60 protein-coding genes and 1 other annotated feature (1 of these 61 cut by a window edge) are annotated in these 56,944 nt (G+C 43.4%); of the genes, 34 read left to right on the top strand and 26 right to left on the bottom strand.

Translation table 11 applies throughout. The annotated features are described in order from the left end of the window. The first annotated feature begins 378 nt into the window (after positions 1–378). Positions 379–759 carry a hypothetical protein gene (locus OC538_RS10300; RefSeq protein WP_251692905.1) on the top strand — a complete coding sequence of 127 codons (381 nt, stop codon included), beginning with the start codon at positions 379–381 and terminating at the stop codon, positions 757–759. A gap of 160 nt (positions 760–919) precedes the next feature. Here the strand turns inward: OC538_RS10300 and OC538_RS10295 are convergent, their stop codons facing one another. After that, positions 920–1,885, bottom strand: coding sequence for an MBL fold metallo-hydrolase (locus OC538_RS10295; RefSeq protein WP_251692907.1), 966 nt, complete (start codon positions 1,883–1,885; stop codon positions 920–922). A gap of 139 nt (positions 1,886–2,024) precedes the next feature. Here OC538_RS10295 and OC538_RS10290 point away from each other — a divergent pair, with 139 nt between their 5' ends. Continuing rightward, a complete protein-coding gene (locus tag OC538_RS10290) occupies positions 2,025–2,318 on the top strand; it encodes an RNA polymerase alpha subunit C-terminal domain-containing protein (protein WP_251692909.1) in 294 nt (97 codons plus the stop codon). Positions 2,319–2,410: 92 nt separating this feature from the next. On the opposite strand, the gene OC538_RS10285 is transcribed toward OC538_RS10290, so the two are convergent. The 3 genes from OC538_RS10285 to OC538_RS10275 are packed head-to-tail and all read right to left on the bottom strand — an operon-like array spanning position 2,411 to position 4,833. Next, positions 2,411–2,980 (bottom strand): HAD family acid phosphatase, encoded by a 570-nt coding sequence (locus OC538_RS10285; RefSeq protein ID WP_251692911.1) that lies wholly within the window; start codon positions 2,978–2,980, stop codon positions 2,411–2,413. A 10-nt stretch (positions 2,981–2,990) separates the two neighbouring features. Continuing rightward, positions 2,991–4,088 carry a bifunctional diaminohydroxyphosphoribosylaminopyrimidine deaminase/5-amino-6-(5-phosphoribosylamino)uracil reductase RibD gene (gene ribD, locus OC538_RS10280; protein ID WP_251692913.1) on the bottom strand — a complete coding sequence of 366 codons (1,098 nt, stop codon included), beginning with the start codon at positions 4,086–4,088 and terminating at the stop codon, positions 2,991–2,993. After that, positions 4,081–4,833, bottom strand: a complete 753-nt coding sequence (locus OC538_RS10275) for a GTP cyclohydrolase II (RefSeq protein ID WP_251692915.1) — start codon at positions 4,831–4,833, stop codon at positions 4,081–4,083. The genes ribD and OC538_RS10275 overlap by 8 nt, the downstream gene beginning before the upstream one ends. A 446-nt stretch (positions 4,834–5,279) precedes the next feature. Here OC538_RS10275 and OC538_RS10270 point away from each other — a divergent pair, with 446 nt between their 5' ends. Next, a complete protein-coding gene (locus OC538_RS10270; RefSeq protein ID WP_251692917.1) occupies positions 5,280–5,687 on the top strand; it encodes a DoxX family protein in 408 nt (135 codons plus the stop codon). Between the two features lie 80 nt (positions 5,688–5,767). Here OC538_RS10270 and OC538_RS10265 read toward each other — a convergent pair whose 3' ends face one another. Further along, entirely contained in the window at positions 5,768–6,646 is an 879-nt protein-coding gene (locus OC538_RS10265) for a LysR family transcriptional regulator (RefSeq protein WP_251692920.1), read from the bottom strand. Between the two features lie 139 nt (positions 6,647–6,785). On the opposite strand from OC538_RS10265, the gene OC538_RS10260 reads away from it, so the two are divergent. Then, positions 6,786–7,763 (top strand): DMT family transporter, encoded by a 978-nt coding sequence (locus OC538_RS10260; protein WP_251692922.1) that lies wholly within the window; start codon positions 6,786–6,788, stop codon positions 7,761–7,763. Positions 7,764–7,826: 63 nt separating this feature from the next. Here the strand turns inward: OC538_RS10260 and yiaA are convergent, their stop codons facing one another. Further along, positions 7,827–8,297, bottom strand: a complete 471-nt coding sequence (yiaA, locus tag OC538_RS10255) for an inner membrane protein YiaA (RefSeq protein WP_251692924.1) — start codon at positions 8,295–8,297, stop codon at positions 7,827–7,829. A gap of 935 nt (positions 8,298–9,232) precedes the next feature. Between yiaA and OC538_RS10250 the strand changes: the two genes are divergently transcribed. Then, positions 9,233–9,715 (top strand): hypothetical protein, encoded by a 483-nt coding sequence (locus tag OC538_RS10250; RefSeq protein ID WP_251692926.1) that lies wholly within the window; start codon positions 9,233–9,235, stop codon positions 9,713–9,715. Positions 9,716–10,244: 529 nt separating this feature from the next. On the opposite strand, the gene OC538_RS10245 is transcribed toward OC538_RS10250, so the two are convergent. The 3 genes from OC538_RS10245 to helD form a co-directional block, all read right to left on the bottom strand. After that, positions 10,245–10,778, bottom strand: a complete 534-nt coding sequence (locus tag OC538_RS10245) for a hypothetical protein (RefSeq protein ID WP_251692928.1) — start codon at positions 10,776–10,778, stop codon at positions 10,245–10,247. A gap of 118 nt (positions 10,779–10,896) precedes the next feature. Next, positions 10,897–11,589, bottom strand: coding sequence for a hypothetical protein (locus OC538_RS10240; protein ID WP_251692930.1), 693 nt, complete (start codon positions 11,587–11,589; stop codon positions 10,897–10,899). A gap of 117 nt (positions 11,590–11,706) precedes the next feature. Beyond that, entirely contained in the window at positions 11,707–14,046 is a 2,340-nt protein-coding gene (gene helD, locus OC538_RS10235; protein ID WP_251692932.1) for an RNA polymerase recycling motor HelD, read from the bottom strand. 378 nt (positions 14,047–14,424) lie between these two features. On the opposite strand from helD, the gene OC538_RS10230 reads away from it, so the two are divergent. The 6 genes from OC538_RS10230 to brnQ all read left to right on the top strand — a co-directional run bounded on the left by OC538_RS10230 (position 14,425) and on the right by brnQ (position 21,298). Continuing rightward, entirely contained in the window at positions 14,425–15,732 is a 1,308-nt protein-coding gene (locus tag OC538_RS10230; protein ID WP_251692934.1) for an ABC transporter substrate-binding protein, read from the top strand. A 73-nt stretch (positions 15,733–15,805) separates the two neighbouring features. Next, positions 15,806–16,711 (top strand): carbohydrate ABC transporter permease, encoded by a 906-nt coding sequence (locus tag OC538_RS10225; RefSeq protein ID WP_262174983.1) that lies wholly within the window; start codon positions 15,806–15,808, stop codon positions 16,709–16,711. Then, positions 16,711–17,616: a carbohydrate ABC transporter permease gene (locus OC538_RS10220; RefSeq protein WP_251692938.1), complete on the top strand. Its 906-nt coding sequence runs from the start codon at positions 16,711–16,713 to the stop codon at positions 17,614–17,616. Before OC538_RS10225 ends, OC538_RS10220 begins: the two co-directional genes overlap by 1 nt. Before the next feature lie 38 nt (positions 17,617–17,654). Further along, entirely contained in the window at positions 17,655–18,779 is a 1,125-nt protein-coding gene (locus OC538_RS10215) for an ABC transporter ATP-binding protein (RefSeq protein ID WP_251692940.1), read from the top strand. 74 nt (positions 18,780–18,853) lie between these two features. Beyond that, positions 18,854–19,105 (top strand) — a binding site (T-box leader). A gap of 69 nt (positions 19,106–19,174) precedes the next feature. Further along, positions 19,175–19,981, top strand: coding sequence for a YitT family protein (locus OC538_RS10210; protein WP_251692942.1), 807 nt, complete (start codon positions 19,175–19,177; stop codon positions 19,979–19,981). Between the two features lie 12 nt (positions 19,982–19,993). Further along, the gene (gene brnQ, locus OC538_RS10205) at positions 19,994–21,298 is read left to right on the top strand and encodes a branched-chain amino acid transport system II carrier protein (protein WP_251692944.1); all 1,305 of its coding nucleotides are present in this window, start codon (positions 19,994–19,996) and stop codon (positions 21,296–21,298) included. Between the two features lie 127 nt (positions 21,299–21,425). On the opposite strand, the gene cdaS is transcribed toward brnQ, so the two are convergent. The 4 genes from cdaS to OC538_RS10185 all read right to left on the bottom strand — a co-directional run bounded on the left by cdaS (position 21,426) and on the right by OC538_RS10185 (position 24,430). Then, positions 21,426–22,043: a sporulation-specific diadenylate cyclase CdaS gene (gene cdaS, locus OC538_RS10200; protein ID WP_262174972.1), complete on the bottom strand. Its 618-nt coding sequence runs from the start codon at positions 22,041–22,043 to the stop codon at positions 21,426–21,428. A 164-nt stretch (positions 22,044–22,207) separates the two neighbouring features. Continuing rightward, positions 22,208–22,801 carry an NADPH-dependent FMN reductase gene (locus OC538_RS10195; protein ID WP_251692947.1) on the bottom strand — a complete coding sequence of 198 codons (594 nt, stop codon included), beginning with the start codon at positions 22,799–22,801 and terminating at the stop codon, positions 22,208–22,210. Positions 22,802–22,819: 18 nt separating this feature from the next. Next, the gene (locus OC538_RS10190; protein ID WP_251692949.1) at positions 22,820–23,803 is read right to left on the bottom strand and encodes a ring-cleaving dioxygenase; all 984 of its coding nucleotides are present in this window, start codon (positions 23,801–23,803) and stop codon (positions 22,820–22,822) included. 243 nt (positions 23,804–24,046) lie between these two features. After that, complete coding sequence (locus tag OC538_RS10185; RefSeq protein ID WP_262174965.1) at positions 24,047–24,430, bottom strand: RidA family protein; 384 nt, start codon at positions 24,428–24,430, stop codon at positions 24,047–24,049. A gap of 260 nt (positions 24,431–24,690) precedes the next feature. Here OC538_RS10185 and allW point away from each other — a divergent pair, with 260 nt between their 5' ends. From allW to OC538_RS10145, 8 genes are all read left to right on the top strand, one after another. Continuing rightward, the gene (gene allW / locus OC538_RS10180; RefSeq protein ID WP_251692953.1) at positions 24,691–26,112 is read left to right on the top strand and encodes an allantoin permease; all 1,422 of its coding nucleotides are present in this window, start codon (positions 24,691–24,693) and stop codon (positions 26,110–26,112) included. A 37-nt stretch (positions 26,113–26,149) separates the two neighbouring features. Beyond that, positions 26,150–27,481 (top strand): allantoinase, encoded by a 1,332-nt coding sequence (locus OC538_RS10175; RefSeq protein WP_251692956.1) that lies wholly within the window; start codon positions 26,150–26,152, stop codon positions 27,479–27,481. 51 nt (positions 27,482–27,532) lie between these two features. Next, the gene (locus OC538_RS10170; RefSeq protein WP_251692957.1) at positions 27,533–28,798 is read left to right on the top strand and encodes an MFS transporter; all 1,266 of its coding nucleotides are present in this window, start codon (positions 27,533–27,535) and stop codon (positions 28,796–28,798) included. Between the two features lie 44 nt (positions 28,799–28,842). Further along, a complete protein-coding gene (allC, locus tag OC538_RS10165; protein ID WP_251692960.1) occupies positions 28,843–30,081 on the top strand; it encodes an allantoate deiminase in 1,239 nt (412 codons plus the stop codon). A gap of 122 nt (positions 30,082–30,203) precedes the next feature. Continuing rightward, positions 30,204–30,815 (top strand): NAD(P)H:quinone oxidoreductase, encoded by a 612-nt coding sequence (gene wrbA / locus OC538_RS10160; protein ID WP_251692961.1) that lies wholly within the window; start codon positions 30,204–30,206, stop codon positions 30,813–30,815. Positions 30,816–30,943: 128 nt separating this feature from the next. Further along, on the top strand, positions 30,944–31,291 hold the full coding sequence (locus tag OC538_RS10155) for a winged helix-turn-helix transcriptional regulator (protein WP_251695203.1): 348 nt from the start codon (positions 30,944–30,946) through the stop codon (positions 31,289–31,291). A gap of 1 nt (position 31,292) precedes the next feature. Then, positions 31,293–32,219, top strand: a complete 927-nt coding sequence (locus OC538_RS10150; RefSeq protein WP_251692963.1) for a DsbA family protein — start codon at positions 31,293–31,295, stop codon at positions 32,217–32,219. Positions 32,220–32,343: 124 nt separating this feature from the next. Further along, positions 32,344–32,544: a DUF2892 domain-containing protein gene (locus OC538_RS10145; protein WP_251692966.1), complete on the top strand. Its 201-nt coding sequence runs from the start codon at positions 32,344–32,346 to the stop codon at positions 32,542–32,544. A 105-nt stretch (positions 32,545–32,649) separates the two neighbouring features. Here OC538_RS10145 and OC538_RS10140 read toward each other — a convergent pair whose 3' ends face one another. After that, a complete protein-coding gene (locus tag OC538_RS10140) occupies positions 32,650–33,162 on the bottom strand; it encodes a methylated-DNA--[protein]-cysteine S-methyltransferase (RefSeq protein WP_251692968.1) in 513 nt (170 codons plus the stop codon). Between the two features lie 267 nt (positions 33,163–33,429). Between OC538_RS10140 and OC538_RS10135 the strand changes: the two genes are divergently transcribed. The 4 genes from OC538_RS10135 (at position 33,430) to OC538_RS10120 (ending at position 37,199) form a co-directional block, all read left to right on the top strand. Then, positions 33,430–33,954, top strand: coding sequence for a YusW family protein (locus tag OC538_RS10135; RefSeq protein ID WP_251692970.1), 525 nt, complete (start codon positions 33,430–33,432; stop codon positions 33,952–33,954). Positions 33,955–34,097: 143 nt separating this feature from the next. After that, the gene (locus tag OC538_RS10130) at positions 34,098–34,385 is read left to right on the top strand and encodes a metal-sensitive transcriptional regulator (protein ID WP_251692972.1); all 288 of its coding nucleotides are present in this window, start codon (positions 34,098–34,100) and stop codon (positions 34,383–34,385) included. 84 nt (positions 34,386–34,469) lie between these two features. Then, the gene (gene copZ, locus OC538_RS10125) at positions 34,470–34,670 is read left to right on the top strand and encodes a copper chaperone CopZ (protein WP_251692974.1); all 201 of its coding nucleotides are present in this window, start codon (positions 34,470–34,472) and stop codon (positions 34,668–34,670) included. A gap of 117 nt (positions 34,671–34,787) precedes the next feature. Next, positions 34,788–37,199 (top strand): heavy metal translocating P-type ATPase, encoded by a 2,412-nt coding sequence (locus OC538_RS10120; protein WP_251692976.1) that lies wholly within the window; start codon positions 34,788–34,790, stop codon positions 37,197–37,199. A 55-nt stretch (positions 37,200–37,254) separates the two neighbouring features. Here the strand turns inward: OC538_RS10120 and OC538_RS10115 are convergent, their stop codons facing one another. Further along, positions 37,255–37,683 (bottom strand): GatB/YqeY domain-containing protein, encoded by a 429-nt coding sequence (locus OC538_RS10115; protein ID WP_251692978.1) that lies wholly within the window; start codon positions 37,681–37,683, stop codon positions 37,255–37,257. Positions 37,684–37,912: 229 nt separating this feature from the next. Here OC538_RS10115 and OC538_RS10110 point away from each other — a divergent pair, with 229 nt between their 5' ends. Continuing rightward, positions 37,913–39,589, top strand: coding sequence for a methyl-accepting chemotaxis protein (locus tag OC538_RS10110; protein ID WP_251692979.1), 1,677 nt, complete (start codon positions 37,913–37,915; stop codon positions 39,587–39,589). A 275-nt stretch (positions 39,590–39,864) separates the two neighbouring features. Here OC538_RS10110 and OC538_RS10105 read toward each other — a convergent pair whose 3' ends face one another. Next, on the bottom strand, positions 39,865–40,203 hold the full coding sequence (locus tag OC538_RS10105) for a zinc ribbon domain-containing protein YjdM (protein ID WP_251692981.1): 339 nt from the start codon (positions 40,201–40,203) through the stop codon (positions 39,865–39,867). Between the two features lie 388 nt (positions 40,204–40,591). On the opposite strand from OC538_RS10105, the gene proS reads away from it, so the two are divergent. Then, positions 40,592–42,028, top strand: a complete 1,437-nt coding sequence (gene proS / locus OC538_RS10100; protein WP_251692982.1) for a proline--tRNA ligase — start codon at positions 40,592–40,594, stop codon at positions 42,026–42,028. Positions 42,029–42,393: 365 nt separating this feature from the next. On the opposite strand, the gene OC538_RS10095 is transcribed toward proS, so the two are convergent. The 7 genes from OC538_RS10095 to OC538_RS10065 all read right to left on the bottom strand — a co-directional run bounded on the left by OC538_RS10095 (position 42,394) and on the right by OC538_RS10065 (position 48,493). Further along, entirely contained in the window at positions 42,394–43,134 is a 741-nt protein-coding gene (locus OC538_RS10095) for an HAD-IIB family hydrolase (RefSeq protein ID WP_251692984.1), read from the bottom strand. Continuing rightward, positions 43,103–44,320 carry a glycosyltransferase gene (locus OC538_RS10090; protein WP_251692986.1) on the bottom strand — a complete coding sequence of 406 codons (1,218 nt, stop codon included), beginning with the start codon at positions 44,318–44,320 and terminating at the stop codon, positions 43,103–43,105. The genes OC538_RS10095 and OC538_RS10090 overlap by 32 nt, the downstream gene beginning before the upstream one ends. Before the next feature lie 150 nt (positions 44,321–44,470). Then, on the bottom strand, positions 44,471–45,661 hold the full coding sequence (locus tag OC538_RS10085; RefSeq protein WP_251692988.1) for an alanyl-tRNA editing protein: 1,191 nt from the start codon (positions 45,659–45,661) through the stop codon (positions 44,471–44,473). Between the two features lie 64 nt (positions 45,662–45,725). Beyond that, the gene (locus OC538_RS10080; RefSeq protein ID WP_251692990.1) at positions 45,726–46,085 is read right to left on the bottom strand and encodes a hypothetical protein; all 360 of its coding nucleotides are present in this window, start codon (positions 46,083–46,085) and stop codon (positions 45,726–45,728) included. 135 nt (positions 46,086–46,220) lie between these two features. Continuing rightward, complete coding sequence (locus tag OC538_RS10075; protein WP_251692992.1) at positions 46,221–46,955, bottom strand: hypothetical protein; 735 nt, start codon at positions 46,953–46,955, stop codon at positions 46,221–46,223. After that, positions 46,955–47,482: an RNA polymerase sigma factor gene (locus tag OC538_RS10070; protein ID WP_251692994.1), complete on the bottom strand. Its 528-nt coding sequence runs from the start codon at positions 47,480–47,482 to the stop codon at positions 46,955–46,957. The genes OC538_RS10075 and OC538_RS10070 overlap by 1 nt, the downstream gene beginning before the upstream one ends. A gap of 99 nt (positions 47,483–47,581) precedes the next feature. Further along, complete coding sequence (locus OC538_RS10065; RefSeq protein WP_251692996.1) at positions 47,582–48,493, bottom strand: EamA family transporter; 912 nt, start codon at positions 48,491–48,493, stop codon at positions 47,582–47,584. A gap of 321 nt (positions 48,494–48,814) precedes the next feature. Here OC538_RS10065 and OC538_RS10060 point away from each other — a divergent pair, with 321 nt between their 5' ends. From OC538_RS10060 to OC538_RS10050, 3 genes are read left to right on the top strand one after another with little or no spacing between them, the layout of a single operon-like run. After that, positions 48,815–49,015 (top strand): PLDc N-terminal domain-containing protein, encoded by a 201-nt coding sequence (locus tag OC538_RS10060; protein ID WP_251692998.1) that lies wholly within the window; start codon positions 48,815–48,817, stop codon positions 49,013–49,015. After that, positions 49,012–49,914: an ABC transporter ATP-binding protein gene (locus OC538_RS10055; RefSeq protein WP_251693000.1), complete on the top strand. Its 903-nt coding sequence runs from the start codon at positions 49,012–49,014 to the stop codon at positions 49,912–49,914. The genes OC538_RS10060 and OC538_RS10055 overlap by 4 nt, the downstream gene beginning before the upstream one ends. Then, a complete protein-coding gene (locus tag OC538_RS10050) occupies positions 49,911–50,693 on the top strand; it encodes an ABC transporter permease (RefSeq protein ID WP_251693002.1) in 783 nt (260 codons plus the stop codon). The genes OC538_RS10055 and OC538_RS10050 overlap by 4 nt, the downstream gene beginning before the upstream one ends. Positions 50,694–50,792: 99 nt before the next feature. Here the strand turns inward: OC538_RS10050 and OC538_RS10045 are convergent, their stop codons facing one another. Further along, positions 50,793–51,020 carry a hypothetical protein gene (locus OC538_RS10045; protein ID WP_251693004.1) on the bottom strand — a complete coding sequence of 76 codons (228 nt, stop codon included), beginning with the start codon at positions 51,018–51,020 and terminating at the stop codon, positions 50,793–50,795. A 140-nt stretch (positions 51,021–51,160) separates the two neighbouring features. Here OC538_RS10045 and OC538_RS10040 point away from each other — a divergent pair, with 140 nt between their 5' ends. Further along, complete coding sequence (locus tag OC538_RS10040; protein WP_251693006.1) at positions 51,161–51,658, top strand: general stress protein; 498 nt, start codon at positions 51,161–51,163, stop codon at positions 51,656–51,658. A gap of 49 nt (positions 51,659–51,707) precedes the next feature. On the opposite strand, the gene OC538_RS10035 is transcribed toward OC538_RS10040, so the two are convergent. Next, a complete protein-coding gene (locus OC538_RS10035) occupies positions 51,708–51,908 on the bottom strand; it encodes a CsbD family protein (RefSeq protein WP_251693008.1) in 201 nt (66 codons plus the stop codon). A 208-nt stretch (positions 51,909–52,116) separates the two neighbouring features. Here OC538_RS10035 and OC538_RS10030 point away from each other — a divergent pair, with 208 nt between their 5' ends. Then, positions 52,117–52,512 (top strand): hypothetical protein, encoded by a 396-nt coding sequence (locus tag OC538_RS10030; RefSeq protein WP_251693010.1) that lies wholly within the window; start codon positions 52,117–52,119, stop codon positions 52,510–52,512. Here OC538_RS10030 and OC538_RS10025 read toward each other — a convergent pair. Beyond that, complete coding sequence (locus OC538_RS10025; protein WP_251693012.1) at positions 52,422–53,573, bottom strand: PQQ-dependent sugar dehydrogenase; 1,152 nt, start codon at positions 53,571–53,573, stop codon at positions 52,422–52,424. The two genes, OC538_RS10030 and OC538_RS10025, sit on opposite strands and share 91 nt — an antisense overlap. A gap of 130 nt (positions 53,574–53,703) precedes the next feature. Between OC538_RS10025 and OC538_RS10020 the strand changes: the two genes are divergently transcribed. The 4 genes in view from OC538_RS10020 to tatC are tightly spaced (at most 19 nt apart) and all read left to right on the top strand, a layout consistent with a single transcriptional unit that may run on beyond the window. After that, positions 53,704–54,456 (top strand): gluconate 2-dehydrogenase subunit 3 family protein, encoded by a 753-nt coding sequence (locus OC538_RS10020; protein ID WP_251693014.1) that lies wholly within the window; start codon positions 53,704–53,706, stop codon positions 54,454–54,456. Positions 54,457–54,471: 15 nt separating this feature from the next. Continuing rightward, the gene (locus OC538_RS10015; RefSeq protein WP_251693016.1) at positions 54,472–56,184 is read left to right on the top strand and encodes a GMC family oxidoreductase; all 1,713 of its coding nucleotides are present in this window, start codon (positions 54,472–54,474) and stop codon (positions 56,182–56,184) included. A gap of 19 nt (positions 56,185–56,203) precedes the next feature. After that, a complete protein-coding gene (gene tatA, locus OC538_RS10010; RefSeq protein ID WP_251693018.1) occupies positions 56,204–56,398 on the top strand; it encodes a twin-arginine translocase TatA/TatE family subunit in 195 nt (64 codons plus the stop codon). 12 nt (positions 56,399–56,410) lie between these two features. Beyond that, on the top strand, positions 56,411–56,944 hold the 5' portion of the coding sequence (gene tatC / locus OC538_RS10005; RefSeq protein ID WP_251693020.1) for a twin-arginine translocase subunit TatC. It continues 360 nt past the right edge of the window; 534 of the gene's 894 nt are visible here — the first part of the coding sequence; its start codon is at positions 56,411–56,413; its stop codon lies off the right edge, out of view.

Below are 56,944 nucleotides of genomic sequence, written 5' to 3'. Positions count from 1 at the left end.
GAGAGCTACCTTCATGCCTTACTCCTCTTTATAAATATTTTTTTCTATACGTTATAATTATATAATATAAAACATTTTTGAGAACCATCCAATTAAGGGTTATTTAAACCAACCACTTTTTAAGGAAATTGAACAGTTACTAAAACTACCTATAAGCACATCATTCATCTGTTTGAAAGTATTGGAATTTTTCGATTTTGATTTTGTTAAATCAATTTATATAAATACTTGTACAATTAATAAAAACATAAAGGATAAGGTTTGGGGCAACTAACCGGAAATGGTTAAGCACTCGTGCAAATTAAATGGCAACAATTTAGGGAATTAAAGATAAAAGAAACTTGAAAATGCACATAAATCTAGATGTTAAATCTGATTATGCGCATTTTTTTTTGTGCAAATGAAAAAATAGCGAGTGATTGGAAATTGGCTTTCATAAAATCATACTCGTTTGTTATATCAATGCGTAATGTCTCGTCTAGTTCAGATAATTTCTATACAATCAATGAAGGTGTATTTATCGTCAATTATTTTCCGAATCAAGATAGTAAACTGCAAAAGAATGTATTTCATATTAAAGATGGAAAAACCGGCAGTTGGGTTTGGAAAGACGAAGAATACACCTCATTTCCGGAAATTATAGTTGCTTCAAATAGTGATGCACAATCAACTTATGCAGATCCGAAATTTAAAAATGGAAACAGAAATGATTTTAGACTGAGAAAAGGTTCATCTACAATGAAAATTATTAGAGATTAGCATTCGAAAAATCTGGCTAGCTGTTTCAGTCAATGGCGATTGGATGTCTGGCATAGCAAAAGAAGAGATATATCCTTCAACAAAATCAGTTGGTCATCGTGTGCAATAGAAGATAGATAATGCCACTCGAACTACTCGGGTGGCATTGGTACGACGAACGTCAAATTTCTAATTTCTGTGCTTGGATGAGAGTTTCCCCATGCTTCAGCAGCCGCAGTCTGCTTGAATTCAATTCTCGTCGCTCCCATTCGGCAAGCAATCGATTCAACGCCTCCTCAGTCGTGTCATCAGCCAGTCGAAATGCGCCATAATGCATGGGAATGAATGTCTCAGCCCGGACGTCAATAAAAGCCTGAATCGCTTGTTCTGGGGTGACGTGTTGCATTCCCATAAACCATTCAGGCTCATAAGCACCAATTGGCATGAGTGCATACGTAATGCCAGGGAACCTTTCGCCGATGTCGCGGAATCCTTGGAAATATCCGCTGTCCCCGGCGAAATAGATGGAATGAGACTTATGATCACCAGGTGGCATTGAATTCTGTTGGATGACCCATCCTCCCCAGTGTGACCTATTCGTATCGGTGAGCGAACGTTTTGTCCAATGCTGTGCAGGGACAAAGTGGAAATCGACGGAGCCAATGCTCATATGCCCCCACCATGGCAACTCATGCACTTTATTGCCTTTCATTAGCTTCTGTATTTTTCGTCCGAGCCCTTCGGGGACGAGTATGGTGGGCGAGCCTTTCAGTTTTCTCAAGGATGTCACGTGAAAATGATCATAATGGGAATGAGACAACAAAACTACATCGACTGGCGGGATTTCATCCAAAGACAGTCCTGGTTCTTCCAGTCTGCGGCTAAATCCCGTCCGGTAGGCCCAAACAGGATCTGTTACAATTGTTAAACCGGCAATTTGCAGAAGAAATGTGGAGTGTCCAATCCACGTTATGGTCAATTCGTGGTGTCTACTGTTCAGGAGCGCCTGTTGCTTATTGTCTGCTTGGCCAATACGGAAGCTCAGATCTTTACGTTTGCCTCTCCGCTCTTTTTGCCAGCGCAATATATCTTTCAAGGTTGCTGTCGTCGCGGCGGAATCTAGATTGCTGTATCGTTTTCGGGACATAAGCGCTCACTCCTTTAAGAAGGTACAGTTGATTTTACCGAAGCTTGTGTGCTTACTAACTATTATAAGTATAATGGATTAAAATCATATTAGAGCAAGACAACTTTCGTGCAAACTGTTTGATAAGGAGATAATGCCAATGACAACTTCAAATAAAACTCCAAGGACTTGCAGCAAAGGGCATAACTACTATAAAACCAGTGACTGCCCGACATGTCCGATTTGTGAGCAAGAACGCAAACCTGCCAATGGATTTCTATCATCACTATCAGCACCGGCAAGACGGGCATTGGAAAACAACGGGATTACTTCTATAGAACAGCTATCGGCATATAGCGAAAAAGAGATTCTGAAATTACACGGCATGGGACCAGCTTCTTTACCAAAGCTAAGAGATGCTTTAGAGACAAATGGGTTATCATTTAAAAAATAGAAAATCCGACTGAGTGGGTCAACGCTCAGTCGGATTTTTTTGCACGAAAAGAACCGCTAAATTTAGTTCTTTTGATGAATATTAGGATCTTACTATTTCTCTTTAAGTAGCAAATCGAATAGTTCAGACCAGTTCTCAATGCGTGGAATGTCCAAATGCTGATTGTAAGATTGAGTTATCGCAAACAGATTGAGCTGACAATCACCTAATGTTTCAAGTACTGCAGGCTTGTCATCGAAATAGTAGTCGAGTTCCAACTCTTTTATAATGTGAACCTTGTCCTCGTCATTCATGCCATAAAAAAATCGCTCTTTGTGGACCGGGAATCCTTGTTCAATCATCCATTCCATTGTCCGCTCGCCATGTTCTTTCGGCCTTGCGGTAATATAATAGATTTCATGTCCGTCGTGCTCCAGTTTTTGCAACGTTTCTACTGCTTCAGGATAGGCAGGGCACGATGTGAAATAAATTTCTTCTAACGAACCGTTCCACATCTTGCCGCCTTCTTCAGCTGTCATGCCGAAGAGCTCGTGGATTTCAACCTTGTCCAAGGAGTGAAAGAGCTCTATATCCACATTCTGATTCAATTTTTTATTGTATATGTGAAAAGCGTGTTCTCGTAAATTAATTAACGTATCATCGATATCAAAACCAAATTTCATAGTACATCCCTCAGTTTGTTATATATTTCGGATAGCCGGTGAACTTGAAATCTTTTCCGATTTGCGTAATGTGTAGATGCTCGATATCAACAGCGTCACGCATCATTTCAACGCCTGTACCTTCAAGAAATGTCGGTGCTAGTGCGCCGCCAACAAGTTTTGGAGCAATATAGATCTCCACTTTGTCGACAAGCTGCTTTTCAAGAAAAGCTGCATGAATCGACCCTCCGCCTTCAATTAAGACCGAAGAAACAAGTTTTTCACTAAGAATCCGAACGACATCATTCAAATCGACTTGGCGAGTGCCTGAAGTGTGGAAAACCGCAATGCCCTGTTCCTCCAGCTGATTCTTAGCATCTTCATTATACGTAGAAGAAGTGAAGATCCATGTTTCCGCTTGCCCGTCCGTTACAACCTTTGAATGGAGAGGAATGCGCAATGAGGAATCTAAAATAATGCGAATCGGATTCCTACCATTTGGGATCCTCGTCGTCAATTCGGGATCATCCTCAATGACTGTATTGACACCGACTAGAATAGCCATATGTTGATTTCTCAATATGTGTACATCGTGTCTTGCTTCGGCGGAAGTTATCCATTTACTATCTGCTGTATGTGTAGCAATTTTTCCGTCCAATGTGCTTCCTGCTTTCATCGTCATGAAAGGCTTCTGCTCGACGATGAATTTGTTGAACACTTCATTCATCTGTCGAGATTCCTCTTCCATTACACCGATGACAACTTCAATTCCTGCGTCTTCCAAAATTTTAACCCCGTTTCCGGCAACGACCGGGTTTGGATCTAGTGTAGCGATGACGACTTTCTTAATTCCCGCTTCAACAATTGCTACTGCACAAGGGCCGGTCCGCCCATAATGCGAGCATGGCTCAAGGGTGACGTAAATTGTCCCACCGTTTGCCTGCTCACCGGCCATACGAATCGCATGAATTTCAGCGTGAGGTTCCCCAGCTTTTAGATGGGTACCAACCCCGACAATTCGGTTGTCATTTACAATCACTGAACCGACAAGAGGGTTTGGATCTGTTTGGCCTTTCATTGCTTGTGCATTATCAAGAGCCAACTTCATATAAAATTCATGGTTAGTCATTATGATTCCCTTCTTCACCTAAATGGCCGGAACGTTGAATTTTTGTTTGCAAATATTTTTCATTGAACTCTGATTTATCGCCCCACAAAGGTTCTCTTTCCGTAATAGGAAGACCGGCATTCCGCATCGCTTCCAGTTTTTTTGGATTATTCGTCATAAGTTTGACAGGTTTTGTACGTAATTTCTTTAACACACGAATCGCATCGTCGTAATTTCTTGCATCATCAACAAAGCCGAGGCTTTCATTTGCTTCCACCGTATCGTAGCCGTTTTCCTGAAGCACATATGCCATCGCTTTGCTAAATAAACCAATTCCACGGCCTTCATGGTTTGCCAAATAGAACAAAGCACCAGTCCCGTGATCGACAATATTTTGCATCGATTGTTTTAACTGATAACCGCAGTCACATCTTTTACTACCGAATATGTCCCCGGTATGGCAGATGGAGTGCATCCGGATGAGTGCATCATCCGCGTTTTCGAAATCTCCGTATACGAGCACGCTCGATTGTTGGTACTCCGCTAAATTGGCGGAAGCCAGTTGATCGATAATTTCTTGGTAGTTATCCGTCACTTGGCATTGATTCAGCCAACAATACCATTGGAAAATAACGGTCTCCCCATACAAATTCACTGGCAATTTAATGGGGCCGACCAAATAGATCGCTCCTTCACCCGACTTAATCAATTGTATTTTATCTTTTAAGACCTCAAGAACTTGAGGAGCCAATTTCGCATGTACCATAAGATCATTCCTTTTATTTGAAAGATTTTTTGAAAGAGGTTTCCCCGCTTCCAAATTACACTGATGTATATGTTTAACGTAACCATTTCGGTCAGATCGTAACGACCTAAATGCAAAGTGTTTTTAGGACAAGTTATTTTTCCGTGATTTTATCAACCCCTGACTACTAGTATAACTCTCTATACTAACCAACTGAAATATTACCCGTTAATTAATTACTTGACTATTGCTTGTGTTAATTATATAGTGACTTACGTTAAGTAATCAACTTACTTTCCTTTTAATTTAATTATTAATTTACATCTTGGTTGGAGGTGAGTGCTTTTATGGGGAATGTTAGCGACATAGGTGGCGCCAATCGTGAGGAAAGCAACAAGACAAGAAAACGTACTGTAGGCGTGTAAATAGGAGTCGGAAAAAACATCTTAGACAGGAGAGAATGAATAATGGAACGTAAATATGAATTGGGTTTGTTGATTTTGAGAGTGGTTTTAGGGATAACATTTTTAATCCATGGGATTGCAAAATTCCAAATGGGTCTTGGAAATGTAGCAGGTTGGTTTGAAAGCATTGGGATTTTAGGTTTCTTAGGCTATGTAGTTGCTTTTATTGAACTCCTTGGAGGAATTGCATTAATCCTAGGAATCGGAACAAGAATCTTCTCAGCTTTGATTGCAATTGTGATGGTGGGAGCGATCTTTACATCTAAATTGTCCCTAGGTTTTATGGGAGCAGAAGCTGCAGGATTTGAATTAGATGTAGCTTTATTAGCAATGGCGGTTGTTCTATTGATTAGCGGAAGCCAATTGTTATCTTTAGATAACAAGATCTTCGGATTTGAAAAAGCCGCATAATAAGTTGATTGAAAAAAGCCTAATCTCTCTTCTGGAAACAACAGAGAAATTAGGCTTTTTCTATATTTTACGAGGGCTTTTTACTTCGCTAGCGGGTAAGCCATTTCCCCATCGACCTGTTCGAACGTTTCGATAAACTTTTCGAGTGTAGAGGTTAAATAGGCGTCTTTTCTACGTATAAACACTGTATTGACTTTACTATATTTCTCGGGCAAGTAGTGACAGTGGACGAGTCCTCTTTCTTCCAAATGGGCAACGGCTGATTTGGGGACGAACGTAATGCCAAGCCCCATCGTAACACTTCCCAAAATCGTTTCCAACGTCCCGAACTCCATCAGTTTTTGTGGTGTTATGTTCTGATCTTTATACCAATTTGCCAGTCTTGCCCGGTAACCGCATCCTTCGCTAAAGCAAAGGATCGGCTCCCCTATAAGTTGTTCAAGTGAAGTCTTCGTCTTATCTGAGATCAGGACAAGCTCCTCTTGAAAAACGTCATGGGAAACTAATTCAGGATGGTGATCGATTTCTGTCACGAAAGCACCGTCCAACCGGTGATGTAAGACATCGTTTTGGAGTTGATTTGTAACACCTGTCAGCAGTGATAAGTCTACGTTTTTATATTTTTTATTATAGGAAGCTAATATAACCGGCAATTTCATAACGGTTTCGACAGTTCCAATTTCAAGTTTGCCTGCTGGTTCAGTTTTGCTTTGAACGACTTTTTTCATTTCATTTGTTAGAGCTAGAATTTTCTCGGAGTAGACAAGTAGTTTTTTTCCTTCAGGTGTTAGCGTCATTCCGCGGCTATGGCGGTTAAATAGAGCTGTATTCATTTCATTCTCAAGCTTCTTAATTCTTGAGGTGATATTGGATTGGACGTAACTTAATTCTTTTGCAGCTTCGGTAATCGTACCTTTTTGTGCAACCATTTGAAAAATCTCTAAGTCTTTAAATTCCATATGATCACTCCTTTCAGCTGACACTTTTTCCATGATATCACTAATTGAGATAGAGGACATCATTAATGTTCATTTTAAGAGATATCGAACCTGTGGTTTAATGTTATACGGAGATAGTAAGCAGAGGAGATAGATCATCATGAAGAACACCGTAGTATGGGCTGCTATTTTATGCTTGATATCCGCAATATCCTGGGGAGCAATGTTTCCAGTAGCGAATCATGCGTTTCACCATATAGACCCATTTTATTTTACACTTTTACGTTATGGTTTTGTAACGATCATTTTAGTTGTCTGGTTGTTATGGAAGGAAGGGAAGCAAGCTTTTCGCTTTGAAGGGAAGGGACTGCTCCTCTGGTTTTTCGGAACAATGGCCTTTGCGGTTTATAATTTACTCATTTTCTGGGGACAGGATCTATTAGGCAACCCAGGTACAATGATTGCCTCTATTATGGAATCATTAATGCCGATGATATCTATCATTATTGCTTGGGTGTTTATAAAACAACGGCCTCATGCATTCACGATGTTTTGCGTGGTTATTGGCTTCGTCGGTGCATCGCTAGTGGTAACAAAAGGTGATATAGGTGCCTTTTTTACAGCATCTAATGCCATCATTCCATCTTTATTGATCTTTATCGCAGTCGTTGGGTGGGTTGTGTACACAATTGGTGGAACTCGATTCAGTAACGATGGCTGGTCTGCATTGCGTTATTCCGCATTAAGCTGTTTGCTCGGAACGGCTACTGCGGCTGTTGTCGTAATTGGAGTGACGCTTACGGGATATGTCTCGGTTCCAACCGTCGAAACGTTGACCATTACGAGCCCTCATATCGCTTTTATGGTAATCTTCCCAGGTGTTATTGCACTGGTCGGGTGGAACTACGGCGTGAGTGTTATCACACCGTTGAATGGGTTGTTATTTCTTAACTTTGTACCCGTCACAACGTTAGTCATTCAAATTTTTCAAGGCGCAAGTGTCACAGCTTATGATTATATCGGTACCGTTTTCATTATTATATCCTTACTGTTAAACAATATTTTTCTTCGGTTACAGCAGAAGAAAAGGGAATCGAAAGAAGATTTCAGAGGCAGATTGCAGGAAACGGAAGCATAACAAAGGGGCTGTCTCAGAAAATCAGTTTTCACTGAATTTCTGGACAGCCCCTAAAATTCATCTTTACTCTAACCCTCTAGCTTTTTGCGTATCTCTGACATTTTTCTGGACTGTGATAGCCGCAAATATACTCAGAACGAAAGCCATGGCATAAAACCCTTTTTCACTTAAGACAATACTGCCTGCATTGTATAGACCAATGCCCATTAATGAAATCGATATAACTAGTGCAAGCCAACTGATGCCGTAGTAAATATTCGTAACGGGAATTCCTTCGTCTTTATCCCTTACGGCTTTTTGTAAAGACACAGACGAATAGAGTCCGAATATCAATATTGCAAAATAATACCCTTTTTCATTCAGCTCCATTCCTGCATTGAACAAGCCTATCAGATAAGCCGAGCCTCCAATTAACAGAGCTGCCCAAGAAGCCCCTTTGAAAGCTGCGGTTGGTTCTCCGTCTTTTCTTTCCACTTTCATTTTCGATTCATGTGGTTTATCCCTGTCAAATAAATCTTCAATTTCATTCTTCATTGAAAATTCACCATCCCTTTACGAGTATCATATCCAAAGGGGGTTAAATCGGCAACATATTTTTCCAAGTATCGGTGTTTTCGCTAATACTCTGTTCATTCTTTGGGGGTAAATAACGTAAGCTTTTTATTAGGTCGATAGGAAAGACACAAGGAGAGATATGTAATAAGTTTCATATAGTGAAAAAAGTAGAGTAGTTATATCGGGATACAAGATATCTTTAGTTAGATTCAGTGTATATTGACAAATAGTTTAAAGCGTTAGTGTAATCAAGTGGTTTCCAATTATTTAAAAGTTATTGGAAAGCTATTGGCTATTTGTCTCATAGGAATTTGCCCAATATCATTCAAGAAATACTTATTTAGTTTAGGTTAAAGTAATTATATTACTTACATAAATAGGTAAAATATAGAGTGAGTTATCTATAACTAACCCAAAGAACCACCTCGAATGCAATATTATTTTCCCAATTTCAATTTATTTAATTGTTTGCTAAACTTAAGATGCAAGACAAATATGTTAAAACATAGGTTAAAAAAAGTTTTAGCGATTGAAGTTGTATAAACGATAGCCATGGTAATTATCCGAGAGGGAAAAAAGGAAGAATTTAAATCGGGGTTGGCTATTCATATAAGATTATAAATGTTGGATACAGCGCTAAAAGAATTTTATATTCAATTGGTAATAATTCCGCACCAAGTCATGTATCCGTTGACATAAACTCTTCCAACGGATACTGGGCAGGCGATTCAAATAGCTCTGATGAAGTAGCAGCGGACTTTTATTTCCGTATGATGGGCGGGGGTACTGGCTCTTGCTACGGATATAGTCTATCATCATCAATAATCTTTGTGGGATCACTTGGTATGCCGTATGAAGTAGCTGGTCCATCTAGCAGTAGGTGTATAAGAGCCAATTAATAAGGTGGTTGCCGAATGAGGAATTGGAAAACTGTAGTGATTTTGGTTTTAATATCAATTGGATTGCCCATCCTCCTATTAAGCTCCAAATCCAATAAGGAACCTTTTGAGAAGTATGTATTAGGTGATGCTAGTATTGAAATTTATGTTGATGGGAATAACTATCAACCCGTCCTCAGAGAAGGTTTTATTTTTAACAAGAAAACCAAAACCACTGCGTCACAAATATATCGAACTAATCAAGACGTATATTTTGATTATACTGTTTTCAATATGGGTGAAATGGATATTATAGTTGGAGCTGTGCAAAATAATGAAGTGAAGAAGATAGTCTATCAGGTATCAGATTTGAAATTAGAGAAAAATGTAGAAAGTGATAAACTGTTTGTTCTGTTTCTGCCTTCGGATGCAAATCTACGACAGCTGTCTATTGAACATCCATTAATTATATTAAAGCAAGGACAGACTGTTGAATACCCTTATAAGAAACTTCCGTAATATCTAGGAGCAGGATAGCCCCTTCTTTCATTCAAGTATTCCAAGGTGCAAGCATCGCGGCCTATGATTACCATTTTCATTATCATATCGCTGCTTTTATATAGTATGTACCTTAGATTTCGTAGTAAGAAAAAGGAACCGTATACGAGATTTAAAGGTACATTACAAGAAACGGAAGCATAACAAAAGGGGTGTCCAGAAAGTCAGTGAAAACTTACTTTCTGGGCAACCCTTTTCTGTATTATGGTGTTTTTTTATTTACCGCTAGCAATCAAATCATGCCGATGATACAGGCGGTGTCGATCCATTGAAAAAATACAAATGGCTCTTGTAATCAAAAGACTGTAGTCATCACCGCGGCTAAAGGCTCTAAATTGCCAAAATTTAGTGTGTATGGTCCGCGGGCAATCTGTATTGAGGTTTCTAAGATTGCGGGAGTAAGTTACAGTTTTATAAGGTGGTTGTCTACTGGGTTTAGTGGAAACCTAGGACACCCGCTACCTGCAAAATTTATAACTTGCGTCCTCTGCTATTTAATCGGCAATAAACGACTATTGTCAGTTTTAATATAGATTTTTCCATCTATTTCAACCGTTTTTACTATATTTTCCTTGAACATTATTATGCCACGTTCCTCAACGACTTTTGAGTCTTTTTTAAAGAGAACGGGGGTAATGGATTTATATATAGTGTACTTAGTATAAATAACATCTTCAATTAGTGGTGTTTTTGAATTCTTCTTTTCAGAGATTAAGTACGGTTTTGCAAGAATATTATTACTTTCGACATAAGCTGTATAAATAGGCTGTACGCGAAATGACCAGTTACACCACATGAGTACGATGATTGCTACAAGAATTGTGCGTACATTCAACATATTTAAGTTTTCTTTATTTATTAACATGTGAATAGAAGTAGGTAAAGAAAAGAGGGCAATCAATGCCATCCATTTATCAATAATTGTTCTATTGACTACAATAGCAAATCCAAAAAACTTCATCATAAGAAACAATAGAACGATGGAGGATAAGGTTAAGGAAGCGATATATATCATTTTTTTCATTTTGTCACTCTACCATAATAAAAAGCACCCGTAGGCTCGACTGCAATAAGTTGAAATAAGGGGTACTTCCATCGGAGTTTCCAAGGATTCCATGGTGCGAGAAGAAGTCGGGAGTTAATCAATCATCCATCCTACTCGATTTCCCTGTGCCAAAGGCTTCCATTTCGGAAACCTTGTCGCCTTTCAATAGATGGGTCACGCCAAATGTTTCGCCTTGCCCGTCATGATTAAGCGCAACGTCAAGGTCATTCGCTAGCTGCTTCAAGTATTCGAACGATTGTCTCATATTATGATGGACCGGTTTCCATTTGTCGGAAAGAGATGTATCTTCCTTTGCTCGCCCGTACGAGTCTAAATGAGCCGTGCGAACAAATTGTTCATGCAATATCCAATTCGCAAACATGGTCAAATTATCATATTCAATTCCAAATTCAGTGCCACTTAAATCTTCTGTATTTGGGTACAAGTCCTTGACTTGTTGTGCTTTCAAGTAATATTCGAACCCTTCGTCGTAGTTCGCTTCTATCAAACGAGGATCATCCAACGGTGCGGAAAGGATTGCATTTATTTCAGAAATCCACATGCCGATTTCTTCCTTGTCGTAGGCTTTAGTTAGGGGTTCGGTCGATTCCTTTGTTTCTTCTACAACCTTTATGTTCTCTATATCGTTGTCAGCTTTTGCGTGCTCCATTTTTATGTTCTCTATTTCGTTGTCGGCGCTTACGTTCTTCATACCCGTGTATATACATACCACCGTGATTGAAATACCAGTCACAAGAACAATCGAACCTATTAATAATTTGGATTTCATGTAATTTCCCCTCCTCTGAATTTATATATAGAATATCAAAAATATTTAAACTACGTCTACAAAAGGACGCCAGTTTTATATCCGGAGTTCCCGAAGAACTTCACAATTTTGAAGTTCCTATTTAGCTAAGATGAAACAATCCCGTGGAACGGTTTCTAACAGCGGGGTCGGCTCTCCAACGCTATACAATTGCAAATCATGCATCGCCCTTGTGCATGCGGTATAGAAAATCCTGCGAAGGCTCTCGTCGCCGTAAACATGCTCCGATGCATCATAAATGATGACCGCGTCGAATTCGATGCCTTTAGCCAAATATGCTGGTACGACAATAACACCTTGCTCATATTCCATTGAACCGATCTTTAACAGCTTGATGTCATCAATTGCCGATAAGGCTTCAAATGCACTTCTGCTTTCCTCGGCTGATTTGCCTATGATTGCAATGGTGTTATAGCCGGCGTCTTGGTAATCAGCGACTTTGGAAACGATGCTGCGGTGCAGCTCTACATGATTATCCACTTGCTTCAGAACTGGCTTGTCGCCTTCGCGTTCGAAGGGGACGATCTGATCTCCATTTGGCACTAATTTCCGTGTGAACTCAATGATCGGCTTTGTAGATCGGTAGCTTCTTGCCATATTGATCACTTCCGTTTCATCGGAACCAAATATATTTGTAAGTATATTGAAATCAGAAGTATCACTTGCATGGGCGAATATCGCCTGATTAAAATCACCTAACACCGTCATCTTTGCTGATGGAAACAATCGCCTCAAAAACTCGAATTGAAAAGGTGAATAATCTTGCGCTTCGTCAACGACGATATGTTTAATTGTACGATTCGCCTGAAAGCCCTTGATAAGCTCATTCAATAATAAAAATGGCGTAGCATCTTCGTAATACAATTGATCTTCATCCAACATAGTTAGGGTAGCTTGGCAGATGGCTGGCCATTCCGTAGGTGTGTCCCCGTTCATCCATTGTTTTATTGCCAGAGGATCGGCGAATAGCTGCTTATAGATGCCCTTCATATCGATGAATTCAAATTCCCGAACCTGTTTCCGTAAAGGCTTTAATCTCTGCTGTACAATCAATTGGGACAGTTCTTTGGTGTCCATCTCATAATCGGCGATGGAGTCTCTTTTAAACCCGCGCTTTTTTGCTAAGTACGCATGTGCTTTGTTATATTCCTCATCGCTAAGCAGTTCGATTCTCTCCTGCACCCAAGATTCATGCTGTTCAACTTTTTGTGCTTCTTTTAGTTTGTTCAGCAGCCAATCCTTCAGCTTTTCAAGCCGATTATGGAAGCGGAGGGAAGTATCTTTCCGGTAAAACCGTTCGGCAATTTGCTCCCCGGATACAATCGTTTTTCCTCGTAAGAGTAAGTCTTTGAATAGTATGCCGGAACCCTCTAATGATTCTCTATAGGCTTCAATCGCTTCGAAGAAGAGGGGTGAAGCCTTGAATCGGATGCTTGCTACCCTTGACTGATAGGAAGGAGAATCCGTTGCAGTTAGAACGTATTCTAATTGAACATAAGGATTTTCAACTTGATAATTCTTGCTTAACCGATGATTTACATATTCCTGAAAGGTCACTTGTTGCATATTCTCTTCACCGAGCTCGGGCAGTACATTGGACACGTAGCTGTTGAACAATGTGTTCGGTGAAAATAGAATGATCTGGTCGGCATTCAGACTGTCACGGTATTTGTAGAGCAAATAAGCGATCCGTTGCAAGGCGGCTGATGTCTTACCGCTGCCCGCAGGTCCATGAACGATAAGAAGCTTTCGGTGATCATGCCGGATGATCCTGTTTTGCTCTTGTTGAATCGTAGCAACGATGCTGTGCATATGTTTGTTAGTGCCTTTGCCTAGCACTTGCTGCAGTACCTCGTCTCCAATTGTGAGACTCGTGTCAAACATCGATTGCAGAACTCCGCCGCGAATAAGATATTGCCACTTTTTCTCCAATCTGCCTTGGATTACGCCGCCGGGGGTTACATATGAAGCGTCGCCTGGCTGATAATCATAGTAGACACTAGAAATCGGTGCCCGCCAGTCGTAGATAAGGAAGTCTTCACCACTATCATCAGATAACGTGGCAATTCCAATATAGACTTGTTCTTCAGTTGTCTCGCCTTCTTCAATGAAATCAATTCGGCCAAAGTAAGGAGCTTCGCTCATCCGATGCAACGTCGCCAATCGTTTGGAAGCATGACGATGAGTCGTTTGGCTGACAGCCAGTGCTTGCGCTTCTTGTCGTAATCCGATAATTGTTTCTAGGTAATCGTCAAACGTATCCAAATTGACTTTGACTTCATCCCAGAAATGCTTTCGGATCTGTACAACCTCATTCCGTTGACGTGACGTGTCCTCCTCCAATTGGCGAATCCGTCCCGTAATGACTTTCATAACTTCGTCCACTCTTTGCTGCTCCCGTTGAAAATTTGACTCCATTGCAAACACTCCTTTAAGAAAATGAGTAAAAGGGTTGACCGATAAATAGGTTATGAGGTATACTTAAAGTAGGGATAATATATTCATATTAATTAAAATGAGGACTATCTTTATAAACTTACCATAAAATTTCGTTCTGTTCAATGGGCGAACCTAATTCTATAATTATTGATTACTACAACCTCTTCTCGAGCAACTTCGGGAAGGGGTTTTTTGTTGTGAAGTTTGAATCATCATATCAGGCAGACTACTAATAGTAAGCGTGAATTTTCGATTTTTTTATAGTAATAGGTTTATTGAAAGGCTAACTGGGTAAGTAGATAGGTAGGTAAGTAAATTTTAGTAAGAAGTGCTTCAAATTGAGGAGGAGATGAGGAAGTGTTCAGGAAAAAACTTATGCCGTTGTTCTTTGTTATGTTGCTGATCCTGTCAGGATGTGCCGGCTTCAAGACCGGAGACAGTAAGAGCGCGGACAGCGGGGATAAAGTTGTTATCGATTTTTGGAGCTTCTGGGGCTCTGAGATCAGGCGCCCGGTCATCGATAAGATCGTAGCGGATTTCAATGAATCTCAGGATAAGATTGAAGTGAAGCATACATTTGTTCCATGGGGAGACATATGGACGAAGGAGCTGGCAGCAATCGCGGCCAAGAACCCGCCTGATGTCGTCATTAACGACATCAATGCAACAGCGCTCCGCGGCCAGAAGAATCAAGCGATGAACCTATCGCAGTTCCTTGAAAAAGACGATATTTCGGATCGATTCTATGAAGAACTTTGGAATGCAACTCTTTACGAAGGAGATTCATATGGCATTCCCTTCAATACAGATACAAGAATTCTATTTTACAATAAAACAGCTTTCAAAGAGGCTGGATTAGACCCGGAAAAGCCACCTGCTACTTGGGAAGAGCTTTGGGAGTATGCGGAAAAACTGGATGTTAAGAACGGAGATACATATGATCGGATCGGGTTTTATCCACTCTGGGGAGTGAACTCGGATGTGTGGATGCTGAACTCAGACGGAAAAAACTTCTTCGATGAAGACGGTGCCCCGATTATCGATACGGAAGCGAACCGGGAAACGCTTGAATGGGTATTGGATTGGCATGAGAAGTACGGGGCCAATACGATCAATTCCTATAAGTCGCAAATCGACAGCCAGCAAGGGAACCCGTTCTTTAACGGCAAACTTGCGATGTATGTGAATACACCGACATTTTACACGCAGATCCGCGATTATGCGCCGGACCTCGATTTTGGTGTAGCGATGTTGCCTGAACGTGAGCCGGGAAGCGGCAATACAAGTTGGGGCGGCGGTTTCGTCGCTGAGATTCCGCAAGGTTCTAAGCATCCGGAAGAAGCATGGGAATTCATCAAGCATTTGACGGATGCAGAAGCGCAGGAATACTGGGCTGTGAAAAACTTCGACAACGTTGCGAATATCGAAGCTGCTGAAAATGCGGCTAAAAACAGTGAAATGCCGGACAGGGACAAAGTTGTTTACCAAATGGCAATCGATAATATGGAAAATACGCTCCTGACGCCTGTGCCTGTGAACGCGCCGGATTTCATGAATTTAGTCAATCCCGAATTGGATTCGATTCTCCTTGGAAAGAAATCTATTGAACAGGGGTTGAAGGACGCACAGCAATCCCTTGAAAAACTGATAGAGAAAAGCAAGTGAACGGAAGCATGAGGAGAGCAAAGAAGCTCTCCTCGTTTTTACTACGTAAAGACTTCACAGGGAGGGGAATTGATTGCGGAAGAAATTAAATTATAAACGGATGGAAGGGCTGCAAGGATATGTTTTCATACTTCCTTGGATAGTCGGATTTATCGCCTTCACGGCGGGACCGCTCATCTTTTCGTTTGCGGCGAGTTTCACGAACTACAATATTACATCCCAGATGGATTTCGTCGGATTTGAAAACTACGAAAATCTGTTCACTGCCGATAATCTATTTTGGACATCCTTATATAACACCCTCTATTACGTGCTGTTTTCCATCCCGCTCACGACAGCCGGGGCGATCTTTTTATCGGCCTTGCTCAACCAAGACGTACCGGGCATCCGGTTCTTCAGGACGATCTACTATTTACCGGCAGTACTCTCAGGGGTAGGGGTTTACCTTCTCTGGATGCAGTTGCTCGATCCGGGAACTGGTTTGGTGAACAACGCCCTCGGATGGTTCGGTATTCCGGGTCCAAATTGGCTGTTTGATCCCGATTGGACGAAGCCGGCACTTATTTTCATGAAGATGTGGAGTGTTGGAGGAGGAATGCTTCTCTACCTTGCGAGCATGCAAGGGGTATCGAAATCATTATATGAAGCGGCGAAAATTGATGGCGCGAGCAGCTGGCAGCAATTCCGGTTTATTACAATCCCGATGATTACGCCAGTCATTTTTTTTGATATTGTCACGAGCTTAATCGGCGGCTTCCAAATTTTCCAGGAGGCATATGTTATGTCGAATGGTGAGGGCGGACCGGTGAATTCCATGCTGTTCTATAACTTATACATGTGGAAAAAAGCGTTCGAATCGTTCGATATGGGCTATGCGATGGCGATGTCTTGGATTCTCTTTATCATCGTTTTCATAATTACAATCATCAACTTGAAGCTTGCACCGCGCTGGGTTCATTACGAAGGGGAGGAGAGATGATGGAGGAAGTTGAAGTGGCAGCAAAAAAGAGGGATGCGAGGCGGTCGGCTTCAGCACCCGCTTATTTTGACAATATACATACAAAAAGAAAGCTCCTTTCGCTCATTAATTTCATACTGCTCGCAGCCGGAAGCCTCCTCATCCTGTCACCGATCTGGTGGATGATTTCAACTTCCCTTAAATCGATGGCGGAAGTGATGACGTATCCGCCAACGTTTTACCCTCATGAGTGGAATTGGGGCAACTATATCAAAACATGGAAGGCAGCTCCATTCGATACCTATGCGATCAATACAATTACGATAACGATGCTTGTCGTGATCGGGAGCGTCCTCGTAAACTCATTCATCGCATATGGCTTTGCTAAAGTGCCATTTAAGGGGAGGGGCATCCTATTTGCCGTTGTCCTATCGACGATGATGATTCCGGGATTTGTAACGCTCATTCCGCAATATGTCCTATTCTCAAAACTGCAATGGATCAATACGTATTATCCGCTTGTTGTTCCAGCCTTTTTCGGAAGTGCATTTTTCATCTTCCTTCTCCGGCAGTTTTACATGACGATTCCGAACGAGCTGATCGAAGCGGCCAAAATAGAAGGGGCGAGCCATTTCCGCATTTGGTGGACGATTGGTCTTCCGCTTACGAAGCCGGCGCTTGCGACCGTAGCGATCTTTTCCTTCAATGGCGCATGGAACGACTTTTTAGGGCCGCTCCTTTATTTGAACGATGAGAGCCTTTATACGCTCCAGCTCGGACTGCAAGTGTTCAAAGGAGAAATGAATACACAATGGAACTATCTAATGGCGGGGTCGCTCCTCGTACTCCTACCTGTCATCATTCTGTTTTTCTTCTTCCAGAAGTACTTCATCCAAGGCATTAACTTGCAGTCTGGAGGGAAGTGACGAGTAGCCTGTGATCATTAACGAAAGAGGGTATCCGAATGTCAAAAATTGTGTTAAAAAACGTATATAAGCATTTCGATAAAAAGGTGACTGCCGTCTCCGATTTTAATCTGACCGTGGAAGACGGTGAATTCATCGTTCTCGTCGGACCTTCTGGATGTGGGAAATCGACCGTTCTGCGGATGATTGCAGGCTTGGAGGAAATTTCATCCGGTGAATTTTACATCGACGGGAAGCTGATGAATGATGTCCCGCCGAAAAACCGGGATATCGCGATGGTCTTCCAAAACTATGCTCTCTACCCGCATATGACGGTCTTTGATAATATGGCTTTCGGGTTGAAGATTAGGAAGTTCCAAAAGGACAAAATAAAGAAGCGTGTAGAAGAGGCGGCTGAACTATTAGGACTTGAGGATCTTCTTCATCGGAAACCGAAGGCGCTGTCGGGCGGGCAAAGGCAACGTGTCGCACTTGGACGATCAATTGTCAGGGACGCCAAACTGTTTCTTATGGATGAACCGCTTTCAAACCTTGATGCGAAGCTGCGTTTCCAAATGCGCGCTGAAATCGCTAAGCTACATCAGCGGCTGAAAACGACTTCGATTTATGTCACACATGATCAGACGGAAGCAATGACAATGGCGAGCCGAATCATCATCATGAAGGATGGTGTCATCCAACAGATTGGAACGCCCAAAGACGTATACGATAACCCGGAAAACACGTTTGTTGGCGGCTTCATCGGCTCGCCTTCCATGAACTTTTTTGATGGAAGGATTGTGGATAGCCAATTCGTAGCGGATGATGTATATATTACTATACCCGAAGAGAAGATGGCGTACTTGCGGGAGCAAGGTTATGCCGGCAAAGAACTGACGTTGGGAATTCGGCCGGAGCATATCCATCTGTTGACAGGCGAGGAAGAGGCGGAATTGACGAACTCAATCCTGTCTAAAATCATCGTTTCTGAGCTCACTGGGGCTGATACACTCCTTTATTCGATGCTCGGCACCCAAGAAATGATTGCTGAAGTCGAGTCGCGAACGAATGTGACTGCTGGTGAAGACGTCTATTTGACGTTCAATATGGATTGCGCCCACTTTTTTGATAAGGAAACCGGTGTCAGAATTCGTCCTGAAAAATCAGCTGTGCTAGTTGGTTAGTGGGCAGAAAATTCCGAAGTTACTAAAGCATATTGACTTTTCGAATCACTCTCTGCTAGATTGTATTGTAATAACAATAATCTGTGACGAGAAATAGTAAGAGAAGAACCCTGTTCTCTAGAGAGTCGACGCTTGGTGAAAGTCGATGGACAGATCTTATCCGAAAATCATCTCCGAGATGTAAAGCTGAAAACAGTAAGCTTTACCGGATTTCCACCGTTATATGGAACACGTATGATCGTACGTTGACTGAGCGCCGCACTGTTTCTTCTATAGGGGAACTTGCGGAAAATGGGTGGTATCGCGAGCACAAACTCGTCCCTGATTTAGGGGCGAGTTTTTTTATGTGGAAAACTCGAGAGTTAAGTCACATATTACTAGGGAGGTTCATCGTTATGAAAAATGTAGTTGTCGTCGCTGGTTCGTTAATTGTAGCATTTGCTTTCAATTTTTTTCTCGTCCCATATGGGATACTGAGCAGTGGAATTAGTGGGATAGCTATTTTGATTGGGTTGATTACTCCATTTGATATCGGTGTAATGAATCTCTTGCTAAATCTGCCATTGCTCATTTTAGGATATTTTAAATTGGGAAGGTTGATTACGCTTAATACGCTCGTGTGTGTAGTGTCACTTTCATTTTTCTTATACATGCTGCCAGTCATTGCTGTGACAGACAATATTTTGTTATCGACGATTTTTGGCGGGGTCATAAGTGGAATCGGTGTTGGCTTGATATTGAAATACTCTGGAACGTCCGGTGGGCTTGATATTATTGCAATCATTCTTTCCCGAACGAGCAATATAAGTATTGGCCTTCTTCTAACGGGCATGAACGGCGTCATCGTTCTTATTTCCGGTGCCGTATTAAACTGGGATATTGCCTTATACACACTTTTATCCATCTATTTGACGGGCAAACTGATTGATAGCATCCACACGAATCATATTAAACTGACGATGCAGATTGTCACTTCGAAGGGTGAGGCAATCCGGGAAGATTTATTGAAATCCATCTACCGAGGCATTACAATCACGGAAGGGTATGGTGGCTACACCCAAGAAAAGAAACATATTTTAATGACGGTTGTTACACGTTATGAAATGTTGCAAGTGAAAAAGATTGTACGTGATTATGACGAGACTGCGTTTATAAATATATTTGAGACTGTTGAAGTAGATGGTGTTTTCGCAAAGAATTAGGAGGGTTTACGGATGACTAGAAAAAATGTGTTATTTTCAGGGCTCATGCTTTTTTCATTGTTTTTTGGGGCGGGAAATCTTATCTTTCCACCTCTTCTAGGATTGGAATCGGGGAATAATTTCGGCCCGGCGATTACCGGATTTCTAATTACCGGTGTACTGCTACCGTTCATGGCAATCATGGCCATCGCATTGTCTGAAAATGGACTAGTATCTATTGGGAGCCGGGTGAATAGACTGTTCGGCTTGGTTTTTGCAGTTATCATCTATATGTCGATCGGGGCTTTTTATGGGATACCGAGAGCTTCAAATGTTGCTTATGAGCTTGGTGTCAAACAAATTGTAGACGTCAATGGCTGGGTCGCGCTTCTCATATTCTCATTGGTGTTCTTCGGAGTGACGTATTTCATTAGCTTAAATCCTAAGAAAATCGTCGATCGCATCGGACAGCTTTTGACTCCTATTTTATTGCTCGTATTGGCTTTGCTCGTAATCCGTGCCTTCATGAAATTTGAAAATATCGCATCTCCTGCGGCGGAGAATTATGCGACTAATCCATTTGTCAAAGGATTCGTGGAAGGATATTTCACGATGGATGCTGTGGCGGCGCTGGCGTTTGGAATTGTCGTCATCAATGCTTTGAAGGATAAAGGCGCGGCATCCAAGTCTGAGCTTGTGAAAGGAACATTATGGGCTGGTATCATAGCTGGCCTCGGACTAGCAGTTGTATATGTTTCATTAGGGTGGATCGGCAAGGTTATACCGAACGAAAATGGCTTTGCAAATGGTGCTGAAATTTTGACAGTCGCATCAGACTTATTGTTCGCCAGTGGCGGCGGGCTTCTATTTGGATTAATTGTAACTCTGGCATGCTTGACGACATGTGTTGGCTTGATCAATGCTTGTGCGAGATTCTTCAACGAAATTTATCCGAAAATTCATTACCGTTCGTATGTCGCTATTTTTGTGTTAATCGGCTTGCTAGTGTCCAATTTAGGGTTGAATACGATTCTTAGTTTAGCAGTTCCATTATTGGTTTTCATTTACCCGATTTCCATTGTGTTAGTGATTCTATCCTTGTTCCAGCATTTTGCGGGCGGAGAGAAGATGATGTACCGACTTTCGGTATCTGTGACAGCAATCTTTGCATTTTACGAGGTAATGACAAATATCGGTTATAAGAGGGAAGCCTTAACCGGATGGCTGCTAGACGTTGTACCGTTCTTCGAGCACGGGCTAGGCTGGATCGTACCGGCATTTGTAGCTGCAGTGGTTGGTTATGGGATTGATAAGTATGGAGGAGAAGTCCGAGAATAATATGCTAATTGTCCGTCCCATGCAGACCTGAGTTTAATGAAAAAGACCCGCACTCCCGTGGAAACGGAAGCGCGGGTTTTTAGTATAGTTGAAACCGCCTGATGTGCGAATAAATGGGCTACTATCATCACATAACTTGAGTCATTATCGGATAAAGTTCCCCTTTGAAAGCAAACGAAACTCTGCCCGTCTCCTCAGATACTACAAGAACGAGGGCATCACTTTGTTCGGTTAACCCCAAGGCGGCACGATGCCGCGTACCGAGTTTTTGATCACCTGTAAATCTCCCGGATAAAGGGAGGACGTTTGTTGCAGAAACGATTTGGTTCTGATTCACCATTACAGCACCATCATGAAGGGGACTTCCTGGATAAAAGATGGACTCAAGCAAGGTATGTGTCAACTCCGCTCCTATTGAAATGCCGGGTTTTACTAAAGATTCAAGGGAGTCTTCCCGTTCAATCACAATTAACCCACCATGTCTCAATCTCGACAAGTTTTGTACACATACTGACAATTCTGGATACTTGTCTGTAAACGGTGACAGATAACAATTCAAATAAAAGGTGGCAGCTTTCATTTCAATGGACAGAAAGTCTTCTTTCGTTTTTTCGAAATTGCTGAGGAGGCAGTTATTCTCATCTACGATTGCCTCCATGTTATTCTGTAATGCTGTTATGAGATTAGTAATATCCTCTATTAAGATTTCTTTCATCGGTGAGAAATCACAATTTATTCTTTCCAAGAAAGTATACCTCCCACATTCCGACCTATCGTATCTAAAGTTTGTCCATATGGGGAAATTTTAATCATGAACAATCTGCCCGGCGCAGTGGGAATAGAAAGAGGACTGATTCAGAAAGTGGAAAATAGCCGACTTTCTGATCAGTCCCCATCAATAGAAAGAGATTATCGAATTGTTTTCAAAGCAGTTGCCCAAGGGATGACTTGGTCAAGCATTTGGTTTACGGACGAGGCTTGTACTTCTGCTGGTTTGAATTCCGTTCCGTTTTCAAAGTCAGTAAATAGAGATAGAGCTGGGTGGACACGAACGTCCGCGACGGATAGTTCTCCTAGGATGCCGCGTAAATGTTCCGCAGCACGTGCGCCGCCCACTGAACCGTATGATACGATGCCGGCTGCTTTGTTGTTCCATTCTTCACGAAGGTAGTCCAACGCGTTTTTAAGCGCTCCAGTAATGGAGTGGTTGTATTCTTGGACGATGAATACGAATCCATCTTGTTTGCCAACGATTTCTGACCATGCAGCCGCGCCTGAAGCATCGCTTCCCGGCTCGCCTAGCAACGGCAATTTATAATCTGCGATATCAATAACTGTATAAGTAGCATCTCCGCGTTGATCTGCCAATTCTTTTACCCAAGCACCTACTTGAGGGCTCACACGTCCATCACGAGTTGATCCTAAAATAATACCGATATTTAAGTTTGTCATTGTTTGTTCCTCCTGTTGTTTAGAACCGAATAGTTTATTAAAAAGTCCCATCCTTTTATGTTCACCTCCTCACAAATACTCTTTTTCAAAGTTCTTTGTACTGCGGACTGTATCAATTGGTCGTACAAGCCCTTCGATTTCTTCGCGTTTTTCTTCAAAGAACGGCGGCAATGATAGTTTTTCGCCAAGCGTTTCATACGGCTCATCCCCCATGAATCCAGGACCGTCCGTTGCCAATTCGAACAAAATAGAAGGGGTGATTCTTGTATACAAAGAGCCGAAATAATAGCGTTCTACATAGCCCGAGCTCGGGAGTTGGAAGCCATGCAGGCGTTTTTGCCATGCCTCTATGTCTGCGCGGTTATCTACTCGGAACGCAGTATGGTGGACTGTTCCGAACCCTTGACGCGCTTGTGGGAGTACGGTGTTATATTCAATAACTACCTGAGCACCGTTGCCTCCCTCGCCCATTTCGAATAAATGGAATGCATCTTCTTGTGCGATTTCCTTCATTACGAAGACTTTTTCCAAGATTTCTTTCACGTGATCAAAGAAGGAAGTTCTGATATGGATAGGGCCGAGTCCTGTAATTGCAAACTCCAAAGGAATCGGTCCTTTTTGCCATGGGGTTCCAGATTCAACCCCTTCATTGAACTCGTCAGAAATGAGCTGGTAGTGCTGATCATCAAAATCCACGAACGGCAAGATCTTTTTACCGAATTGTTCCTGGATGCCTGAATGCTTCACGTTGAATTTATCAAAACGTTTTACCCAATATGCTAGCGCAGCATCACTCGGCACACGGAAGGAAGTTTTGGAAATTTCATTTGTTCCATGAACTCCTTTTTGAATCCCGGGGAAATCAAAAAATGTCATATCTGTGCCTGGATTGCCTGCATCGTCAGCAAAAAACAGATGGTACGTTTGAATGTCGTCTTGGTTCACTGTTTTCTTAACTAAGCGTAAACCTAATGTATACGTGAAGAAATCATAAATCTTCTCCGCACTGCTCGTAATGGCTGTTACGTGGTGGATGCCTTTCAATTCGTTCATATGCAAGTTCCTCCTTATGTTTATCTTGAATTCGAGATATATAAGTAAAAAAATGTGTTAGTGGATACACTAACAGTATTTTAGTTCGTTTAATGCTATTCGAAAATTTATCTTTAATTCAAGGTAATAATAACATGCTTAAAACTCACCGTCAATAAATTCATACCGAAGAATGACAAGAGGCGTCTGGAAAGGTGGTTTTCACATGCTTTCCGGACGCCTACTATATTGTTTTGCATCAGTTTAGTTAGGTTTTTTTGCAATCGCTTCGATTTCTACGTCTGCGCCCAGTGGCAACGCTAGAACTGCGACACATGTCCTTGCAGGGTAAGGTTTGGAGAACTTCGTCGCATATACCTCATTCATTGCGGAAAAATACTTCATATCCGTTAGATATACATTCACTTTTACAATGTCATCTGGAGTGAGATTCGCTGCTTCCAATGCCTCAAACAAATGATCGAAGCATAGCTCCGTTTGTGCGCCGATGTCACCTGAAATGTTTTCTGCCGAAGCGGAGTTCATTGCGGTTTGCCCGGATAAATAAACTAAATCACCTGCGTCCACCGCAGCCGAATATGGACCTGATGCTGTTGAGCCCTTTACTTCATAAGCCTTTCTTGCCATCATAATTCCTCCTCTATTTATGAGCTGATATCCCATCATAGCGTAGTCAGCACTTTTTGTATAGAAGTTGAGTGTGCCCACAATACGGAATTCCTATTTGCTGGTGATTATTGCTGTTATATGTTTGCGAGGCAAAGGTTAGTGGATATAGAAGTAAGATGAGACACATAATAAGGGCAGTTTAGTCGAACATACAAGTGCGATAAAGACTTTGCTCCAAGCATAAATTCTAATTCATCCTAACCAGGGGGTCGATCCGATTGGAGGAACTCAATCGAGAGCAATTGAAAAAAGAAGGCTTTAATGATGACATCTTGCCGACGAAACCGGAGGAACGAAGCTGGAGTATCGGAAATTTTGCTTCCGTATGGATGGGTTCCGTACATAATATTCCGAACTATATTGCCATCGGCGCACTATTTGCTTTAGGGCTGTCTGTTGGACAAGTTTTCGCTGCAATTATGAGTGCATCCGTCATTATATCGGCAGTGATGGTACTAAATGGACGGGCCGGATCGAAGTATGGTCTCCCTTTTGCAATGCTGATCCGCTCTTCATTTGGAACAAAGGGAGCAATGGTCCCGGGGATATTAAGAGGGGTAATTGCCGCCATCATGTGGTTTGGTTTTCAAACATATGCCGGAAGCCAAGCTTTGTCCATTCTCATTGCGAAGATGTGGCCGCCATTTTTGACATTAGGCGGAAACTGGAACTTTTTAGGTTTATCATTGCCTGCGTTAATTTCATTCCTTATATTTTGGCTGTTCAATGTCGCTTTAATTTATGGGGGAATGAAATTTCTTGGGAAGTTTACAAATATCCTTTCCCCGATTGTCTATTTTGTCTTCGGGGGTATGGCGATCTGGGCGATTAAACTAGCTGGAGGAGTTGAACCCATCTTGGCTTACACTGGCACTGGGGTCAGTGGAAATCAAGTGGTCATCTTTATTGCCGCTGTCACGGCAGTCATTGCTGCATGGGCGGCTCCGATGGTAAGTGTCTCGGACTTCACTAGATTGGCCAGCTCCACGAAAAGCCAGGCAATCGGTCAAACAGTAGGGCTGGTTGTAACTTATTTATTGTTTGCCGTCGCTAGTATTTCAATTATTGTCGGATCTGAGATTGCTTTTGGAACCCCCATCTGGAATGTGCTAGATGTCGTAGCCCGGTTTGACAGTACATTTGCCATAGCTGTATCCGTCCTAACCCTTTGTTTGACGACCTTATCGGTGAACGTGACGGGTAATATTGTTCCAGCAGGTTACCAATTGGCATCGTTATTCCCGAAAAAGCTGACCTTTAAATCGGGTGCGACGATTGCTGCGGTCGTTGGAATTCTTGTCATGCCGTGGAAGTTGATGGAAAATGCGACTAGCATCTTTACATTCCTGAATATTATTGGCGGCTTATTGGCTCCAATCGCAGGTGTTATGCTCGCTCATTATTATGTAGTTTCAAAAACGGAAATTGACTTGGGTGAATTGTATTCAAAGAACGGAAAATATAATTACAAGAACGGTTTTAATGAAAATGCCCTTATAACGTTAGTTGTCTCAGGGGTTCTTTGCTTAATCGGCAACTTCGTCCCGTTCTTTGAACCGCTGTACGATATGTCGTGGTTTGTGGGCATTATATCAGCCTTTGTCCTTTACAGCGTGCTGGAAATGAGAAGAGCTGCTTAGGCTTACTAATGAATTAAAAAATGTGGAGGGGTTTATTATGGAAAAATACGATTTGATCATTAAAAATGGAACGGTTGTTACAGCAGATTCAACGGCAATAGGAGATATAGCAGTCAAGAACGGTAAAATCGTGGAAGTTTCTGTCGGCAAGCCGCTGGAGGCAACGGCGGATCAAGAGATAAATGCGGAAGGGCTTCATGTCTTTCCTGGCGTCATCGACTCACATGTGCATTTTAACGAGCCGGGCAGAACTGAGTGGGAAGGTTTGGAGACAGGGAGCAGAAGCCTTGCCGCCGGCGGAGCGACATCATTTTTCGACATGCCGCTGAATAGTACGCCCCCTACGGTCAATAAAGCCAATTTAGAACTGAAGCGAAAATTGGCGGAGGAAAAATCAATTGTGAATCCATATTACTGGGGTGGGCTTGTACCAGAAAACTTGGCTGATTTAAGAGATCTACACGAAGGCGGCGTCATCGGATTCAAAGCCTTTATGTCGCCGAGCGGAATTGATGATTTCCACAATGTTGATGATGAGACGATCTATAAAGGCATGAGAGAGATTGCATCGTTGGGATCTCTATTAGCCGTTCACGCTGAAAGTACGGTCATGTGTGAACAGCTTGCGGAGGAAAGAATCGGTCAAGGCAGAGTTACGGCAAGAGATTATGTCGAATCGCGCCCGGTCATTTCTGAAATCGAAGCGGTCCGAAGAATTCTCTCCTATGCAGAACTGACGGGCTGTAAACTTCACATCGTGCATGCAAGCAGCCGGAAAGTCGTTGAAGTGATCAATGATGCAAAACAAAGAGGCGTCGATATCACGGTCGAAACATGCCCTCATTACTTGTCATTGACCGTAAAAGATCTAGAGGAACAGGGAGTCATTGCAAAGTGTGCGCCTCCGCTGAGAGATGAGAGCGAGGTGGAAGATCTGTGGAATGCGGTTGCGAACGGAGAAATCGACACGATTGGATCAGACCATTCTCCGGCGCCGGCGTCGATGAAAGTCATATCGGATAATATTTTTGATGGCTGGGGCGGGATTTCAGGGGCCCAATCCATGTTGAATATTCTTTTGACGGAGGGGCATTTCAAACGGAATCTTCCGCTAGAGAAAATTGTTGAATTGACTGCAACGAACCCGGCAAAGATATTTGGCCTCGATACGAAAGGAACAATCGCAGCCGATTATGATGCTGATTTGACTCTCGTTGATTTGAATGAAAGCTTTGAATTGAAAAAAGAAGATCTGTTTTACCGTCATCAGCATTCACCTTATGTCGGCAGGACATTTAAAGGTAACGTGAAGAAGACAATTGTAGGCGGGAAAATAGTATTCGAAAACGGACAACCAATAACAAAATAATGGATAACTGCAATTCTAAAGTGGTTTTAGAGGGGAGGGGGATTTTTAGTTATGACATCTGGGGAAGCACAACCTCAAACTGAGCAGAAAAAGAAATTTACGATCCCCTATTGGTGGAAAGTGGTTTTTGCATTCACGCTAGGGTGGATGTTTATAAACGCGAATAAATATTTTCTGAATCCTATTTTAAGTAATATCGGCTTGGAATATAACCTGAATAACTCACAGCTAGGGCTTGTCAACAGTATATTTTTCCTGACGTACACGATTGCACAAATTCCAGCCGGAGCATTCAGTGATAAATTCGGAAGGAAGAAATTGCTAGTCATCGGGTTTATCTTATACGGGGTTTTGACGGGCGTCAGTGGTCTAATGGCTGGTTTTACAGGTTTTTTGGTAGCCCGTGCGCTTGCGGGGCTCTCTTCCGCAACCTACTACGGCCCTCAATTCGCCCTGTCATCTGAAGCGATTCCGGAAAAGCATAGAACGGTCGGCAGTGCAATCATAAACAGCGGATCAGGGATCGGGATCGCATTCGGATTTATTTTATCGAGTACATTAGTTTTGGATATGGGAATGAAATGGACTGTTCCCTTTTATATCTTTGGGGTGCTCACAGTTCTTGTAGGGCTACTGATTGCGGCATTAGTGAAAGAAAAAAATCCGGATGCAGTGAAAGAAAAGCAACTCGAGCAAGTTTCTGTAACTGACGAGAAGATTTCGGTCTTATCTTTACTTAAAAATCGAAATCTGTTGGTTACCTTTCTCGTCTTATTTTGTTCTATTTACGGCTTTACAGTTGTCGTCACTTGGTTGCCGAAGTTTTTGGAGACGGAGAGAGGCTTCCACGGCAGTCAGGTCGGCTTGATATCCGCCTTGGTCCCATTGGCTTCCATACCTGGGGCGCTTATCGCAAGTTATATTTCAGATCGACTAGGCAGGAAGAAGCCATTCGCTTTCGTGCTCATTCCGATTGCGGCTGTCGCGTTATGGGCAACCGTCTATGTTCATAGTACTGCATTACTGATCACAGCCTTATTGGTGTATGGACTATTTGGCAAGATTGCGCTCGATCCGATTCTAATCGCCTCTGTGTCTGAAAACGTCCGCCAATCGGCGTATGGAATCGCCTTTAGTCTTTATAACTTCATTGGAATGATTTCATCGGTCATCGCTCCTTGGTTTGTCGGTTTTCTTGCTGACAAAACAGGTAGTATGACTGCTGGATTTTACTCGGCGGTCATTGTTCTTGCCGTTGGATTGGTCATAATGATGTTCTTTAAAGAAAATCCAAAGGAAAAAGTACTTAGTGCATAGATAAGTAAGGAAAAAGCGATTTGAACTAAATACAAAAGGGGTAGATGAATGTGACAGATATAACGCGTGAAATTACTCACCTTGAAGAATGGTTAGCCGAACACGGAAAGGATCCTGAAGGCGGTGTCACCCGGTTACTTTATACAAAAGAGTGGGTGGAAGCGCAAAAAGCGCTGGAGAATTTAATGCAGGAAGATGGATTAACAACCCGTTATGATGAAATCGGAAATCTGTTTGGACGTTTAGAAGGCAGTACGTATAAAGAAGAAACGATTCTTACCGGCTCTCATGTGGATACAGTTAAAAACGGCGGCAAGTTGGACGGGGCGTTCGGAATCTTGGCAGGGGTTTTAGCAATTCGGCTATTGAAAGAAAAATATGGCCAGCCCCTCCGTAATCTTGAAGTCGTGTCGTTTGCTGAAGAAGAAGGAAGCCGTTTCCCTTATGCGTTCTGGGGATCCAAAAACTTTGTCGGCATAGCGAAAAAGGAGGATGTTCAAAACATCACGGATTTCGACGACGTACCTTTCGTAGAGGCTATGAGGAAAGCCGGTTTTACTTTCAGAGATGAATCAATAGCTTTCCGTAATGATCTGAAGGGATTTGTTGAGATTCATATCGAGCAAGGCAATGTTTTGGAGAAGGAAGGAAAAGATATCGGCGTCGTTCATAGCATTGTCGGGCAAAGACGTTTTACGATTGAAGTGACCGGCGTTGCGAACCATGCAGGGACTACACCGATGGGATATCGGAAAGATGCTTTATATGCCGCAAGTCAAATGATCAATAGCGTTATCAGTAGGGCGAAAGAATACGGCGATCCTTTAGTTGCGACAGTCGGGAAGATAGAAGTAAAACCGAATACTGTAAATGTTGTTCCAGGGGAGGCATTATTTACGTTGGATGTTCGGCACACGGAAAAAGATGTCCTTGTAAAGTTCACAGAAGAACTGACAACTATTATCAAAAGGATTGCTGCCGAATCTGAGGTGGAAACGACTATCGATATGTGGATGGACGAGGATCCGATTCCGATGGATAAACAAATCGTTGAAGCCATCGAAAAGCAGGCGAAAGAAAATGGATTCAATTATAAGATGATGCATAGCGGCGCGGGCCACGATTCTCAAATCATTGCGCCGGTTGTACCGACAGCGATGATCTTCGTGCCAAGCCGTGAGGGGATCAGCCATAATCCTTTGGAATATACAAGCCCGGAACAATTGGCAGTAGGCGTTCAAGCCTTGATGAATTCTTTATATGCATTGGCTTATGTGGAATAAAGTATAAAACTGTTTCTATAGGGAAAGTAGTAGAAGGACACAGTTTTGAAAATACCAAAGAAACAGGTGCAGTGATGAGTTTTTTAGCTAGATTGTTTGGAAAATCAAAGGAGATGGAAAAAATGACAAATGTTAATGTAGCCGTAATTTTTTATAGTATGGGTGGTACAAATTATCAATTAGCACAATGGGCTGAAGCAGGAGCAACAGAAGCAGGCGCTGAGGTTAGAGTGCTAAAAGTACAGGAATTGGCTCCACAATCAGTAATTGACGGAAATGAAGTTTGGAAGGCAACTGTTGAAGCGACAAAAGACGTTCCGGTCGCGACTTCCGAAGATCTTGAATGGGCAGATGCGGTTATCTTCAGTGTTCCGACCCGATTTGGAAATATGCCATCGCAAATGAAGCAATTCCTTGATACTCAAGGCGGTCTGTGGGCAAGTGGAAAGACGGTCAATAAAGTCGTTAGTGCAATGACGTCGGCACAAAATCCACACGGCGGCCAAGAAGCAACACTGCTATCACTATATACATCCATGATGCACTGGGGTGCAATCATTGCAACTCCTGGCTACACAGATCCCGTCCTCTTTGGAGCAGGTGGAAATCCGTATGGAACAAGCGTAACAGTTAGTCAAGACGGTAAAATGATTGAGGATGTGCAAGCAGCTGTTAAACATCAAGCTAAACGTACAGTCACCGTTGCAGAATGGGTTAAAAAAGGAAACCAATAATTCATCAGAACTAAGAGCTGCCTACTATCGGTGGCTTTTTTATTTTTATTTGAGTATGGTATAGTTTTTATACTTGATATAATTACTATACCTAGATACACTTAAATTAATTAGTGGAGGTGAGACTCATTAAAGTATGTCCTTATTTAGAATCATGCTTCGAGATTCTGGGAAGGCGTTGGAACGGGCTCATTATTCATTACTTGTCGAATTGCCCCGAGTTCACTGCCCATTTTTCAGCTATGAAGCGCGACTTGCCCGATATTACCCCTAGATCTCTTTCAATGAAATTGACCGAACTCGCCGAATATGATCTAGTCATAAAAAAAGTGACAGAAGGAACTCCAGTCATTATTTCGTATCATCTCTCTGAAAAAGGACAACAACTGGCTCTCGCATTACAGCCAATACAAGCGTGGGCACAGAAGCATATTGACCTGGATGTATCCAATCAAACAAAAGAAAAGGGGAATTGAAATGGACAAAAACAACATGATATGTGATATGGAAACTGGTATCTGCGGACCAGCGGGGGATGACACAGGAGCAATGGAATTCATCGATTTGTCAACACCGAAAAAAACGATCGACCTGTATTATGTAACTGATCCAATCTGCTCGCACTGCTGGGCGCTGGAGCCGGTCCTTCGGAAGTTTGTGCATCAGTACGGCCATTATTTTACTATGCATACGCTTATGGGCGGATTGCTCGAAAAATGGGGGGATGGTCCTGTCGATCCTGCAAACGGAATTTCTGGACCATCAGACGTTGCCGGTCATTGGAGAGAAGTTGGGGAACACTCTCGCATGCCGATTGACGGAACGGTTTGGTACGACAATCCAATCGAATCATCCTTCATCCCTTCACGTGTATATAAGGTTATTCAGGAGAAGCATCCGGAGCTTGCAAACACATTTTTGCGCCGAGCACGTGAAGAGCTATTTGCCTTCAATAAAAACATTGCACAAGATGATATCCTGATTGAAATTGTCAACCAAGTTGGGTTGAATGGGGAAGAGGTCGTTAAGCAATCCAAACTACCGGCAGCAAATACAAAGTTGCATGAAGATTTTGAGCTCGTCCGTAAGTTAGGAGTCCGTGGGTTCCCGACAATCGTCATGATGAATGAAGAACAACAAGGCGTCCGGATTGTCGGGGCTAGAACGTTAGAGGACTATGCAAATGGACTTCAACGCCTGTTGCCGAATGAAACGATAAAGCCGAAGGAACTTTCTGGATTGGATCAATTGCTTCAAGAGGAAAAGTTGTTGTTCTCTCGCGAAATTGAAGAATTCTATTCGATTGAAAAAAGTGAGTTGGATGACTTCCTACAAAGCCAATTAGCACAAAATGCTTACACCGTAAGTAGCATTCTTGATGAAAAATACATTCAATCAAAATAATCTTAACAAAAGCGACTCCTCACAAGGATGTCGCTTTTTACTTATCATCTATTTTTACCGTGTAATTCGGAATGGAAGGGGAAAACTAAAGAGAGGCGCAACTATGAGGAAGGAGTGGACGTAGATGAAACAAAATATCGGTACAGTGAATTCAATGGTGCGAATTGCGGGAGGACTGACTGTACTCGCATGGTCAATTGCGAAAATGGCTAGGGAGAAACCTTCTGGCGCTCAAATGTTTTTTTCCGTAATGGGTGCACAAAAAGTTGCGGAAGGAATTACTCGATACTGCCCGATGACGGATATGTTGGAATTGGATAAGTAGGAGGAAATAGAAGTGTGCGAGGCAGCAGCCTGCACACTTCTTAACAACCTTATACGTCCAGTATTCTGACTCAATCGAGCGGGGGCAGAACTAGTTTCCAGTGTGTTATTTCTCGAGCTCCAACAATTGCTTCTTCATTTCCAATCCACCCCGGAAGCCGGTCAATTTACCGTTTTTACCGATGACGCGATGGCAAGGGACGGTAATTAGTAAAGGATTGGCGCCAATAGCGGCTCCAACCGCCCGTACCGATTTCGGTTTTTGAATCCTCTCGGCAATATCTGAATAAGAAACTGTCTGTCCGAACGGGATTTCCTGCAAAGCCATCCAGACGGATTGTTGAAACGGAGTGCCATGCAAATCCAGTGGCATTGTAAACGTCTTTCGCGTCCCTTCGATATAGTCAATCAGTTCCTGTGCATAAGGTTCCATTACGGTATTATTTTCTACCAGATGATATCCGGGAAGTCGTTTTTTCGCCCATTCAGCAAGTTCCGCGAATGGGGCGTTGTGTGGACCGGCATAGCAAAGACCTTCAGCTGTAGCTGCCATATATATATTCCAATTCCCGTGGTTCAATAGCGTCCAATAGATGATACTATCATTGTTCTTTTTCATTCCTAAACTCCTTCCACTAGTTACTCAAAATCCTCTTAAAATGTATGAGCCTTTTCGACATCGAAAATCCCAACGATAGCTGTGATTATTTTATAATGAACTCTAGTCCGCAAGGTGTTTTCAATTTTCACACGTTAATGACAGTATACTACCTTTCTAGGATTTATACTTCATTTTTTCGGTACTTCGTCCAATGGTAACTTCCCCTATATTTGATTAAATTACTGGGAAACGGGAAAGGAATAGAATAGATTGGAGGTCATTTGGATGAAAAAAATAGGTGCATTATCTGTCGTAGGTACGTTATCACTCATGCTGATGGGCTGTGGTGACGACGTGAAGCAGGAGACGGACAACACTGCCGTGAAGGAAGATACCATTGTGGAAGAAAAGAATACGGCCGAATCTATAGACACTGATCAAAACAATAGCGCATCCACTCCTGCAGAAATGCTGGAGAAGATGGATGAACTGGAGTATGCAGAATTTGAATTGGAAGTTGAATATGCAGGAGGTACTGAATATGAAGTGGAAATCGATCAGAATAGTACCGGTACCGTTAATGCCAAAATTGAAGATTCATTAAATCATGTCGAGAAATATGGCAGCGATGCATTCAATGAATTGCACCCTCTTGTGCAACAGTTGACAATTACACAGGAGTCGAAGAAAGACGAGGTCATTTCAGAAGTTTTAACAACCTTCAACTTGCCGACTGACTATACGAAGTTCGATTTGGAAATTACGTTTAACGACGGAACGAAAATCGAATTTGAGGATAAGAAGAAATGAATAAAGCGATATTATCAAAACAAACGTGGGTTTTATACTCACGTTTGTTTTGATTTGTAATGGCTTCTGATCAATAATTGCGCTTCTTATCCAATAATGATATAATAGGGGTATAGGGTATATTGTGAATCGGGGTGAATGGTTTGTCTGAAACAAGTAAGAAAACAGTCCAACCAAACAAACAACAACTGTTAAATCGTTTAAAACGGATAGAAGGGCAAGTAAGAGGCGTTCATCAGATGATTGAGAATGACCGTTATTGTGTTGATATTCTCCATCAAATCAGTGCGATTCAATCTGCGATGAATAAGGTTTCATTAGCTTTATTGGAAGATCATACTCACCACTGCGTCGTGAAAGCGATTAAAGGACAAGATGGCGAAGCGGCAATTCAAGAGCTGATGAGCGTCATGAAAACGATGACCAAATAATTGTCCGGATTATTTTCTTGATATACCCGAATAGGGTATGGTATATTCAAATTAACAACACACTATTACTAGGAGGTTTTCACCATGAAAGAAGTTTTAAAAGTAGAAGGCATGTCTTGCGGCCACTGCGTAAAATCGATCGAGTCAAGCGTCGGTGAACTACAAGGTGTTTCCGTTGTTACAGTGGACCTTGCCACTAAAGAAGTAACAGTTGAGTTCGATAATAAAACAAATATCGCGCAAATAAAGGAAACGATTGAAGACCAAGGCTATGATATCGCTTAATTGAAGGCTTTTTACTAACCATATGGGGGTATATAGAAAGGGAAGTGGTTATACTACGTCGTATAATCCTTCTTTTTTCCATTCAATATACCCCTACCCCGTATAGGAGGAATACAGATGACGACAACAGAAAAAACCTTAAAAATTAACGGAATGACATGCGCGGCATGTGCAAACCGGATTGAAAAGGGATTATCCAAAATAGAAGGAGTCGAAAAGGCAAATGTCAACTTTGCTTTGGAAAGCTCCACAATCGTTTATGATCCAGTTAAAACGAATATCGATGAGTTCAAGTCGAGAATTGAAAAACTAGGGTATGACGTTATTCAAGATAAAACTGAATTTGATGTGTCAGGCATGACATGTGCGGCTTGTGCAACGAAAATTGAAAGACGTGTCAATAAAATGGATGGTGTATCAAATGCTACGGTCAATTTTGCACTTGAAACGCTGACAGTGGACTATGACAGCGGACAAACAAGCCCGAATGAAATGATGGCCAAAGTGAAGAAGATGGGCTATGAATTGATTCCAAAAACGAATGGCAAAGAAAAAATAGATCATAAGGAACAGGAAATTAAAAAACAATACCGGAAATTCATTTTTTCTGCAATACTGACTTTGCCATTATTGTGGACGATGGTAGCACATTTCGAATTCCTTTCTTTCCTTTATTTGCCGGCAATCTTAATGAATCCATGGGTGCAGCTGGCACTTGCGACACCTGTTCAATTCATCGTGGGGGCACAGTTTTATAAAGGTGCCTACAATTCATTGAGAAATCTGAGTGCCAATATGGATGTGCTTGTCGCACTGGGAACGAGCGCTGCCTATTTCTACAGCCTTTACTTAACTTTTGAATGGATGAATGCGGGTAGTGCCGGTCATCCGGAGCTCTACTTTGAAGCATCCGCAGTTATCATCACACTCATCGTTCTTGGTAAATTATTCGAAGTGAGAGCAAAAGGGAAAACGAGCCAGGCGATTCAAAAACTGCTTGGCCTGCAGGCGAAAACTGCACGAATTCTGAAGGATGGTATTGAACAAGAGATCCCCATAGAAGAAGTGGTTGCAGGGGACATCATCCTCGTAAAACCAGGTGAAAAAATTCCTGTCGATGGAGAAATTGTTTCCGGACAATCGGCGATTGATGAATCGATGATTACAGGTGAAAGTATTCCTGTCGATAAAGTACCTGGAAACTCCGTTATCGGGGCTACGATCAATAAAAATGGTTCATTGCAAATCAAAGCAACGAAGGTCGGTAAGGATAGCGCATTATCGCAAATCGTCAAAGTCGTTGAAGAAGCGCAAGGCTCCAAAGCTGAAATCCAACGTTTGGCGGATAGAATTTCGGGCATCTTTGTCCCTATCGTTGTCGGCATTGCTATTTTAACGTTCTTCATCTGGTATTTCGCTGTCACGCCGGGCGACTTCAGATCGGCACTCATTCCGACCATTTCCATTCTCGTCATTGCATGTCCGTGTGCACTTGGATTGGCAACACCGACTTCCATCATGGCAGGATCGGGTCGAGCTGCTGAAATGGGATTACTGTTTAAAGGCGGGGAGCATCTTGAAAATACCCGCTCCATTGACACGGTAGTGTTAGATAAAACAGGAACTGTTACAAAAGGTCAACCAGCGTTAACAGACGTTATCGTATCGGAAGGCTTTATTGAGCAAGATGTCCTTCAATTGGTCGCATCGGCTGAGAACCAGTCTGAGCATCCACTTGCGCAGGCAATCGTAACAGGCGTCAAAGAAAAAGGTGTCGAATTGATTGAAGTGGAAGCTTTCAACGCGCTTCCTGGATACGGAATTGAAGCGGAAGTTGCTGGAAAGCATTTATTTGTCGGTACGCGAAAATTAATGCGCAGCCGTAATGTTGACCTTCATGATATTGAATCCACGATGGAGAAAATGGAGAACGAAGGGAAAACAGCGATGCTTATCGCAATTGGCGGGAAGCTTGCGGGCGTCGTGGCGGTTGCGGATACTGTGAAAGAAACTTCCAAAGAGGCAATCAAAAGAATGCAGGAACTTGGACTCGATGTCATTATGCTGACAGGGGACAACAGACATACTGCTGAAGCAATCGGCCGGACAGTTGGACTGACTCATATCATTGCAGAAGTTCTTCCAGACCAGAAAAGCGATAAAATCAAAGAACTGCAATCTCAAGGAAAGAAAGTCGCAATGGTCGGCGATGGCATCAATGACGCTCCGGCGCTTGCTATGGCGGATATCGGTATGGCGGTCGGCACCGGAACGGATATTGCGATTGAGGCGGCAGACATTACGTTAATGCGCGGCGATCTAAATAGTGTTGCTGATGCCTTCATTATGAGTCGGAAGACGATGCGCAACATTAAGCAGAACCTGTTTTTCGCCTTCTTTTACAACACGATCGGCATACCTGTGGCGGCACTTGGTCTGTTAGCCCCATGGGTTGCGGGCGCCGCGATGGCCTTCAGCTCGGTATCGGTCGTACTGAACGCGCTTAGACTTCAACGAGTGAAACTGTAACAGCTTTCAAATACAAATACAAAAGCCCATCCATCCGGATGGGCTTTTACCTATGTTACTGAATGAGACTCTTCACAGCCTTTGACATCGTAGCGCCGTCTGTTTTGCCGGCTAGGAGCGGCTTAGCAATTTTCATTGCATCCCCCATGTTCATACCTTGGACGACTCCCGCTTCTGTCAGCAATGCCTTCACTTCATCCTCGCTTAATTGCTTCGGCAAGAATGATTTAAGCAAAACTAATTTCGCCTTTTCCTGTTCAATTAAATCTTCACGCTGCGCTTTTTCGGCACCTTCCAACGCTTGATTCGTCTGTTTGATTTCGCGGTTGACGATTGCGACTTCCTCTTCCTCTGTCAAAGCGGAACCCTTTTCTTTTTCAGCAAGGTCAAGTCCGGACTTCAAAATTGTCAACACGCCTTTGGAAAGGACATCCTTGTCTCTCATTGCCTGCTTTAGTTGTTCGAACACAGTTGTCTTTAACATCGTTCAAATCGCCTCTTTTCATTTATCGAATGCATCCAATCCACTCGAATTTGTTTAATAATTATAGAGGAGGCTGCCTTTAACTGCAACTTATGGGTATTGCAATAAGGAAGAGTAGAGAGAAAAAACACTATCACGTGAATAATTAATTACTTTACTTATAGTAAATCCGACCGATATTAGTAATCGTGTGTGGACTCGAATACAAAAATAATAGGAGATGTAGAGTATGTTTAAAAGTATAAAAAGTAAATTGTTGTTTTCTTTTTCATTGGTAATTTTATTAGTGCTTTTGTATGGCGTTTATAATATTTACGTAGTAATGAAGAGTAATGAAGAGGCAAGGAATATAGTGGAGAGAGAGCTTCCGCTATTGATTGCCCATGATAAGATGGCGTTGACAATGGCCAACCGTATTTCGACAGCCCGGGGATATGTCCTATACGGAGGAGATTTCAAGGACAGATTCAATGAGTATACTGAGCTTGGAAAGCAAAGTGAAGCAATCATTCGGGATATAAATGAAACGGAAGAGTTTGATCGTCTCATCGAGAAAACGATAGCATGGCGAACGATAATCAGTGAAGAAGTGTTTGGTGAGTATGATAAAGGTAACAAGGAGTTAGCGCTGAGAAACTTAGATCAGTCGACTCCGATGGTTCGTGAAATTATGGCAGGATATGAGAAATTGGCGGCAGATTATGAAAAAAATATTAATGCTGCAGAAGCGAAAATTATCGAAGACGGGAATCTGACGCTTAAGATTGTGAGCATTGTGACGGTTTTAGTCATCCTATTAAGTATAGCTGCTGCACTCTTAACAGCAGAACAAATTACAAAACCGATTAAGATGATAATGAATCGTATGACTGAGATGGCTAAAGGCGATTTAAGCGGTGAAAATATGATCACAACTGCCAAGGATGAGATTGGCCAGCTTGTCCATGCGGCAAATGAGATGAGCCATAACACCCGCAATTTGTTGAATACGATCAATGATATTTCAAGCTCTGTATCAGCCCAAAGTGAAGAGCTGACGCAATCCGCGACAGAAGTGAAATCCGCGACCGACCAGGTAGCTATGACGATGTATGATTTGGCGGAAGGTGCAGAATCTCAAGCGACACAAGCAGGTCATTTATCTGACTTGATGGACTCGTTCGTTCATCAAGTAGAAGAGGCAGATGAAAAAGGCGGACATATTCAAGTTGCGTCTACAAAAGTCTTGAACATGACTTCGGAAGGTCGCCGTTTAATGGATCTTTCCAATGAGCAAATGGGTAGAATTGATAGCATTGTGCAATTCTCGGTCGATAAAATACAAGGTTTGGATGCCCAATCACAGGAAATCTCGAAATTGGTTGTCGTCATTAAAGATATTGCGGACCAAACGAATTTATTAGCTTTAAATGCAGCTATCGAAGCGGCAAGGGCAGGCGAGCACGGCAAAGGGTTCGCAGTCGTAGCCGAAGAAGTGAGAAACTTGGCGGAACAGGTTTCCCTTTCCGTGACGGACATTACGAAAATTGTGGGTGACATACAATCCGAATCCAGTTCGGTGGCAGCATCCCTCATTGAAGGATATGGGGAAGTGGAAAAAGGTACAGAACAAATTACGCAGACGAGTCAAACGTTCAACGATATTAATGATGCTGTAACAGAAGTGGCCGCCCATATTACAACCATTTCAAGCAACTTATCGGAGATGGTTTCCCGCAGTCAGGAAATGCGCGGCTCAGTAGAGGAGATTGCAGCCATTACGCAAGAAACGTCTGCAGGCATTGAACAGACATCTGCTTCAGCGCAACAGACAAATAGCTCGATGGAAGAAGTGGCAATGAGCTCAGAACAGCTATCGAAATACGCTGAAGAACTCAATCGGAATGTTCTTCAATTTAAGTTGTAAACGGGAAAAGGGGGCTGTTCCGGAAATTATTCTGGAACAGCCCCTTATAGTTGACGCAAAGTGGCAGGCAAAAAGATGATATGAGTAGTTATCGATCAATCTTGTGAGGTTATCGTTCATTTCACAACGGATATCGATCAATTTCCGTGAGTTATCGTTCAATTCACAACGAATATCGACCAATTTCCGTGAGTTATCGTTCAATTCAAGAGAGTTATCGGTCACTTTCCGGAAGTTATCGTCATTTCGGGACCTTCGACTCAGTGAGAATCTGCTTAAATCTTCTTCACAAACTCTGATTTCAACTGCATTGCACCGAAACCGGCGATTTTGCAATCAATATCATGATCGCCTTCAACCAACTTGATGTTTTTCACCGTCGTTCCCATTTTGACGACGTTCGAGCTTCCTTTTACCTTTAAATCTTTGATGACAGTTACTGTATCACCGTCGTTCAATTCATTTCCATTCGCATCACGGACGACCGCAGCTTCTTCTTCGGTCTCCTGGGATTCCAATGTCCACTCGTGTGCACATTCAGGGCAAACAAACAGGTTTCCGTCTTCATATGTGTATTCGGAATTACATTTTGGACAATTAGGTAAATTATTCATGACTTGATTCCTCCATCTAGTAGTATCAATCATACTATAGCAAAGAACAGGATTAATCCAAGTCGGGCGGAAGCAAAACACAACGGCATTTGTATAAATCACAAGTATTTGCTATATTATAAGCAATATGGAATCACTGATGTGGCCAAGTAGATGAAAAATGTGAACCAGAAAGTATGGCAAATTGCTGAGAGCCGTACCACCGCTTTTCATTGAACCCTACCACGGAGATGTCATGCAAACATGACCGGGTCGTTTTCGTTACAGAACGTTCGAGGGCTTAGCATCGCTAGGCCGAATGAAGGTGGTACCACGTCTATCCAGCGCAAAGACGTCCTTATGTCAGGACAGCTTTGCGCTTTTTATTATGTATAGGGAGGAAATCAAGATGAGTAATCAGAAGAACGATTTTTCAAAATGGTATATCGACACGATCCAGAAGGCGGATTTAATGGATTATACACCGGTTCGTGGATGTATCGCATTCAAACCGGACGGCTACGAAATTTGGGAGCATATCCAAGCTGAAATGGATAAGCGTTTCAAGGAGACCGGCCACCGAAATGCATATTTCCCGATGCTAATTCCTGAGTCGTTTTTCCAAAAAGAGAAAGATCATATCGAAGGATTTTCTCCTGAATTACCATGGGTGACGGAAGCTGCAGGTGAGAAATTGGAAGAGCGTTTGGCATTGCGTCCGACGTCCGAGACGATGATCGGCCACTTGTATTCCGATTGGATCAAGAGTTATCGTGACCTTCCAGTATTGATCAACCAATGGGCGAACGTCTTCCGTTGGGAAAAAAGAACATTGCCTTTCATCCGTACGTCTGAGTTTTTATGGCAAGAAGGCCATACGGCGCATGTCGATGAAGAAGAAGCACGTGCAGAAACAATGCAGATGTTGAATATTTATAAAGAAGTCGTGGAAGAGCTATTGGCGATTCCAGTTTATGACGGACAAAAAACGCCTTCAGAACGTTTTGCAGGCGCAGTCGACACGTATTCAATCGAAGCGATGATGAAGGACGGGAAAGCGGTTCAAGCAGGTACGTCCCATTATTTAGGTACGAAGTTTGCGGAAGCATTCGACATCAAATATTTGACGAAGGAAAACCGTCATGAATTCGTCCATACGACATCATGGGGAACTTCGACGCGTTTGATCGGCTCGGTCATCATGGTTCACGGGGATGAGCAAGGACTTGTGCTGCCTCCACGTATTGCACCGACACAAGTTGTGTTAATCCCAGTCGGTCCTTGGAAGAAGAACCCAGCCATCATGGAGAAGTTGGATGAAGTCTTCGCTGAGTTGAAAGCGAAAGGCATCCGCGTGCGATTGGATGATTCCGATCAGTCTCCAGGATTCAAGTTCAATGAGTGGGAACTGAAAGGCGTTCCAGTCCGTGTTGAACTAGGACCACGTGATTTGGAGAACAATCAAGCGCTTATGAAAGCGCGCGACGAAGACGAAAAAGTCGCCATTGACTTGGCAAATATCGTCGACAGCATAGAACAGGAATTGCAAACGATGCAGACACGCCTGCTTGAAAAAGCGCGTGCTTTCCGGGCGGAGCATTCCCATACGCATATCGACACAATGGAGGACCTGACGAAGCATATCGCGGATTCGGCGGAGAAAGGCGAAATCCCTGGTTGGATTCTTGCCGGCTGGTGCGGCGAGGACGCGTGCGAAGAGCAAGTGAAGGAAGAAACAATGTTCACTACACGCAACATTCCATTCAATCCACCGGCTGAAAAGTCGACATGCATTAATTGTGGAAAAGACTCGAAACATACAGTTTGGTTTGCGAGAGCTTATTAATATTTTGAATGAATTAGGCTGCCATCCCTTGGGAGGCAGCCTTTTGCATGGAGATATTTTGTTATTGTGATCCATTTTATGGATAAAGAGAGCTGTTAAATGGTTAAGCGGTGATAAATAGATGCTGAGTGGTGATAACCTCATCGTGAGTGGTGATAAGGTGTCTCTGAGTGGTGATAAACCCATTATAAGTGGTGATAAATTTTCAAGTTGGCGTGATTCCGTGAGAATCGGTGGTAAAGCTCGCAAAGTTGATGGTAATCCCCCGATTCGGTGATAAACCATAGAGATTCGGTGATAAACCACCTAGATTCGGTGATAACGCCCCACAAGTCGGTGATAAACCGCCGAGATTCGGTGACAACTCATCCAACAGACTCCCGCCCCTCCCCATAAAAGTGTAGCCACGCTTCGTGAATGCCCCCCGCACAGTTTTCATTTGCTCGAAAAAGATTCTCGCAAGGCTCCATTTCCAGCAGCTCGGGCTGGGCGTTGCCGACGATGACGGAAGGGTGGCCGAGGGAAAGCATGTCCCTGTCATTGCCAGAATCGCCTGCGATCAGCAACTGGACCCCATCCATCGCATACCGTTCGAGTGCATATTCCAATGCATTCCCTTTGCCTGCTCCAAAAGGAAGTACGTCAATATCCCGGTTTGAGCTGAAGATGAACGTATGTGGAATCGCCTGGGCATCGAGTGCTTCCCGGAATTCATCCACCGCCCCGATATCATCAGACACAGTAAAGGAAACACGTCGATCATCGGGTAGCTCCTGTCTTTTCAAAGAAGGAAAAGTGGCCGCAATTTCGGCAATCATCTCAGGCTGCCAATCTTTCTGCATTCGCTCTTTCCAATCCGAAACTTCCATTAACCCGTCGGCATGATAAATAGACGTACCCACATCCGTTATAAGCAGATCGGGCATCGGCAACCCTTCTGCCGCGATAAGCGATTGGGCGGAGGGAAAATGCCTGCCAGTCACATAGAAGAGCGCGATCTCATGAGGCGCGCTGTTAAAGTACTCAAGCAGTCGCCCGAGCGCATCCACATCACCGACAAACGTTCCATCCAAATCAGTCGCTAGCAAATACTTTTTGTTTTTCAAACATGACCACCTCATACAATTCATCCATTTTCTTGGCGACAGTGTCCCAATCGAATTCCCGCCGCGCATAGGCAGCAGCACGCCTTCCGAGGGCACGGGCGAACTCATTATTTGCTGCAAGTAGCTTCATGGCGAATGCCAAATGCTCATGGTTTTCCTTTTCAATGTGGATGCCCGTCTCTCGATGGCGGACAACGTCCTGTAAACCTCCAACTTTCGAAGCGATGACAGGGCTTCCGCATGCTTGCGCTTCCGCAGCGACCATTCCGAACGATTCGTACGTAGAAGGTACAATGACGGCGGTCGCTTCGTTGAATAGATCAGCCAATTGGCGTTGGGTACGGGCTCCGATGAATTCGATATTCCGTTCCAATCCCTTAACCGCCTTTTTCAATTTAGGATCGGCCGGCAGTTTCTTTTGCATATCAATTTTATCCGGGTCTCCTCCTGCAATGACGAGCTTTGCGGATGGCGGCAGCTCATGCCGCTCCATTAGTAGTCTGAAGGCTTGAAGAAGCGTGTAGATTCCTTTCGTCTTTTCCAGCCTTCCCGCAAATGCGAAAAATGGCTGCCGTTTTTCCTTTTCGATAGTTGGCTTGAAGTTCTTGTCAACCCCTATGGGAATGACTTTAATGGGGGAAGGGTCTGCAACGAAGCTATGAATTAATTTCTTTTCGGTTGCAGTCGTAGCGACTACAGTGTCAGCTAACTGCAATATCAATTGCTCAGCGTCCATTCTTTTGGCTTCCCGAACGCCCGTCGCTTGCTCTTTGGCAATTGCTAGCGAGTGGGAAGTGTGAATCCATGGCAATCCATATTCCTCTGCCACTTTCGCGCCAAGAAGCCCGGAAAGCCAATAATGAGTATGCATCAAGTCATAGGACGACAAGTCGATTCGAGAACGCATTTCGTCATAAAAATCGTACAGCATGTCGTACATCTGGTTCTTCGGTACAAAGCCCTTCACCCCTGCCGATACACGGATTACTCGACATTTGGAGCCGAATTCCTCTATAGCAGGCGTTTTTGCATCAGCCCAATGGGTAATGACATCCACTGTATGGCCTTTTTTATCCAATGAAAGTGCTAACTGTTTTACGTAATTATTTTGTCCGCCTGCCTGTTCGCCTCCAAGCGGTGCAAGCGGATCGCCGTGATCAGAAATGAATACGATTCTTTTCTTCATGTAAATCTCTCCTTCGAAGATATCAGAAGTATCCTTGTATCTAATGTCTTTATATACCCTTATTGACAAATAGAAAACATAGTTAGAGAGCAAGCTTTACAATAAAATAAACTCCTCCCGGTAAGATAATCGGGAGGAGCCACATATCAATTAGTTGCCAATCGTATTCTCCATCACATTCAAGAGTTCTTCTGCAGTCATTGTCCGCTCGCCGCCACCTTGGACAAATGCATCATTTCCGCCACCTTTTCCGTTGAGTAAAGGCAAGGCTGAAGCGGAAACCAGTTTCATGCTTGTCTCGGCGGATGCGCCCCGGGCCGCAACGAATTGAAGACGTTCTTCATTTTCGGCAACGAGAAGGGCGATTGCCGAATCATCCTCCGTTACAATCATCCGTGCCAATTGTTGCAGCTCTTGTACAGTCCGATTACTAAATGAGGCTTTTACAATGTTGCCATTCTTATTATCCAATAAGTTTTTCATCTCGAAGAACAATAACTCTTCCTTTGCACTTTCCAATGCTTTTTCCAATGAATGATGAGAAGCTACTAATCGCTCGATTGCAACGCTTACACCTTCCTCAGGTGCGCTCAGCAGTTTGGAAGCTGTGGACAGCTCTTCATGCTTGCGATGCAGCTGTTGTAGAACCCGACCGCCACAAGCAAAGTGGACACGGACTTTCCGCTTCTGTTTTTCCGTGGAGAGGATTTTCAGCAACCCGATTTGCCCTGTCGAAGAAGGATGGGTGCCCCCGCAGCCGTTATAGTCGAAATCGGGTATAATGACGAGCCTGATCTCATCTGTCACGGCCAATTGTTTACGAAGCGAATACTCCGAAAGCTCGTCTTCCGTCACCCATTTTGTTTCAATAGGACGGTTTTCCAAAATGATATCATTCGCAAGCTTTTCAGCAGCAGCTAATTGCTCTGCTGTCACTTTTTCCGCGTCCAAGTCAATGGAAACGAGTCCTTTGCCTAGATGAAAACTGACTGTTTGGAATCCGAAAAGCCGGACAAAAGCAGCCGTCAAAATATGCTGCCCCGCATGCTGCTGCATATGGTCGAAACGGCGCTCCCAATCGATCTCGCCTACCACATCCTCTTTGGAATGAAGCTCTTCTTCAAGAAAATGACGGATTTCACCGTCCATCTCCTCCACATCAATCACTCGGATTCCTTCAATAGTTCCTGTATCATGCGGCTGCCCGCCGCCGGTCGGGTAAAACGCCGTGTTGTTCAATACGACATAGGGGCGCCCCTCCGGATCCATCCCATTTCCGATAATACGTGCACTAAATGACTGTTTATAGTTGTCTTGATAATAAATGCGATCCTTTAACATAAACCTGTCTCCTTGTGTAATCCGTTTACAAACAGTGTACAACAAACAGAAAAGGGCTTCCCACTTATTTCAGTGAGAAGCTCCGTACATTTTTTGTGCGAAAGGAAAGGATTCTTTCGACTAACCGATCATATTTATCTTTCCATAATACTCTCATTGCCAATGTCAGGAATAATAGAAAACCTAGAAGAACCAGTGAAACGATACTTGTTAATTGAAAGAACACCATCTCTTTGAAGCCGCCTAGCCCCATGGAGATGATAATGCTGCTGACAAAAACGATGAAACAGATCGGCAACATTTGTATGAATATATCCTGGTTCCTTCTTTTTAAATACTTCATCGTGAAAGGTGTAATGAATGCGATCAGTGTTATATATAATAAAACGATCAGCGTGTCGATGATAATCATGAAAATATCCATGCCCAAGAGCCTCCTTGCTATCTACTTCTCAATCTATACCCTATCTTCTTATAACATATGCATAAGAGCAGGCGAATCTACTTTTATACCTAAAAAAAAAGAAGGGGAAAAAGGATCCCCCCTTCTAGACTCCGTTCATTCGATAATTTCAAAGCTCTGTAGCATGTGATAGAACCTTGCACCATGGCCTTCTGCTGCTTCTAGGAAATAGTTCTCGGTAATGACAAAGCTCCCATCCTTGCCGTTGCTGATGACGTACACATCAATAACCTTTCCATCCCAAGTCGACTCAGTCAGTCCATGCAGCCAGAAACCTTCGACCGGCTCCGAGACCGTTTCAACTTCCCGCAGATCAGGGAAATCGACCTTCAACTTTTCCTCAAGCTCCTTCACAAGCGTTTCCGGTTTATCGGTTGGATATTGTTTGATTTCCATACTCACTTCAGGATATTTTTCAGGAAGAGGTTCGATTGTCGTAATGACATCGGAATCTTCCCCTTTGATCATTTTATAACGGGATTCATCCACATAAATGATATACTCGGAATCTTTTCCTTCATTCAAATGGACTTCCGTCGGCTCGTCCTGTCCTTCGATGCTTTGAATGATCTCCTTTTCGGGGACGAACATATCCTTAATGCCTTTGATCAACGCCAGGCCAGGGTCCGTCTGCAAGGTGAACGCAAGGACGAGTGCTGCCGCTGCAATGAGTATTGCAGGTATCCATCGTTTTTTTCTTTTCATTGTTGTCCTACTCCCTTCAAATAGCTCCTCGTTGATTTCATTCCAAATATCATCCTTCAGTTCATGTACATCCACATCGGTATGTTGTTCAAGCTCCCTCTTTATCCGATCATCAAATTTGCTCATCAGGACATATCCTCCTCTCGAGTAGCTTCCAATTGCTCTTTCAACCGCTTTCTTCCTTTGAATAATCGCGACTTTACGGTGTTCTGATTCATCCCTAAAATATCCGCAATCTCTTTTTCGGAAAATCCTTTGATGTATTTCAAGATAAGCGGAATACGATGAGTATCGTCCAATGCTTGAATAATATCGTAAAGCTCCGTCAATTGATCGAACGATTCCTCTACGAGGGAAGGGTCGTTTTCTTGTGTTTCGATAGTTGAAAGAGGGGATTCCCTTTTCAGTAAACGAAGACATTCATTCGTCAATATCCGATAAAACCAAGGATCGAATGGCAATGTTGGATTATAGCTGCCGATTTGCCTATACACCCGGATAAACGTTTCCTGCACCGCATCTTTCGCCATCTCTCGGTTGCGGGTGATTGCGCTTGCCGTCCGGATTGCCGGACCCGCATACGCTTCATAAAATTGACGGAATGCGGCTTGGTCGCCCGCCCGTATTTTCCGAACCCACTTTTCCTGCTGCACGCGGCACACTCCTTTCAGAACAACCTAGTTTGTTGCTCTCACTATATATACCCTCAGGTTTGCCGAAAAGTTTTCAGCGAAACAAAAAAACCACATCACTTACTCAAGTGATGTGGAAATCTCCTCAATCTTTTTCAATCGTATCCGTCGATTAGCGATACTAGGCAATGTCATCCCGATAAGGATGATCACAATTCCCGTAATCTGCAGAACGGTCATATGCTCATGCAGTAATATCATCGACACAGTAACAGCGACCGGCAGTTCAATCGCGCTTAATATTGACGCCATCCCTGTCCCGACTTTTGGAATGCCGATGGAGAAGAGCAGGATCGGCAAAATGATGCCGAACACTCCTAAAATCAGGCCATAAATCCATAAGCCGTTCAGCAATGTACCGTCCCAGACGATTTGAGGCTCTTGAAAGAAGGTGATGGCGACAGCGGCGAAGAATGACATGAACAATAGCCTAGTGATCATGTCCATCCCTCCAACTTGCCGCTGATTCACCATGAGGAATGCCGAGAAACTGACTGCCGAAACCATTCCCCAAGCCCATCCTTGCCAAGGGATGCCGCTTAAGTCGGCATCGACAACGCCTGCAGCTAAAATCGTACCTCCGAATAAAAACAGTAGTGAAATGACTTCAATTCGTTTCGGAAGTCGCCGGCGGGCGATGCAATCGAAAAGCATGCCGATCCATGTAAATTGAAAGAGCATGACGACTGCGAGGGAAGCGGGCATCAAGCTGACAGCTTTCCCATAAACTGTTCCTGTGATTGCTGTTAGCAGACCGGCGATGACCAGCGTAAAACCGCCGCCGAACTTCGGAAGTGTCCGTCGAGTGAAGAGATAAATGAGTACGGCTAATAGAAAACCGGTATAGTATTGGCTCGTTACTGCCTGGGGTGCTGTAAACCCGTCCGCAATGGCCAATTTAATGATAGTTGAAAGAATTCCATAGCTGCACGCCCCAAGAATGACGAACAGCGGATACATCCATAGTTTCATCTTGCAACCTCCAGTTCCAGTTCACGCAATAGTATAACACGGTTGGTCGAAATCAGTGCGGGTAGTCAATCTGTAGGACCCGCGTCCAAAGGTGGTATTCCCGCGTCCAAAGAGTGCGGCTTGGCGTCCAAAGCAGATCGTGACACATCCAAACCGAGCGATCCCGCGTCCATAGCAAGTGTTTACGCGTCCAAAATAAGCTATCCGCCATTAACAGTGATTACAGTTTGCACTATTTTTAAAAAACTTTAATTTGTTATATACAACATATAACAAGCGTGTTATACTCAATCTATAACAAACGGAGAGGTTGTGACGTTCATGTCTGAACTTGCAAACATACCTTGGAATCTAATTTTACCGATTCTTGTACTTCAACTCATCCTGGCGGTTGTCGCTTTGATTGATGTCATCAGAAATCAGCGGACAAACGGGCCGTTCATCATGTGGATTTTCATCATATTGCTCGTCAACATCGTTGGACCGATTTTGTATTTCATCTTCGGGAGGAAGCAATCATGACCAATTTGCTGCAGGTGCATGATCTAGAGAAAAACTATGGGAGTCATAATGCCGTGGCTTCTATTACATTCGAATTGGCGGAAGGGACATCAACGGCATTGATAGGTCCGAATGGAGCAGGGAAGACAACGACATTATCCATGCTCGCGGGTCTAGTCACGCCGACGAATGGATCCATTTTATTCCGAGGGAAACCAAAGCCGGATATCCGGGCATCTATCGGCTACCTTCCTCAATATCCCAAATTCTTCCCTTGGCTGACAGCACTTGAATTCACGGAGATGGCTGCAGTGTTAAGTGGTGTCGAAAAAAGGAAGGCATTAGCGGAAGCGAAAAAGACACTTGAGTTTGTCGGACTTGGGGATGCGATGAAAAAAAGGGCGGGAACGTTTTCCGGCGGGATGAAGCAACGTCTCGGATTGGCGCAGGCGATCGTTCATGAACCGGAGCTGCTGCTATTGGATGAGCCTGTGTCAGCGCTCGACCCGGTCGGACGGCGCCAGGTGATGAACTTATTGAAGGAACTTCAACAGAAGACGACCATCTTATATTCGACTCACATTTTGAATGATGCGGAAGAAATGACTGACCAACTGTTATTCCTAAGGAAAGGTGTCCTCGTTGAAAATGGATCGCTCGATTCCATCCGTGAGAAATACGCCAACCCTCGTATTCTCATCGATTTTGAGTCGGACATAGAGGCTGAAAGGTTTACCGCAATTTCCCCTTGGGCAGTCAGATTGGAAAAGAAGCAAGTATCCATCGATGCAGGCAAGGATGAGGTAAGTACGTCTGAAGTGGTAGCGTTATTGCATACAGAGTCTCTGCATATACGGAAAGTGGAATTGCAGACGGCTAGCTTGGAAGAAATTTTCATGAAAGTGGCGGTGGAGGAATGAGCAGCTTTAATGCATTATTGCACAAGGAATTACGGGAAAACATCCGTAATTTTAAAATGTATTGGATTCCGATTGTGTTCGTCATCTTTGGAATACTAGAGCCGATCTCGAACCATTTCCTCCCTGAAATTATGAAAAGCGTTGGTAACCTGCCGGAAGGGACAGATTTCGTCTGGCCGGAATTCCGGGGAGAAGATATTTTTGTTTCATTAATGGGCCAATACCAGTTGATCGGCATCCTCGTTATAATCCTCGCTTTCATGGGATCAATTTCAGGAGAGCGAAAAACCGGGACGGCAACGCTTCTATACGTGAGGCCGATGTCGTTTAGTCAATATTTCCTCAGTAAATGGATTGTCGTCAATGCGATTGTGTTGGCAAGTGTGTGGTTAGGTTTTTTTGCGGCATGGTATTATATCCGAATTTTATTCAACTCAGTGGCGGCAGGGGAAGTCTTCGCGTTTCTAGGGACTTATAGTTTATGGTTGGTCTTTGCTGTGACAGTTGTCCTTGCATTCAGCGCTTGTATGTCTACGGGAGGGGCGGCGGGGCTTTCAATTCTGGTCCTGCTCGTTTTCCAGGTCATTGACAGTATACTCGGCACGTACTGGACGGTGTCCCCATGGAAATTGAGCACGTATGCATCGAATGCATTCGGTGCATCTGATGGTCAGTCAGCTTATTGGATGAGTGTTGGACTTACGGGTATTCTCATTATTGTACTTGTCTTTTTCGGTATGTACATGGCGAAACGGAATGCTGCCAAGACCTTAGTCTAATCGTTATCTGACATTTCCCGGGGAATATCGACACCTAACGACATAATGTTTGCATTAAAAAGTAGAGGGCTTGGAAATTCCACCTCTACTTTTTTGCGATTATTTATATTTCTCCTCGCTGGAAGAACTGCTTTTCGTATCACGGTGATGGTCTTCCTCATGTTCTTCCAATCTTACATCCTCCAAAGGAATCGAATCGACGGTTTGCATATCCTCGTGCATGTCGTAGATGCTCTCCTTGTCAGTCGGCAAATTCTCTGGGTTGTCCATAAAGGGACCTTCGGCATTTTTTCGATCTTCTGAAGTGAAGGGTTTTTTCTTATTCATTGAAAGCACTTCCTTTCTTTCCTTATTCTATTCACGTGATTTGCCTGTACTAAACATTAAAATACAGACAAACAAAATGTGTTTTCAGTCGAATCTAGGGGTAAAGTATTAAAAATAAATTAAAAAGGAGTGTGTGAAACGTGGACAAGAGATACGTCGGTACGTTGAATAAAATTGATGCTGCACTCTACAAGATTACCGAACTCACATCGCAAGGTTATTCTGAAGAACAAATCCATGCCGTTGCAAATACGGATGATGATCTCGCACAACTGCGAAGACAAACGTTTGTCGCTTTGGATGGAAGGGAAGAAGAGAATTTTCTTGATCGATTCAAGGGAATGTTTATTGACAATGGAACAAAGCAACAAATGATATTCGAAGAGATGGGTTTCTCAAAGCGGGAAGCTGAAAGCATCTATGATGAAATGAAGGACGGCGGCATTGCAATTTTTGTCGAAGATGTCGAACCCGAACTGGCAATGGAAGGGCGTGGAGGCGGTGAAGTCGAAGACACGGAAAGGGATAGTAGGGCACAAATGACAGACAGCGGTGAAATGCTGTCAGGCGATAACATCTTGCAACCGAGGGATGAGAATGCCGGGACGGTCCCGCGAATCAATACTGATCATTTATAATGAAGGGAAGGCTGCCTCCCTTTAAGGAGACAGCCCACCTTTTGTTACTTTAGCGACGCTCATTTTTGTAATTGCCGAAACGATCCTTGAATTCGCCGATTTCCTGCTGTGCTTCGCCTTTCAATTTATCCAGTTTTCCTTCAGCCTGCAGCATTGGATCGTCCGTCGCGTTACCAAATTGGTCTTTTGCTTCACCTTTGACTTTATTCACGACGCCTTTGAACTTGTCTGAGTTTCCTCTTTCGCTCATGATAAAACCTCCTCAAAGAGTAGTAGTTTTTAAATACCCCATAGGGAAAAAGGCAAACGTAAAAATTTAATGGTTTAAGATTCCCGAACTGGCAAGAGTGGATAGTCCTTGAAAATTATGTCGTAAATTTGGATGAACTTACCTGTTCCGGTATTTAAGTGATTTATATAATAGAAGTGTACATATAGCATTTCTTGGAGGAGATGGAATGATAAGAAAAGGTCGTTTTGCAGTTTGGAACGGTAAAGAATATCCCATCGTATCCCAACGACGTAAATATTTTTTGCAGTCTGGGAATCCGGAAGACAAGGAAATAGGATTTGTTGAAATGGGAACGAATGGTCATTTATTCAAGGAAGTCGACACGGATGTATTGGAAGACGCTTATGAAGTTTTCCCATATGCCATTCTGTCGGGTCATCGTTTTGCGGTGGAGAGTTATGAGCAGGAGACAGGCATGGTGACGTTCGTGACGAATAATCCATTCGCCCATAAGAAAGTCGCTGTAAGTCCTTACGGCAAAGATGGATTTCGAATTGATCTTCCGCTGGACGAAGTTGTAATCTTGGAAGACCGCATTCCTATTTTAAGATTTGAAGAATGAATCAGGACAGATGAAGGAAGATGTAATCTTCCTTCATCTGCTATTTTTTTGATGTTCGCAAACGTATACAAAACATCATCCGATTCTGAAGGGCTTCCCCGCCCATCTGTGTTATTGGAAATGAAGTAAAGTGACTCCCCGTCCGAATGGATATCCCGAATACGACCATAGCCTTCAATTTTTTCTGCAATCTCCATCGTTTCCGGGTCAATCACTAAAATGGCTTCCCCTCTGAGAGCCGCAACATATAGCAGGCCGTTGTGAAACGTCATTCCGGACGGCGCCCATGTCTCGTTTGTCCCCGAAGTGAGCAGCGGCGAAAGCATGCCTTGCTTGCTCTCAATCCCTTCGATTTCGGGCCATCCATAATTTCCACCTTGAACAATCTTGTTTATTTCGTCATTTGCGGACTGCCCATGCTCCGAAGAATAAAGTTCCCCCTCCGCATTCCATGCAAGCCCTTGTGGATTGCGGTGCCCCAAACTGACAATGGTGACACTGCCCTCATCCTGCAGTTTTACTATTTTACCGTTGAATGAATTCGGGTCTTGTGCATTTTCAGGAGCAGCTCCGTCACCAATCGTGGCAAAAAGAACCCCTTCCGGTGATAATGCAAGCCGTCCCCCGTGATGGACAGGCCCTGATTCAATTCCATCCAAAAGGATTTCCGTCTCCTCCCATTCCTCTCCGGCGTACTTCAGCGTCACAATTCGATTGACGGGAGCTCCGTCCGAATTGTACGTGTAATACGCATAGGCGAGTCCGGATTCAACGAAATCATCGTGAAGAACAAACCCCAGCAATCCTGCTTCTGCAGCATTTGAAAGTGGATCTGACAGACGTACTTCCTCCCGTATCGTTTTCCCGTTCTTCTCGACTCTTACAATCGCCCCAGCCCTTTCTGAAATGAAAAAACGTTCCCCGTCGGAAGCAATAGACCAGGGGGCTTCCAGATTCGTGGCCAGTCGTTTGGCAGGAATATAGGTTGCAGCCGTTTTACCATTCAAAGAACAACCCGCCAATACCGCTAGACTCATGATGAATAAAAGAAGCTTCTTCAATTGAAACATCTCCTTCCAAAGGCACTATTTCAGAACAATATACCGCAATTGGATAATTTATGCTCGAATTGTATGAAACCTATAAAAAATCGGACATGCTAGATGGCACATACAGGAAGGAGGAAACAAAATGGCTAATGAACAAAAAGGAGTGTCGAGGCGCGATTTCCTTAAAACGACAGGAATCGCCACAGGAGCATTAGTTGGAGGGGGGCTGATCGGGGGTCTTGTCGGCTATAACGTTAATAAAGACGGAGTGCAAACGAAGGGTGGCACGCAAAACGCGGAAAACCATGATACGACCTCGGTGAAAGGCTTAATGTTCTTCACGAAACGTGCTGATTTCAATATACTTTCCCAAGCCGTTGAACGGATTTTTCCGGAGGACGATCTCGGGCCGGGTGCAATCGGTCTTGGTGTTCCTTATTTTATAGATAACCAGTTGGCGGGAAACTACGGTAGCAACGCGCGCGAGTATATGCAAGGTCCGTTTTTTGCAGGGGAAGCGACACAAGGATATCAAAGCAGGCTGACTCGGGCAGAGATTTTCCGACAGGGAATTGCAATGATGGAAGATGAGGCGCAGAAACGATTTCAGAAAGGATTTACCGAGTTGGATGGCGGGCAAATGGATGAGATTCTTACTTCCATCCAAAAAAACGAAGTGGAGATGAAAGGTGTATCGTCGGAATTCTTTTTCCGGCTGCTCCGCCAAGCGACATTGGAAGGAGCTTATGCCGATCCGATCTATAACGGCAATACGAACATGGACGGGTGGCGGATGAAAGGATTCCCTGGCCATCAAATGGCATATATCAATGTAATCGAAGAAGAGAAGTTTCAAAAGATCGAACCAAAATCAATTAGCAGTATGCAGCATTGACGGAGGGATTAACTGATGGCGAAAACATTGGATAAGGTTGATGTAGTGACGGTAGGAGTCGGTTGGATGGGCGGCATTATCGCAGCCGAATGCGCAAAGGCGGGATTGAAAGTACGCGGGTTGGAAAGAGGGAAACCGCGGGGCACTGAAGATTATCTAATGGTGCATGATGAATATCGGTATGCAATACGCTATGAACTGATGCAGGATTTGTCGAAGGAGACGATTACGTTTCGCAACCATCGTAAAATGCGTGCGCTCCCAATGAGGCAGTTGGGTTCATTTCTCCTTGGCGAGGGTCTTGGCGGTGCGGGAACACACTGGAATGGCCACACTTTCCGCTTCTTGCCTTACGATTTTCAAATTAAGACAATGACCGAGAAAAAATACGGGAAAAACAAACTTTCAAAAGAGTACTTACTGCAGGATTGGGGAGTTACGTACGACGAATTGGAGCCGTATTTTGACAAGTACGAAAAAACGACAGGCATATCGGGAGAAAATACAAACCCATTCGCGGGTAAGCGCTCCTCGGAGTTTCCGACACCGCCGATGAAAAAGACGCCTATTCTGAAAAAGTTTGAAAATGCTACATCTTCCTTGGGCTACCATCCATACATGTTACCGTCCGCAAACCTGTCTGAAGTATACGAAAACCCGGATGGCCAAACAATCGGCGCTTGCCAGTACTGCGGATTTTGCGAACGGTTCGGCTGTGAATATGGGGCAAAAACATCTCCGGAAATTACTGTTGTCCCAACAGCCATGAAAACTGGGAACTTCGATATTACGTTTCATGCGAACGTCGTTGAGGTTCTAAAGTCGGGGAACAAAGTGACGGGTGTTAGATATGTAGACACGCAATCAGGCGAGGAGTTCATCCAGCCTGCCGAAGTGGTAGTCCTCACAAGTTATGTAATGAACAATGCAAAACTACTTATGGTCTCCAAAATCGGTGAGCAATATAATCCCGATACGGGAAGAGGAACACTGGGTAAAAATTATGGATATCAAATTTTACCGACCGTAACCGGATTCTTCAATGAACAGATGAATGTATTCATGGGTGCAGGTGCCCTAGGCATGACAATTGATGATTTCAATGGCGACAGTTTTGATCATTCCGATCTCGATTTCATTCACGGGGCGAGCATTTCAATTACGCAAACCGGATACAGGCCGATACAGATAAATCCGGTTCCGCCAGAAACCCCGGCGTGGGGCTCAGATTTCAAAAAGGCATCGATTGAAAATTATACTCGCATGTTATCAATTGGCGGTCAAGGTGCTTCCATGCCGCATAAGGAAAACTTTATGTCGCTTGACCCAGACTATCGTGATGCATACGGCGTACCGCTTTTGCAGCTGACGTACAACTTCACGGAACAGGACCGCAATATGCATAAGTACCTTACTGACCGGATTGCGGAGATTATGAAGGAAATGGGTGCGAAAACCGTAGTCCCTGGAAATCCTATTTCCGACTATGACATAGTTCCTTATCAAACAACACATAATACGGGTGGAACAATTATGGGCACGGATCCAGCCAATAGTGTTGTCAACACCTATTTGCAGCATTGGGACGCGGAGAATCTATTCGTCGTCGGTGCGGGGAACTTCCCTCATAATGGCGGTTATAACCCAACCGGAACGATTGGCGCATTGGCATATCGCACTGCTGAAGCTATTTTAAAGTACAGCAAAAACGGCGGTTCACTCGTGTGAATGAAGGGAGAAGTTTCATTTGAATTTAGCAGCTATTGGCGTTCCCGGATTAATCATCATCTTAGTCATCGTCCTTATTTTATTCGGGCCTCGAAAGTTACCGGAAGTCGGCTCTGCGGTCGGTAAAACATTGGCAGAATTCAAAAAATCAGCCCGCGACATTCTTGAAGATGAAGAAGTAAAGGATACGCCGAAGAAAACGGATATTCCGTAAGCAGGTGATGAAATGGATCCGTACGGAGATCATAATCGAAGAATAATAAGCCCTCTTGATAAGATGACAGTACAGCAGGAGCAAGATAGTCAACAAGATAAGATGCCTCTGTTAGAGGAGCGAGTTGAAACGGAATCGGATTCGGGGCAGCAGAAGCCGGAACTTTTTATTGAAACTCCGGATAGCAACAATGGGAAGGCGGACAACGATCCAACACTTGTCGAGCACCTGACCGATTTACGCAAACAGCTTATTAAAAGTGCCGTTGTCTTCATTTCCTTTTTTGTCGGTGTATTTGCGACGGTAAACTTATGGTTTCCAATTGCCACGAGAGGGCATGAATTGATTGTCCTCGGACCGATGGAAGTCGTCGTATTCTACATGTCCATCTCGACCGCTTTAGCATTCGGATTATCGCTCCCATTCCTATGCCACTTCTTATGGCAATTCGTGAAGCCGGGGCTTCACTTGAAGGAAAAGCAGTTCCTGAGCCTGTATTCGCCAGTCATGTTCATCTTATTTCTCGGTGGATTGGCATTCGGCTAC

The organism is Saccharococcus sp. Marseille-Q5394 (assembly GCF_946901335.1).
GTDB classification, from domain to species: domain Bacteria; phylum Bacillota; class Bacilli; order Bacillales_A; family Planococcaceae; genus Sporosarcina; species Sporosarcina luteola_C.
The sequence above is the reverse complement of the archived record's forward strand: the minus strand, read 5'-3'. Positions and strand labels throughout refer to the sequence as shown.

Bases quoted from the DNA above. Each gene is read 5' to 3' on its own strand.
- OC538_RS10300 (WP_251692905.1), top strand. From the start codon at position 379: ATGCGCATTTTTTTTTGTGCAAATGAAAAAATAGCGAGTGATTGGAAA.
- OC538_RS10295 (WP_251692907.1), bottom strand. From the start codon at position 1,885: ATGTCCCGAAAACGATACAGCAATCTAGATTCCGCCGCGACGACAGCA.
- OC538_RS10290 (WP_251692909.1), top strand. From the start codon at position 2,025: ATGACAACTTCAAATAAAACTCCAAGGACTTGCAGCAAAGGGCATAAC.
- OC538_RS10285 (WP_251692911.1), bottom strand. From the start codon at position 2,980: ATGAAATTTGGTTTTGATATCGATGATACGTTAATTAATTTACGAGAA.
- ribD (WP_251692913.1), bottom strand. From the start codon at position 4,088: ATGACTAACCATGAATTTTATATGAAGTTGGCTCTTGATAATGCACAA.
- OC538_RS10275 (WP_251692915.1), bottom strand. From the start codon at position 4,833: ATGGTACATGCGAAATTGGCTCCTCAAGTTCTTGAGGTCTTAAAAGAT.
- OC538_RS10270 (WP_251692917.1), top strand. From the start codon at position 5,280: ATGGAACGTAAATATGAATTGGGTTTGTTGATTTTGAGAGTGGTTTTA.
- OC538_RS10265 (WP_251692920.1), bottom strand. From the start codon at position 6,646: ATGGAATTTAAAGACTTAGAGATTTTTCAAATGGTTGCACAAAAAGGT.
- OC538_RS10260 (WP_251692922.1), top strand. From the start codon at position 6,786: ATGAAGAACACCGTAGTATGGGCTGCTATTTTATGCTTGATATCCGCA.
- yiaA (WP_251692924.1), bottom strand. From the start codon at position 8,297: ATGAAGAATGAAATTGAAGATTTATTTGACAGGGATAAACCACATGAA.
- OC538_RS10250 (WP_251692926.1), top strand. From the start codon at position 9,233: ATGAGGAATTGGAAAACTGTAGTGATTTTGGTTTTAATATCAATTGGA.
- OC538_RS10245 (WP_251692928.1), bottom strand. From the start codon at position 10,778: ATGAAAAAAATGATATATATCGCTTCCTTAACCTTATCCTCCATCGTT.
- OC538_RS10240 (WP_251692930.1), bottom strand. From the start codon at position 11,589: ATGAAATCCAAATTATTAATAGGTTCGATTGTTCTTGTGACTGGTATT.
- helD (WP_251692932.1), bottom strand. From the start codon at position 14,046: ATGGAGTCAAATTTTCAACGGGAGCAGCAAAGAGTGGACGAAGTTATG.
- OC538_RS10220 (WP_251692938.1), top strand. From the start codon at position 16,711: ATGGAGGAAGTTGAAGTGGCAGCAAAAAAGAGGGATGCGAGGCGGTCG.
- OC538_RS10215 (WP_251692940.1), top strand. From the start codon at position 17,655: ATGTCAAAAATTGTGTTAAAAAACGTATATAAGCATTTCGATAAAAAG.
- OC538_RS10210 (WP_251692942.1), top strand. From the start codon at position 19,175: ATGAAAAATGTAGTTGTCGTCGCTGGTTCGTTAATTGTAGCATTTGCT.
- brnQ (WP_251692944.1), top strand. From the start codon at position 19,994: ATGACTAGAAAAAATGTGTTATTTTCAGGGCTCATGCTTTTTTCATTG.
- OC538_RS10195 (WP_251692947.1), bottom strand. From the start codon at position 22,801: ATGGGACTTTTTAATAAACTATTCGGTTCTAAACAACAGGAGGAACAA.
- OC538_RS10190 (WP_251692949.1), bottom strand. From the start codon at position 23,803: ATGAACGAATTGAAAGGCATCCACCACGTAACAGCCATTACGAGCAGT.
- OC538_RS10185 (WP_262174965.1), bottom strand. From the start codon at position 24,430: ATGGCAAGAAAGGCTTATGAAGTAAAGGGCTCAACAGCATCAGGTCCA.
- OC538_RS10175 (WP_251692956.1), top strand. From the start codon at position 26,150: ATGGAAAAATACGATTTGATCATTAAAAATGGAACGGTTGTTACAGCA.
- OC538_RS10170 (WP_251692957.1), top strand. From the start codon at position 27,533: ATGACATCTGGGGAAGCACAACCTCAAACTGAGCAGAAAAAGAAATTT.
- allC (WP_251692960.1), top strand. From the start codon at position 28,843: ATGAATGTGACAGATATAACGCGTGAAATTACTCACCTTGAAGAATGG.
- wrbA (WP_251692961.1), top strand. From the start codon at position 30,204: ATGACAAATGTTAATGTAGCCGTAATTTTTTATAGTATGGGTGGTACA.
- OC538_RS10150 (WP_251692963.1), top strand. From the start codon at position 31,293: ATGGACAAAAACAACATGATATGTGATATGGAAACTGGTATCTGCGGA.
- OC538_RS10145 (WP_251692966.1), top strand. From the start codon at position 32,344: ATGAAACAAAATATCGGTACAGTGAATTCAATGGTGCGAATTGCGGGA.
- OC538_RS10140 (WP_251692968.1), bottom strand. From the start codon at position 33,162: ATGAAAAAGAACAATGATAGTATCATCTATTGGACGCTATTGAACCAC.
- OC538_RS10135 (WP_251692970.1), top strand. From the start codon at position 33,430: ATGAAAAAAATAGGTGCATTATCTGTCGTAGGTACGTTATCACTCATG.
- copZ (WP_251692974.1), top strand. From the start codon at position 34,470: ATGAAAGAAGTTTTAAAAGTAGAAGGCATGTCTTGCGGCCACTGCGTA.
- OC538_RS10120 (WP_251692976.1), top strand. From the start codon at position 34,788: ATGACGACAACAGAAAAAACCTTAAAAATTAACGGAATGACATGCGCG.
- OC538_RS10115 (WP_251692978.1), bottom strand. From the start codon at position 37,683: ATGTTAAAGACAACTGTGTTCGAACAACTAAAGCAGGCAATGAGAGAC.
- OC538_RS10110 (WP_251692979.1), top strand. From the start codon at position 37,913: ATGTTTAAAAGTATAAAAAGTAAATTGTTGTTTTCTTTTTCATTGGTA.
- OC538_RS10105 (WP_251692981.1), bottom strand. From the start codon at position 40,203: ATGAATAATTTACCTAATTGTCCAAAATGTAATTCCGAATACACATAT.
- proS (WP_251692982.1), top strand. From the start codon at position 40,592: ATGAGTAATCAGAAGAACGATTTTTCAAAATGGTATATCGACACGATC.
- OC538_RS10090 (WP_251692986.1), bottom strand. From the start codon at position 44,320: ATGAAGAAAAGAATCGTATTCATTTCTGATCACGGCGATCCGCTTGCA.
- OC538_RS10085 (WP_251692988.1), bottom strand. From the start codon at position 45,661: ATGTTAAAGGATCGCATTTATTATCAAGACAACTATAAACAGTCATTT.
- OC538_RS10080 (WP_251692990.1), bottom strand. From the start codon at position 46,085: ATGGATATTTTCATGATTATCATCGACACGCTGATCGTTTTATTATAT.
- OC538_RS10075 (WP_251692992.1), bottom strand. From the start codon at position 46,955: ATGAGCAAATTTGATGATCGGATAAAGAGGGAGCTTGAACAACATACC.
- OC538_RS10065 (WP_251692996.1), bottom strand. From the start codon at position 48,493: ATGAAACTATGGATGTATCCGCTGTTCGTCATTCTTGGGGCGTGCAGC.
- OC538_RS10060 (WP_251692998.1), top strand. From the start codon at position 48,815: ATGTCTGAACTTGCAAACATACCTTGGAATCTAATTTTACCGATTCTT.
- OC538_RS10055 (WP_251693000.1), top strand. From the start codon at position 49,012: ATGACCAATTTGCTGCAGGTGCATGATCTAGAGAAAAACTATGGGAGT.
- OC538_RS10050 (WP_251693002.1), top strand. From the start codon at position 49,911: ATGAGCAGCTTTAATGCATTATTGCACAAGGAATTACGGGAAAACATC.
- OC538_RS10045 (WP_251693004.1), bottom strand. From the start codon at position 51,020: ATGAATAAGAAAAAACCCTTCACTTCAGAAGATCGAAAAAATGCCGAA.
- OC538_RS10035 (WP_251693008.1), bottom strand. From the start codon at position 51,908: ATGAGCGAAAGAGGAAACTCAGACAAGTTCAAAGGCGTCGTGAATAAA.
- OC538_RS10030 (WP_251693010.1), top strand. From the start codon at position 52,117: ATGATAAGAAAAGGTCGTTTTGCAGTTTGGAACGGTAAAGAATATCCC.
- OC538_RS10020 (WP_251693014.1), top strand. From the start codon at position 53,704: ATGGCTAATGAACAAAAAGGAGTGTCGAGGCGCGATTTCCTTAAAACG.
- OC538_RS10015 (WP_251693016.1), top strand. From the start codon at position 54,472: ATGGCGAAAACATTGGATAAGGTTGATGTAGTGACGGTAGGAGTCGGT.